The organism is Mesorhizobium sp. WSM4806 (assembly GCF_055811635.1).
The window spans coordinates 224845-272286 of record NZ_JBVVQZ010000008.1; the positions used below are offsets into that span (position 1 = coordinate 224845).

A 47442-nucleotide genomic window follows, 5' to 3' on the forward strand; every position below is an offset into this window, starting at 1 on the left:
GGATCACAATACATCCACATGTCGCCGGCGATGCCGGCCATGCGGGCTATGACGCGCGGCGAGGGGCCAAAACTGCTCTCATTGGCGCCGATGCGGGCGCGAAACGCGCGACCGCGATCCCGCTCCTGTGCCTCCGGGCCGACAAACGGCACCGTCGAAGGAAGCGCGCTGACGATCGGCGTGAGGGGAGGGCGCTGGCGCATGGCAAAGGCTCGCTCGAAAAGGGCCTTCTTGCTAGCGCGGCACAGTTGGCCGCGCAAGCTCCCGCCTTGGCTGCAGCAGCATGCTGGATTCCCCCCGCACTTTTTGCTAGCGAGATATTTCTTTTTGCTAGCGAGATATCATGAACAATCGACTCCCGCCTGCCTGGTCAAAGCACATCAAGCCCGGACCCGCGCCAAAAGTGAAGGGGCCGATAGTGAAGCCTTTGGTGAGCCCGCAGAAAGCAAGCGCCCAATCGCGTGCGCAGGCCGACGACGCATTGCTGAAACAGGCATATGCCTTTCAGCAGGCCAAGCGGCTCGACGACGCTCAGGACCTATGCCTTCGGGTTCTGGAGCGCACGCCAAACCATCCGCTCGCCTTATACATCCTGGGGACCATATACCTGGGTTACGACGATGAGCGGGCCTTGCGATATTTCGCACGGGCGGTCGGCGAGGAACCTAAAAACCCCTACTACCACCTCAGCCTGGGCGAGGCCTATGTGAAGGTCAGCGAGTATGCGCCAGCAATCAAGCATATGCAGTATGCCCTGGAACTGAAGCCCGGCCTTATCGAAGCACTTTGTGCATTGGGGCGTACTTACACGGCGTTCGACAAGCCCGACATGGCTTTGCCGCTTTACGAGAAGGCGCTGAAAATCAACCGCGATCATCCCAAGGTGCGAGCCGGGCTGGCCAGCGCGCTCAGCGGCCTGGGGCGTATGGATGAAGCCGCCGCCTATCTGAGAGAAGCAATCGCACGTCGTATTGGCGTGCCTTCTGCCTACAACGACCTTGTACAGACGCGAAACTTCACCGAGGAGCCCGAGGAGCTAGAGTCCATCCTTCGTGAGCTCGGCAATCCGAAACTTGGTTCGGAAGGCGCGCAGCAACTCCATCACGCCGCCGGCAAGGTGCTGAATGACCTCAAGCGCTATGACGAGGCATTCGACCATTTCAACAAGGCGAAACAGGCCTCCGGCCAAAGGTTCGATATCGACCTGTATCGTCGGTGGGTCGATTCGATGATCGAAACCTTCACGCCGGACTTTTTGGCTGACCGCGCCGGCTATGGAAATCCTTCCGAAGCGCCTGTGTTCGTGGTTGGCATGCCACGCTCGGGGACGACGCTCACCGAGCAGATCTGCGCCAGCCATCCGGACGTTCATGGCGCAGGGGAGCTTAGCAAACTGAGTCGGGTCGCGAATGCGATCGGCCTCAAGACATTATCGGCTGGTGATTTGAGCCAGCCGATCACCTCGATCACGGAAGACCTGTCCAGAACCTTGGCCGAAGAGCATCTGTCCTATTTGCGGGAGCGGGCGCCTGCCGCACTTCGCGTCGTGGACAAGACGCCGCACAATTTTGAACTGATCGGCCTTATCGGGCTTCTTTTCCCCAACGCGCGCATCATTCATTGCCGTCGTGACGCCATCGACAATTGCGTCTCCTGCTTCGTCCTCAACTTCAGCGAGGCACACAGCTACAACACCGACCTGACAACACTAGGCCTGTACTATCGCGAATATGACCGCCTGATGCGGCACTGGAACGAGGTCTTTCCAGGCCTTATCTTCGAAAACCGCTACGAGAAGCTGGTCGACGACCAGGAAGCCCAGTCACGCCGCCTGATAGATTATCTCGGGCTGCCCTGGGATGACGCCTGCCTGCGCTTTTTCGACAGGGATGGCTCGGTCAACACGCCCAGCCGCTGGCAGGTTCGCCAACCGATATACAAATCGTCGGTCAAGCGCTGGAAGAATTATGAAAACGAAATTCAGCCACTGATACAGTCGCTGGGCGATCTTGCTGAGATTTGACCGGGGCTCTCTCCTTCTCCCCTTGTGGGAGAAGGTGGCCGAGCGAAGCTCGGTCGGATGAGGGGTGTTCCAGCTTGGCACCAACCGCACTCCGTCCAACACCCCTCAACCGTCTTGGCGCTGCGCGCCAATCCACCTTCTCCCACAGAGGGAGAAGGAAGAGCCCTGTCCGGCAGGACAGAGGGGGGCGCGAAGGATCGCCGCTGCTTTCATTCTGTGCAGCTGCATTATTCGGCTGAAAACATTCCGCCCTTGACAGCCACGCCGACACGAAAAAACCCGGCGGTTGCCCGCCGGGTTCGAGTTCAGTCAAACGCTGCTGATTAGAACGAGCGCTGGAAGCGGAGCATGCCGCCGAGGCTGTCTTCGTCGTCCGCAGCGGTCCAGTTGCTGAAGCCGGCCTCGCCGAACTCGCCGGCGTGCAGGTAATCGACTTCGGCCGTGATCGTCAGGCCCGGAACGATGTCATAGGCGATGTTGGCAGCGATGCCGAGGTTTTCGCCTTCGTCATACGAGATCTGGGTGTTGAACGAGGTCTTCTCGTTGATGGTGTAGGTGCCACCGCCCCAGACCGCCCAGTTGCCGCTCCACAGCTTGTACATGCCGCGGCCGCCGGCGACGGGTGTTGCGAAGCCGGGATCCTCGTAGTTGTCGTCAGTGCCGTAGCCGGCCATGATGAACAGCGACAGGTTCTCCATCGGGGTGATGTCGAGGCGAACCTTGCCGGCCACTTCTTCGTAGTTGGCGTCGTAGGCAATGACGCCGGTGATGGCGCCCCAGCCCTGCGTCCACTTCAAGCCGCCGACGACATGCGGAACATAGCTGTCGATCGTGAAGTCGCCATAACCTTGTTCGAGCGAGACCACGGCCGAGAAGCCGTTGCCGGCGTCGAAATAGTACTGGACGACGTTGGTGTCGAAACCGCCGTAAGGAACCAGCGTATCCTGGATGACGTTGCCGGCGTAGCCGATGAACGTATCGTAGGCCGATTCGTCTTTACCGACGCGCAGGCCGCCGAGCTGGATCCAGGCGAAGTTCAGCGAAATGCCTTTGTTCTCGGCAGGGTTAGCGACAATGATAGTCTCACCTGGCAGCGGCTCCAGCGGACCGTCGGGGCCGTCCGGATCGGGACCGGGGACGTATGTGCTGCTGACGTGCCGGTTCCGGTTGCCGAAGTTGAAGCGGGTCTCGGTGTAGGTCTTCAAGGTGCCGAGCTCGGTTTCCTGGCCGGTCCAGGTCTTCAGGTTAAAGCGGGCCTGCTTGTAGTACGTGTCCTGGATGTCGCCGTCCTCGACGTCGAAGTTCTCAGCACCGTCGAACGAGCCGACGTCGCCGACGCCGATGTCGTAGCGGACATAGCCGCCGATGCGCAGGCAGGTCTCGGTGCCGGGGATGTAGAAGTAGCCAGCGCCGTAGACGTCGCAGATGCGGACGTATTCAGCGGGTTCCGGCTCGGCGACGACGACGGCGTCGGCGGCGCGCGCACCGGAAACTGCGACCAGAGCCGCAGCGGAGCCAAGAAGAAGGCTCTTGATGTTCATTTTCTGACCTCCAGTCAAAAGTTAAAAAACGGGTCTGGGTATTCTTTAGCTGAAGGACAGCGTTCCCTGCCCCATCCCCACTACCGAAAAAGATGCGCACCGCGCCGCTCCTTCGAACCCGACATTACCCATGAGGCGGCGGCGTTCAACAACCATCGCATCGGCGAAAGGTCTGTGCAGGCGCTATCACCCTGCCTTGTTGCACAAATGACACGATTTGGCCTCACTCGGAAAGCTCCCGTTAACCATTGCGCCGCCGGAGACAGGTTGGAGACCCATTGGGCCAGCCCTTGCAATCCGGCCGATTCCGGCAATTGCCTGCCGCAATTGCGGCGATGTCTGTGAGTCGCCGGCCAAGGCATTGCCGCAGAATCGCCGCATGGCGAAAAGCGGCGAGCGCGAAGCGCGAAGCGGGATGGCGGAGAGGATGGGATTCGAACCCACGAGAAGCTTTTGACCTCTACTCCCTTAGCAGGGGAGCGCCTTCGACCACTCGGCCACCTCTCCGTTGCGCTGGTGGATAAAGAAAAGCGCCGGCACAATCAACAAGCCTGACCCATTATCGTTGAAAAAACCGGCTCCCGGCGAAGCGTTGCTCGGTCCTGTCCAGAAAAGCGGCGATGGCGCCGGGCAGGCCGCCGGTCTCGAGGAAAGGCGCATGGCCCTGGCCTTCGACCGTGATCGTCTCGACACAAGGATGACGGTTTCGCATCTGTTCGAAGGTCTCGGCGGACAGCAGCTTCGAATTGGCGCCGCGGATCGCGAGCAAGGGTATTGCCGCCAGTGCCTCGAACTGCGGCCACATGTCTGGAAGCTTCTGGGTCAGGTCGAGTCCCGCCAGCGTCTCGACCAGATTCGGATCGAAATCCGGCAATAATCCTCCACCCGTATCTCGGTAGAGCGCCGCTGCCATCCGCTCCCAATCCGCCTCGGTCAGGGCAGGAAAGTCGCTGCCATGCGCGCCGCGCTGGGCGCCGACGGCCTCGGCGTGGGTTTTCGGCTTCGGCGCGCGTTCGAGATAGGAGCGGATATGGGCGAGACCGCCGGCCTCGAGCACCGGGCCGATATCGTTGAGCACGATAGCCCGCAGGACTGCCGGCCGCATCACGCCAAGCACATGGATGATCAGCCCGCCGCGTGACGTGCCGATGAAACCAGCCTCGTCGATGCCCAGCGCCGCCAACCCGGCGAGGATGTCACCGGCTTCGACGCCGATATTGTAGTGGCCGATATCGGGGTCGTAGGCGGATTGCCCGCGCCCGCGATAGTCGAAAGCGACGATTTTTCGCGGCGTTTGCGCCCGCCGCGACAGATGCAGCGCCAACTCATGAAAATCGCGGCAATTGCGGGTCAGGCCGGGCAGGCAGACGACCGGCCAGTGGCCGGAATTCGCTTCGCCATAGATGCGGGCGTGGAGTTCAAGCCCGTCCGGCGAGGCGTAGAAGAAGTCGGAAAAATCGATCGACATTTTGGGACTCGATTCCTCGCCGTTGCCGGATCGTCGACTGCTACAGGCGAGGGCGGGCACGGTCAAATCGAAGCGTCATTTTCGAGATGTCGGCGGGACAGCGCCCCCCTCTGTCCTGCCGGACATCTCCCCCTCAAGGGGGGAGATTGGCTGTCCCTTTGCTTTCGCCAATCGCCAACGCTGATAAGGAAGGCGCCGCCAGTGTAACTGCCAATCTCCCCCCTTGAGGGGGAGATGCCCGGCAGGGCAGAGGGGGGTGCTTCGCCAAGCCAGCCTTCGCCCGAACGGATCAACTCCGCCCGTTCACCAGGTCCCCGACAATGTCGTACTTGCCGGAAATACGCATCTTGTAGACTTCGTAATTCTCCATCACGCGCTGGACGTAACTTCTTGTTTCGGTATAGGGAATCCGCTCGATCCAGTCGACGACGGCGTCGATGTCCTTGCCGCGCGGGTCGCCGTATCTGGCCACCCACTGGGCGGCGCGGCCGGGGCCGGCATTGTAGCCGGCGAAGGTCAGCACATAGGAGCCGTCGAAGCGGCCGAGCTGCTCGCCGAGGAAGGCGGCGCCCAAGGTCGCGTTGTAGCCGGCGTCGGTGGTCAGCCGCGCCTGCGAGAAGGTCATTCCGGCCTTGTCAGCCAATTGCCTGGCGGTCGCCGGCATCAGCTGCAGCAGGCCACGTGCGCCGGCGCTGGAGACGGCGCCGATGTTGAATTCGCTTTCCTGGCGGGCGATCGCATAGGCCAGCGCCTTGCCGGAGCCGGAAATGTTGGCGGTCTCGGGAATGACGCCGAGCGGATGCGAAAGCGCCCCGACATCGATACCGCGCGCGCCGGCTATCTTGCCGACTTTCAGCGCCAGGAAGTGATTGCCCTGCTTTTCCGCCATCGCGGCCAGCAGCGCCAGCTCTCCGGGACTGCTCAACTGTCCGGCGAGGTCGCGGTAAAGCGTGTCGGCGTAGCGCTGATAGCCCGCCTGCTGCAGTCGCCTGATGGCGCTGACCGCCTCGCGGCTGGAAAAATTCCGGTGATCGCTGGCGCTCGGCTGCGGATGGGCGATGTTGAGGACCTGCCGGCCGACGCGCTCACCGGCGAGCTGGCCGTAGAACGTCGTGCCGTAACCTGCGGCACGGCTAAAATAATCCCTGGCGCTGCCGGGGCCGCCGGCTTCGGCCGTACGGCCGAGCCAATAGTAGGCGCGCGACAGCGATATCGGCCCCTGGGCGAGACCGGCGATCCGCTCAAAATGCTTGGCAGCGGTGGCGGGATCGTTGAGGCCGCGCAGCGCGTACCAGCCGGCATGAAACTCCGCATCGGCCGCGTTGGCAGCAGTTTCGCCGGCGTGTGCGGCGACTATCCTGTAGGCGGTCTTCATGTCGCCCTGGTCGACCAGTTCGCGCGAAAGCACCCGGCGCTCGGCCCACCAGGCATCCGGGTCGATCAGAGCGTTGCGGTCGCTCGGCGCCTTCATCACCATTGCGGCGGCGTCGGAAAACTTCTGCTGCTTGCGCAGATATTGGGCTTGGGCGAAGAGATAGCCGGCCGAACGCTGCGCGGCGGGCACCGCCATCAGCAGCCTGGCCGCGTTCTTGTCGCCCCCATTCTTGTCGCCCTTGTCCGCCGCGGCCCAGGCGTCGGCCAGTTGCCGGGCGCCCGCAAGGCCGGCGACGCGCAGCGCCGAACTGACCCGGTCGGCATAAAACATGCGCTCCATGCGGAAACGGTGGTCTGATGCGGGGATCAGCGTGCCGAATTCCTGGATGATCGCCGCCTCGTCCCTGGCTTGCAGTTTTTCGGTGCGCCAGAAAGGCGACAGCACCGAGCGCGCCGCCTCGACGTTGCCCTGCGAGACATAGGAGCGGGCGAGAATCACCACGCCCTCGGCTGTTTGCGGCTGGCTGCCGCCGAAAGCCTGCACCACGATCTCAGGCGCGGGGTTCTCGCGGTAGAGCGCGCGCTCGCTGTTCTTGCGCAAGGCGATCATGCCCGGCCAGTTCGGCAGCATTTTCGCAGCATCGGCGATGTCGCCGCTTGGCACCTTGTCGCCGCCATAGAACGCGATCGCCCAGGCAAGGATGTGCTGGTCGAGCGAATTGACCGGCAGGGCGTCGCGCACCTGGCGCGCACCGGCAATGTCGTTTGCCGCCAGCGCATCGAGGCCGCTCTTCAACCTGGCGACGCTGGCGGGAGGGGATTCCGGACCCGGCAGGCCGGTATCCAGCAGGTTTGGCTTCGGAATGGTCGACGTGACCTGTGCATCGACCTTGCCGGCGGCCACAAGGGTCGGCGTCAACAGGAGAATTGCGCCAAGCAGCGCGAAAAAATGAGGCTGCCGGGTCGGCATCGTCTTCATCATTTCCTGTCTTGCACAATCACCAACAGGCACAGATCAACTGAAGCCTAGTTGGCTGTGGTGAAGAGCCTGTAAACGGGGCTATCGAAGTCGTTCAAATTGCGCTTGCTGGCATTCTTGTCATGCTTGCCGCGCAACAATGTCGAGACTATGGTGCGCCGCTTCGCTTTCGGCTAGAAGGCGCGCACGACAAAACACCTGCAGCACCGCGCGTCATCTCGGATGCGCAAAGGACGCTGTGGCACTTTAAATTTGGCGCATGATCTTTCCGTGAATCGGCTCCGATTTTCGGGCTCGTGCGCCAGTCCCAAGGAGTTGGACGACATGCTGAGAGGCTCGCTTACCGCGCTCGTGACACCGTTCGAAAAGAGCGGCCGTTTCGACGAGAAAGCGTTTCGCGCCTTCATCGCCTGGCAGATCGCTGAAGGCACGACCGGCGTGGTTCCGGTCGGCACCACCGGCGAGTCGCCGACGCTGTCGCATGACGAGCACCGCCACGTCGTCAAAGTGTGCGTCGAGGTGGCAAAGGGCCGCGTTCCGGTCGTCGCCGGCGCCGGCTCCAACAACACCGAGGAGGCGGTTGGCCTGGTGCAATATGCCGAGAAGGCGGGCGCCGACGCGGCACTCGTCGTCACGCCCTACTACAACCGGCCGACGCAGCGCGGCCTCTATGCGCATTTCGCTGCCGTCGCCAAAGCGACCAGCCTGCCGATCATCATCTACAACATTCCGCCGCGCTCGGTGATCGACATGATGCCCGAGACGATGGGCCAGCTGGTGCATGACTTCAAGAACATCGTCGGCGTCAAGGACGCCACCGGCAAGGTCGAGCGGGTTTCCGAGCAGCGTGCCACCTGTGGCAAAGATTTCATCCAGCTTTCCGGCGAGGACGCCTCGGCACTCGGTTTCAACGCCCATGGCGGCGTCGGCTGCATCTCGGTGACGGCGAATGTCGCGCCGCGGCTGTGCGCCGAATTCCAGGAGGCGACGCTTTCCGGCGACAACGCCAAGGCGCTGGACTTGCAGGACCGCCTGCTGCCCCTGCACAAGGCGATTTTCCTGGAACCCGGCGTGTCCGGCGCAAAATATGCGCTGTCGAAGCTCGGCAAGGTCGAGAATGTGTTGCGTTCGCCGCTGGTCACCGTCGAGCAGTCGACCGCCGAGAAGATCGATGCGGCCATGAAGCACGCCGGCTTGATTAACTAGCGAGCCCGTTTGGAAACTCTACTCCTGCGGCCAACTGAAGGCGTCACCTGCGCTTCCGGTGCTCACGTACTATATGTACGCTCCGCTCCGGTTCGCGCATGGCCCCGAAAGCGTTCGCTTTCGGAAAGGACCATGCGCAAACTCAGACTTCTAGAGCGTCCTTTGCGCGTTTAAAAAAGCGCGGCGCTCTAGTGGCACCATCATCTGACTCGCAGGAGCGAGTTTCGAAACGGACTATAGACGTCATGAACCAGGTCAGAAAAGCCGATCCCAACAACAAGACCGTTGCGGAAAACCGCAAGGCGCGGTTTTCCTACGAGGTGCTCGACACGATCGAGGCCGGCCTGGTGCTGACCGGCACCGAGGTGAAGTCGCTGCGCCAGGGCCAGGCCAACATCCAGGACAGCTACGCCTCGGTCGAGGGCGGCGAGATCTGGCTGATCAACTCCTATCTGCCGGAATATCTGCAGGCCAACCGCTTCAACCATGAGCCGCGCCGGCGCCGCAAACTCCTGCTCAACAAGCGCGAGATGGCCAAGCTGTCGCAGAGTGTCGATCGCGAAGGCATGACGCTGGTGCCGCTAAAAATCTATTTCAATGAAAAGGGCCGGGCGAAGCTTGTGCTCGCCGTCGGCCGTGGCAAGAAACTGCACGACAAGCGCGAGACCGAAAAGCAGCGCGACTGGTCGCGCGAAAAGGGCCGGCTGCTGAAGGAGCGTGGGTGAGGAGTGGTCCGCAAAGCGGACGAAAAGCCGACGATTTGGCTTTTCGAGCGACGAACGCCCGCAGCTATTGCGGAGGGCAGGGCGGTTCAACAGGGATAGGCCTGTTTTGAAGAACCGGATTGTCCCTTGGGGTGCGGCCAGCCTGATCCTGGCGTGCCTTATCACGGCCGCCGGCTATTTTTACTCCCAACCGTTTTCTCCGGACCGCGGCAAATATCCGGTCAGGGGCATCGACGTTTCCCATCACCAGCGACAGATCGACTGGCGGCGTGTTGCCGCCGACGATGTCGCCTTCGCCATCATCAAGGCAACTGAAGGCGGCGACCACGTCGACGATGCCTTCGCGGCCAATCTGCGTGAGGCGCGAGCGGCTGGTCTGGCGGTCGGCGCCTATCATTTCTTCACCTTCTGCCGGCCTGGCGCCGATCAGGCGAAGAATTTCATCTCCGTCGTGCCGCGCGATCAAGCGCTGCTGCCGCCGGTGGTTGATATCGAATTCGTCGGCAATTGCCCGCGGCGGCCATCGCCCGAAGAATTGAGCGTTGAACTCTCGGCTTTCCTCGGCCCTGTCGAGGCAGCTTTCGGCAAGACGGCGATCCTTTACGTGACCGACGACGCGGCACGGGCCTATGCCGGCCAGATCGTCGGCCGCGCGCGCTGGGTTCGTTCGCTGGCGCTGCAGCCAGGTCATGACGACTGGATCTATTGGCAGTACCACGACAGCGGTCGCGTCGACGGCATCACCGGCGACGTCGATCTGAATGTGCTTCAGGGCGGGCCGGAGAAATTGGCCGAGCTGTTTGCGTCACCGCCCGAATTTAGCTCTCCAGAAACGCCGCTATCTCCCTGAAGACGTTGACGAACATTGCTTCCGTCAGCACGCCGGTGTTGGTGTTGTAGCGCGAGCAATGATAGCTGGAAAACAGCGTCACGCCATTGGTTTGCTGCTGCCCGCCATGCTTGAACGGATAAGCGGCGACACGCTGGCCGAGCGCCCGCACGGTCGACTGGTGCGCGATCGAGCCCAGCGCCAGCACGGCGCGCAGGTTCTTGAACCGCGCGATCGTCGGCACCAGGAACGTCCGGCAGGTGGCAATCTCGGCGCCGGCCGGCTTGTTGTCCGGCGGCACGCAGCGAACTGCATTGGTAATCGCCGTGCCGACAAGCTCCAGCCCGTCATCGGGCCGCGCCTTGAACTGGCCACGGGCAAAGCCGTGGGCGATCAGCGTGTTGTAGAGCAGGTCGCCGGCAAAATCGCCGGTGAAGGGGCGTCCGGTGCGGTTTGCGCCGCGCAGGCCCGGCGCCAGTCCGACGATCAGCAGCCGCACCGCATCCTCGCCCTCGGGTGGCAGAAAGGTCGGCACTGGTGCATTGAACCAGGACGGCTCGCGCTGCCGCCATTGCGCGATAAAATCATGCAGCCGCGGGCAGAGCGGGCAATCGCGGTCGGGCTCGGAGGACGCGACCAGGGGAGCGGTCAAGACCGCCGCCGTCAATACTCGTCCTCGTCGACTTCGGCCGGTTCGGGCCGGCGCACCGGCCGCTCGGACGGATCGCGGCCGACATCGCTCTTCAAGGTAATCAGGTCGATGAAATGATCGGCCTGGCGGCGCAGATCGTCGGAAATCATCGGCGGCTGCGAAGCCATGGTCGAGACGATCGAGACCTTGCGCCCGCGCCGCTGCAGCGCCTCAACCAGCGTGCGGAAATCGCCGTCGCCGGAAAAGATGACATAGTGGTCGACGACATCGGCGAGTTCCAGTGCATCGACGGTCAGCTCGATGTCCATATTGCCCTTGATCTTGCGGCGGCCGGTCGAGTCGGTGAACTCCTTGGCCGGCTTGGTCACCACCTTGAAGCCATTATAGTCGAGCCAATCGATCAGCGGCCGGATCGAGGAATATTCCTGATCCTCGACCAGCGCGGTGTAGTAGTAGGCACGCAGCAGGTAGCCGCGCTTCTGGAAGTTCGACAAAAGCCTGCGGTAGTCGATGTCGAAGCCGAGCGCACGCGAGGTGGCGTAAAGATTGGCACCGTCGATGAAAAGAGCGATTTTTTCACGAGGGTCGAACATGGAAATATTCCTTTTCGAAAATAAGCGGTCGTCTAAATGCGCGTGACTATCGGTCGGCTTGAAATAACCGGCTGACCTTCGTCATTCGAGATAACGCCGGTTTTACGGCAATCCAAGGGTATGATACTGCATAGCAAGCAATTGTGATCGGTGCCGCATGTCGCAGGCGGCGCGCGCCCAGACTGGCCTTGGCCAGACCCCAGGCCCAGGCCCCCAAGCCCGGCATTGTCCGGCACTGCCAAAAAGCTTGTATTTTGGCGGCGTTCGGGTTATGGACCGCGCCTGTTTTCCATCAAATCCAGGCATGAAAGGGGCAGCTCATGGCCCGCGTAACCGTTGAAGATTGCATCGACAAGGTCAACAACCGCTTCGAGCTCGTGCTTCTGGCTGGCCACCGCGCCCGTCAGATCAGCCAGGGCGCGCAGATCACCGTTCCTCGTGACAACGACAAGAATCCGGTCATCGCGCTGCGCGAGATCGCCGAGGAGACATTGTCGCCCGACGACCTCAAGGAAGACCTGATCCACTCGCTGCAGAAGCATGTCGAGGTCGACGAGCCGGAAGCCGACGGCGAGGCGATCGCCGACCAGACCGGCACCGCCGCTGCGGCAACTGACGCCGACGACACCGAGGACAACATCACCTTCGACCGCATGACTGAGGAAGACCTCCTGGCCGGCATCGAAGGTCTGGTGCCGCCGGAAAAAAGCGACGATTATTAATCTTCCCACCGGCCGCCGACACTTTCGCGCCGGCGGTTTCGTGGTTATCTATGACATGCGCCGTACGCCAGTGCGGCGCATGATTCATTTCTGCACTGCGAGATCCCGCCCATGATGCGTCAGTATGAGCTTGTCGAGCGCGTCCAGCGCTACAAGCCTGACGTCAACGAGGCGCTGCTCAACAAGGCCTATGTCTACGCCATGCAGAAGCATGGTCACCAGAAGCGCGCCTCCGGCGATCCCTATTTCTCGCATCCGCTCGAAGTCGCCGCCATCCTCACCGAAATGCACATGGATGAGGCGACCATCGCGGTTGCCTTGCTGCACGACACGATCGAGGACACCACGGCGACCAGGGCCGAGATCGACGAGCTGTTCGGTCCGGAAATGGGCAAGCTGGTCGAAGGCCTGACCAAGCTGAAGAAACTCGACCTCGTCTCCAAGAAGGCCGAGCAGGCGGAAAACCTGCGCAAGCTCTTGCTGGCGATATCGGAAGACGTTCGCGTGCTGCTGGTCAAGCTTGCCGACCGCTTGCACAACATGCGCACTCTCGACCATGTGCCCGAAGCCAAGCGCCTGCGCATCGCCGAGGAAACGATGGATATCTATGCGCCGCTGGCCGGGCGCATGGGCATGCAAGGCATGCGCGAGGAGCTCGAGGAGATCGCCTTCCGCTTCATCAATCCGGAAGCCTACCGCGCCGTCACCGCGCGGCTCGCCGAAATCTTCGAGCGCAACAAGGATGTGCTGTCCGAGATCGAGAAGGCGCTGTCCACGCTGTTCGACAAATATGCGATCAAGGCCGAGGTCAAGAGCCGTCAGAAGAAGCCGTGGTCGGTGTTCCGCAAGATGGAGGCCAAGGCGCTGTCCTTCGAGCAGCTGTCCGACATTTTCGGCTTTCGCGTCGTCGTCGATACTGTCGAGGACTGCTACCGGGCGCTCGGCGCCATCCACACGACATGGTCGATGGTGCCCGGCCGCTTCAAGGACTACATCTCGACGCCGAAGCAGAACGACTACCGTTCGATCCACACCACCATCGTCGGACCGTCGCGCCAGCGCGTCGAGCTGCAGATCCGCACCTATCAGATGAACAAGATCGCCGAATATGGCGTTGCCGCGCATTCGATCTACAAGGACAGCGGCGGCAAGGTGAACGGCACTGCCCATGCGATCTCGAAGGAGACCAACGCCTATGCCTGGCTGCGGCGCACCATCGAGCAGCTTGCCGAAGGCGACAATCCCGAGGACTTCCTCGAAAACACCAAGCTCGAGTTGTTCCAGGACCAGGTTTTCTGCTTCACGCCCAAGGGCATGCTGATCGCGCTGCCGCGCGGCGCGACGCCGATCGATTTCGCCTACGCCGTGCACACCGATGTCGGTGACACCTGCGTCGGCGCCAAGGTCAACGGCCGCATCATGCCGCTGATGACCGAACTGAAGAATGGCGACGAGGTCGAGATCATCCGCTCCAAGGCGCAGGTGCCGCCGGCGGCATGGGAATCGGTCGTCGTCACCGGCAAGGCGCGCTCGGCGATCCGCCGCGCCACCAAGAACGCCATCCGCAAGCAGTATTCGGGTCTCGGCATCCGCATACTGGAACGTGCTTTCGAACGGTCAGGCAAAATTTTTACCAAGGAAAGCTTGAAATCGGTGCTGCATCGGCTGGCACGCAAGGACATCGAGGATGTGCTGGCCTCTGTCGGCCGCGGCGAACTTGCCTCTACCGATGTCATCAAGGCGGTGTTTCCCGACTACAAGGACGAGCGCATAACGCTGGCGGCGCCCAAGCAGCGCGAGGAGGGCTGGTCGAAGATCCGCAACGCCGCCGGCATGCTGTTCCAGATTCCGGGCCGCGCCGCACGCAAGGACAAGGACCAGCCAAGGGACGGCGCCGTACCGATCCGCGGCGTGCGCGGCGACCTGCCGGTGCGCTTCGCGCCGGAAGGTGCCGTGCCCGGCGACCGCATCGTCGGCATCGTGCAGCCGGGGACCGGCATCACCATCTATCCGATCCAGTCGCCGGCGCTGCAGGCCTTCGACGACCAGCCAGAACGCTGGATCGACGTGCGCTGGGACATTGACGAGCGCACCAAGGAGCGGTTTCCGGCGCGCGTCTCGGTCACCGCCATCAACGCGCCGGGCTCGCTGGCCGACATTGCGCAGGTCGTTGCATCCAACGACGCCAACATCCATACATTGTCGATGGTGCGCACCGCGCCTGATTTCACCGAAATGCTGATCGATCTCGAAGTCTGGGACCTGAAGCACCTGAACCGGCTGCTGTCGCAGCTCAAGGACAATTCGAGCGTCAGCGACGCACGGCGGGTGAATGGGTGAATGGCGAGAGTAGTGAATAGTGAATAGTGAATAGTGAATAGTGAATAGTGAAAGAAGGGCGCTCTCACTGCCGACTACTGACTATTCACCATTCACCATGGACGGAGCGAACAATGAACACCGACGAAGTGCTGGGCGTTTTCCGTGAAGCCGGTGCCGTTCTCGAAGGGCATTTCATCCTGACATCGGGCTTGCGTAGCCCGGTCTTCCTGCAGAAGGCGCGGGTCTTCATGCATGCCGACAAGACCGAGCGCCTGTGCAAGGCGCTGGCCCAAAAAATCCGCGCTGCTGTGTCCGGCAGGATCGATTACGTCGTCGGCCCGGCGATCGGCGGGCTGATCCCGGCTTACGAAACCTCGCGCCATCTTGGCGCACCGGCGATCTGGGTCGAGCGGGAAGCGGGCGAGTTCAGGCTCCGCCGCTTCGAGATCGCCAGCGGGTCGCGCGTCGTCATCGTCGAGGACATCGTCACCACCGGCCTGTCGATCCGCGAGACCATCGACTGCCTGCGCGCGCTTGGCGCCGAGGTGGTTGCCGCTGCCTGCATCATCGACCGCTCGGCCGGCAAGACCGATGTCGGCGTGCCGCTGATCGCGCTCGCCGAATATGAGGTTCCGGCCTACCCGGCCGACAGGCTGCCGCCCGAGCTTGCCGCCATACCGCCTGTCAAGCCGGGCAGCCGCAACATTTAAGGCATGTCGCCTAAAAGCATGCCTTGGGCTTGAACCGGGCTTGAACCAAGGGTGCGTAGCGGTTTTGGGACACGACCTGCTAAAACAAACATTAACTGAGGCGCTACCGTGATTACCGGCATCGATCATTTCGTGCTGACCGTTCGCTCCGTCGAAGACACCTGCGCCTTCTATCAGCGCGTGCTCGGCTTCAAGCGCCTCGACGAGCCGGACCGGCCGACGGCGCTGCTGTTTGGAACGCAAAAGATCAATGTGCATGAGGCAGGCCACACTTTCGAGCCGAAGGCCAAGGCGCCGACGCTGGGCTCCGCGGATTTTTGCCTGGTCGCCGCGCGCCCGCTCTCGGAGATATGTGCCAGCCTGGCTGCCAATGGCGTGGCGATAGAAGTCGGGCCGGTCGAGCGGATCGGAGCCCGTGGCCCGATGATGTCCGTCTATTTCCGCGATCCCGACGGCAATCTCGTCGAGATCAGCTGGTACAACAGGTAACCGGAATTTTCGGCGCGAACGAGCGCATCGGCAAGTCGGCTTGCGGGCAACCGTGTTCACGCCCGCCGCAGCCATCATCGAGGTGCGACGCGCTTTAGTTTTGCCAAAGCCACAGCTCAGGCCAGTTCCGCTTCCACAGGGCAGTCAAGGCAAGCGGTATAGTTGCAGAGCCGGCAAATACGGTATGCATGGTCCTCGGTGCTGACGAGCCCACGCAACAGCTTGGCGGCAAGGTTACCGAATTCCTGCAGCTCCTCCTGACTTAGAACAGCGAGCGCTGACGCGAGCCCTTTCTGGCGAGCGGAAAGAATAGCACTGCAGGTCGTCTCGCCCAAAGGAGTGAGCCTTAGCGCTACCGCGCGATGGTCGTCAGGCGCCGAGAACCGAGCCGCCAATCCCTCCGCGACCAGTCGATCGACCAGTCTGACGGTGCCCGAATGGGACAGTGACAATGCGCGGCGCAGCCTCTCGATCGACAGGCTTGGTACGTGGCCAATGAGGGTGATCGCGGAAGCCGCTGGGCCGGGCTCCGGTGCTTTGGCCTGAGCGTCCCGCTGCAAAATGTCCGCAAAGGCGAGCGCTAGAGCGCCAATCACATTTTCAATCCTGGAATCGGTCATCGCCAAAAAATATATGCTCGGAGCATATACATCAAGGTCGAATTATTATATGCTTTGAGCATACAAATCGAAAGGAGAAGGCCATGTTCACCTCTGCAACCGCCAACGCTCCGTTCGTGGCGCGCATCAATCAAGCTGGCTACCACCTTGCTGCCGTCGGTCGCGCGGTAACCCTTCTGGGGGTGGCGCTCCCTCTGCTGTTGATCGGCATTTTGAAATTTACTGCAATCGAGATCGAGGCGCTTAGGCCATTCATCGAGAATACGCCTTGGCTGGCATGGCTCTATCCCGCGTTCGGATCTGCGGGAGCCTCCTACTTCCTGGGCGTGGTCGAACTGGTCACAGCGCTTCTGCTGATAGCATCTGTCCGCAGCGTTTGGGCCGGCCTCGTGGGGGGTGCCATCGGCTCAGTCATCTTCGCGCTGACATCCTCGACAATGCTCACCCTGCCGATCTGGGAAACGGGCTCCGGAGGGTTTCCCTTCCTCAACGGGTTAGGTGCCTTTCTGATCAAGGATGTCGCCTTGCTCGGAGTGAGCCTGGTCATATTGGGGAGCAGCCTTCAGCAACTCGTATCCGACCTCGGCCGAAAAATTGATCGTGGTGATGAACAACGCATCGAGAGGTGAGAGATGTCTCTACTCGCTATCTGGCGCAGGACGGACGAACCAGGGCACGATGTCGTGCAGCTAAAGCAGACAGACCTCGGCTGGCACTGGAATGGAGCCGCTGTATACCTGTCGGATGCGGGCCCGGCACGTTTGGACTACACTGTGCAACTGGCCGAAGATTGGACGACCAAATCCGGCAGCGTTCGCGGGTTCATCGGTTCCCAGTCAGTTGATCTCACAATAATCCGCAACGAGACCGGCATCCGCAACGAGACCGGCTGGACTGTCAATGGGCAGCGGCAGCCGGCGGTTCAGTCGATGGTGGATCTGGACTACAGCTTTACGCCGGCGATGAACCTACAACAAATTCGCAGAATGAACCTGAAGGTCGGCGACAAGGCGGATTTTCCGGTGGCCTGGCTGGTGGCTGGCGTGTCGAGTTTGGTTGTTCTGCCGCAAACCTACCATCGTGTGAGTGAGACCGAGTACATCTACGAGGCTCCCACAGTGCCATACCGTGCTACGCTGCTCATTCCCGCGGCTGGCTTTGCTCAAGATTACCCCGACGGCTGGGTTTTCGAGACCGGCAACGCCGGCCGCGCACTATAGGATTGCGGCTGAAGCTTGGCGCTCGCAAGCTGACATCCATGCAACTTGCTGCTTCGGGGCAAGGCGAACCCGTCGCATTTGGTTACCTCCTGTGGCAGACCATCGCGGCAGCGATTCGTTGTCTTGGGACTTGGGTGTCGCTATATCGAAGCCTTGATTGCCTTCCGGCGTGCTTGAAGACCCGCTACCGGGTGGCCGGGGCCGGCGTATTGGATCAGGACAGGGACAGAGTGCTTTTTCGACGCCGCAAGCCTGATGGTCTTCTCGAGCGGGTGCGCACCTACGTATGGCCACGCCGCTCTTTCTCGCGCTCCATGCGCCTGACGAACAGAGCTGGAACGGCCGGACGGGAAGTTCCCGCTCAATGATCATTGGCATCGGCAGCGACCTGATCGATATCAGACGCATCGAAAAATCGTTGGAGCGCCATGGCCAGCGCTTCATCCAGCGTATCTACACCGAGGTCGAACAGGCCCGCTCCGAAAACCGCGGCGCCCGCGCCGCCTCTTATGCCAAGCGTTTTGCTGCCAAGGAGGCCTGCGCCAAGGCGCTGGGCACCGGTATGGCGCAAGGGGTGTTCTGGCGCGACATGGGCGTCGTCAATCTGGCCAGCGGCAAGCCGACCATGGCGTTGACCGGCGGGGCGGCGGCGCAGTTGGACAAGATCCTGCCTGAAGGGCACAGAGCGGCGATCCACCTCACCATCACCGATGATTTTCCGCTTGCTCAAGCCTTTGTGATAATCGAGGCGATGCCCGTCGAATAAGCGCCATATTGATCGCATCTGACCACCGGCATGACGTTGCCCAGCGCGCGCCGAGACTCTATACCAACCAACGCATAATCGAGGACGACATGAGCGTGGCTGAAAAATCCCAGAAGAAATCCGGCGGGCTTGGCGAAACCGTCAGCGTCATCGTCCAGGCGCTGTTGCTCGCTCTGGTCATCCGCACGCTTCTTTTCCAGCCATTTTCTATACCGTCCGGGTCGATGCGGCCGACCTTGCTCGAAGGCGACTATCTCTTCGTCACCAAATGGTCCTATGGCTTCTCGCGCTATTCGCTGCCGTTCGGGCCGGACCTGTTTTCGGGCCGCATCTGGGGCGCCGAGCCGAAGCGCGGCGACGTGGCGGTGTTCAAGTTCCCGCCGGACCCCTCCGTCGACTACATCAAGCGCGTCGTCGGCCTGCCGGGCGACAAGATCCAGGTCAAGGATGGCCAGCTCTTCATCAACGGCGTCGGCGTGCAGCGCCAGAAGGTCGGGCAGATCGACAATCGCGACATCACCGAGGAGAGCGGGCCGGTCGACGTCTATCGCGAGACATTGCCGAATGGCGTCAGCTATGACACGCTCGACCTGATACCCAACTCGATCGGTGACAACACCCAGGAGTTCGACGTGCCGCCCGGGCACTATTTCATGATGGGCGACAACAGAGACAATTCCTCGGACAGCCGCTTCACCGTCGGTTTCGTGCCCGACGAGAACCTGGTCGGTCGCGCCAACCTCATCTTCTTCTCGATCGGTGGCAGCGCCAGCCCGCTCGAAATCTGGAAATGGCCGTCGCAGATGCGCGCGTCGCGCCTGCTCCATTTCGTCAAATAGGTCATGGTGGCGACAAAACGGCTGACCGTCGACGCGCTCGCCGAAGCGCTCATGGAGCGCACCGGCCACGCCTTTGCCGATCGACTGCGCTTGCAGCGCGCGCTGACCCATGCCAGCGCCCGCAGCAGCCATGCCGGCATCGACTATGAGCGTTTCGAATTCCTGGGCGACCGCGTCCTCGGCCTGGTCGTCGCCGACATGCTGCTGGCGGCGTATCCTGATGCTGCCGAAGGTGAGCTGTCGCTCCGGCTCAACGCGCTGGTCAATGCCGAGGTGCTGGCGGACATCGCCGAGGAGATCGGCCTGCCGGAGCTGATCCGTGCCGGCTCGGACGTACGCGGCCTGGACGGGCGCAAACGCGTCAATCTGCGGGCTGATGCGCTGGAATCGCTGATCGCCGTGCTCTATCTCGACGGCGGGCTGGAGGCGGCCCGCGCCTTCATCCACAAATACTGGCGGCCGCGCTCGCAGGCCATCGGTGCCGCCCGCCGCGATGCCAAGACCGAACTGCAGGAATGGGCGCATCAGGCGGCAGGCGCCGTGCCGGTCTACATAATTGACAGCCGCGAGGGACCGGACCACGATCCGCTGTTCACCGTCAGCGTCAAGGTCGGCGCCTATCCGCCGGCGAGCGGCAGCGGGCGCTCCAAGCGCGAGGCCGAGCAAGCCGCCGCGACCGCACTGCTGTTGCGCGAAGGCGTCTGGCTAAACAAGGGGAGCGCGGCATGACCGCCACCGAAGACGTCCCGCCGCCGGCAACAGAAGCCGCCACCACGCATTCTGGCTTCGTCGCGTTGATCGGCGCGCCCAATGCGGGGAAATCGACGCTGGTCAACCAACTGGTCGGCGCCAAGGTGTCGATCGTCACCCACAAGGTGCAGACGACGCGCGCCATCGTGCGCGGCATCGCCATCCACAATAACGCACAGATCGTCTTCGTCGACACGCCGGGCATCTTCAAGCCGAAGCGGCGGTTGGACACGGCGATGGTGACGACCGCCTGGGGCGGCGCCAAGGACGCCGACATCGTGCTGCTGCTGATCGACGCCGAGCGCGGCATCAGGGGCGACGCCGACGCGATCCTCGAACGGCTGAAGGATGTCCGCCAGCCGATGGTGCTGATCCTCAACAAGGTCGACCGGGTCAAGCCCGAGGCGCTGCTGGCCCTGTCCGCGGCAGCGAATGAAAGAGTGCCGTTCAAGCGCACCTTCATGGTCTCGGCGCTAACCGGGTCGGGCTGCAAGGACGTGCTCGACTATCTCTCGGAAACCCTGCCTGCCGGCCCCTGGTATTACCCGGAAGACCAGATCTCCGACTTGCCGATGCGTCAGCTGGCGGCCGAGATCACCCGAGAAAAGCTCTATCTCAGGCTGCATCAGGAACTGCCCTATTCCTCCCATATCGAGACCGAGAAATGGGAAGAGAAGAAGGACGGCTCGGTGCGCATCGACCAGACCATCTATGTCGAGCGTGACAGCCAGAAGAAGATCGTGCTCGGCCACAAGGGCGAGACGATCCGTGCCATCGGCCAGGCGGCACGCATGGAGATATCCGGTATCCTTGAACAGAAGGTGCATCTTTTCCTGTTCGTCAAGGTGCGCGAGAACTGGGGCGACGACCCCGAGCGCTATCGCGAGATGGGGCTGGATTTTCCGCATTAGAGCATGTTCCCGAAAAGTGGGAGCCGGTTTTCGGAAAAGATCATGCTCGAACCAGAAGTCACTATCGACACAGCCCTCGTGAGCCGGTTGGTCGCCACGCAATTTCCCCGATGGAAGGATCTTGCTGTCCGGCCGGTTGCATCAGGCGGATGGGACAACAGGACCTTTCATCTCGGAGACCATATGCTGGTGAGGCTGCCGAGTGCGGCGGCCTATGCCTTGCAGGTCGAAAAGGAACATCGCTGGCTGCCAAGGCTTGCGCCTCTGCTGCCGCTGCCTGTCCCTGTCCCGCTGGCGATGGGAGCCCCGGTCGATGACTATCCCTGGCATTGGTCCGTCTACCGCTGGATCGAAGGCGAGACGGCGACGCTGGAGCGTATTGCCAGCCTGCCGCAATTCGCGGCCGGCCTGGCCCAGTTCCTGGTCGCCCTGCAACGGATCGATCCCGCCGGTGGACCGGCGCCAGGGCAGCACAATTTTTTTCGCGGCGGACCACTGAGCGTCTATGACGGTGAGACCCGGCAAGCAATTGCAACCCTCGACGGCAAGATCGACACGGTCGCCGCGAGCGCAGTGTGGGAAGCAGCGCTTGCCGCGACATGGCACGGCGCGCCCGTCTGGTTCCACGGCGACGTCAGTTGGGGAAACCTGTTGGTCAGGCAAGGTGCTTTGAGCGCCGTGATCGACTTCGGAACTTCAGGCGTGGGCGATCCCTCGTGCGACTTGGCGATTGCGTGGACGCTCTTCGAAGGGAAAAGCCGAGAGGTGTTTCGCGGCGGTCTTCAGGCCGATGAGGCAACCTGGGCGCGAGGCCGTGGCTGGACGCTATGGAAAGCGCTGATTACGGTCGCCGGCTATATAGACATCAATCCAATTGAGGTTGAAAAGTCGCGACGCGTGATCGATGAAGTGCTTGCCGATCACCTCCGCGCGGATCGCCGCGGAGGGCACCCGCACAGCGCCTGAAAAACTTGATTTCGCCACCGAAGCGATGACAAGCTACGTTCATGGAATGGCGCGACGAGGGAATTATTCTCGGCACCCGCAAGCATGGCGAAACCAGCGCCATTCTTGAGGTCATGACGCGTGCGCACGGCCGCCACCTCGGCCTTGTGCGCGGCGGCCGCTCGCGCAAGCAACAGCCGGTTCTGCAGCCCGGCAACCGCGTCGACCTGTTGTGGCGGGCGCGACTCGACGAGCATCTGGGCACCTTCCAGGCCGAGGCGATCGAGATGAACGCCGCCCGGCTCATGGACAGCGCCGTCGCCATCTATGGGCTGCAGACCATGGCGGCGCATCTGCGCCTGCTGCCCGAGCGCGACGCGCATGACGGTCTCTACGAGACGCTGGCCGTGATGATCGCCCATCTCGACGATGCGGACGCCGCCGGCGAGCTGGTGGCGCGCTTCGAATTGCTGATTCTCGACGAACTCGGCTTCGGCCTCGATCTCAGCCAGTGTGCCGCGACCGGCGCCAGGCAGGACCTTGCCTATGTCTCGCCGAAGTCCGGGCGCGCCGTGTCGCGCGCCGCAGGCGCGCCATGGCGCGACAAGATGCTGGTGCTCCCCGAATTCCTGCAGCGCGGCTCCGGGCTGCGCGCCGATCCGGCGGCGATCGAGGACGCCTTCCGGCTGACCGGCTTCTTTTTTTCCCGCCATGTCTACGAGCCGCGCGGGATCGAGGCGCCCGGTGCCCGCACCGGCTTCCTCGCCGCCCTACGCAAGCACCATGCGGCGGGCAAAGAGATTGGCGCCGAGACCGCCGCCGGAGAAATCATTACATGAGCGACGTGGAACTCTTTCCAGGCCAAGTCTCGCCGCCCGGCCTCGGCACCATTCCACACGCCGACATCGGCTGAATATACCGGCCTGGAATTGCTCCAGCGCATCATCGACAACAAATACAAGGCGCCGCCGCTGGCTTTCGGCACCGAAACATGCTCGATCTTTCCGCTCGCCAGTCTTTCCGCTCGCCAGTCTGGCGGCGCTGACTCGGCTGGCCGTCTGGCCGCCGTATTTGTCGGTCACTACTGGCTTGGTTTGGGGGAACCGCCATGTTCGAAAGCCTGATCGGCCTCGTCGCGATCATCGCGCTGTTCGTCATTATCTCGCGCCAGCAGAGCCGCATCGGCCTGATCGAGCGCGAACTTGGTGCGCTGCGCAGCCTCGTGCTTTCGGGCGTCCATGTGGCCCCGCCGCAGGCCAAGCCGGTAGAACAGGCAGCAAACGACAGCATGCCGGCAGACGCGGCAATTGCGGCCGTCACCGACATTGCCCCGCCACCGGTGGGCGAAGCTGCTGCTGAGGAAAAGCCGCCCACGGAGGTTGAAGCCACGGAGGCTGCATCCGGACCGTGGGCTGCGGGTGAAGCGGCGCCGGCTGGGCCTGCACCTGCGCAACCGGTAGCCGCGACGGCGAAATCGGCCCAAAAACCCGATATTGAAACGGCGCTCGGCACCCGCTGGGCGGTCTGGGTCGGCGGCATCGCGCTGGCGCTGGGCGGGCTGTTTCTGATCCGCTACACCATCGAGGCCGGCATTTTCGGTCCCGGCGTGCGGCTGAGCATGGCAGCAATGCTCGGGCTGGTGCTGGTCGCCGTCGGCGAGTTCATCCGCCGTACCGGCTTCAAGGTGCCGGTGCAGGGAGTCGCCGGCGCCTATATTCCGGCGATCCTGACGGCGGCCGGTGCTTTCATCCTGTTCGGCACGGTTTATGCCGCGCATGGCGTCTACGGCTTCATCGGGCCGGCGCTCGCCTTCACGCTGCTCGGCGCCATCGGTGTGGCGACGATCGCAGCAGCCCTCGTCCATGGCAAGGCGCTGGCCGGTGTCGGCCTGCTCGGCGCGGTGGTGACGCCCATGCTGGTCGCCTCGCAGGCGCCGAATCCTTGGGCGCTGTTCGGCTATTTGGCGATTGTGCTCGCCGCTACCGGCGTGATCGCCCGCCTGCGCGACTGGAAATTGCTGATGGCGGCAGCGTTCGTCGGCACCGGCCTCTGGACCATTCTTTACATGACCGATGCGCCGGGCACCAACCTGCCTGTCGTCCTCTTTATCAATGCGGTGACCCTGGCGGTGCTCGCCCTCGTCTGGCTCGGCCGTCGCGGTGGCGAAGCAGAACCCGCCAGGGGCTTCGACTGGCCATCGGTCGCGCCTGGCTTCTTCGTCGGCCTTTCGGCGATGGCGCTGTTCGTCGACCCCGCATACGCTGCCGGCGATGCTCTGCCGGGTGCAGCCCTTATCGCAGCCCTGGTCGCGGTAGCGCTCTACCGACCGCTGGCGCTGGCGCTTCTGCACGCCGCAGGGCTGGCGACGGTTCTGGTCTATCTCGGCATCATTCCGCCAACCTCTGTCGTTTCAGACTTTTCGGGTGGCGCTCTCGGCGTCGATGGCCTGCCGGCGGCAGTTGCCGATACGCTGATACTCAGGATCGGCATCGTTCTCGGACTTGTGTTCATCGCAGCCGGCTTCTGGGCAGCGCGCAAATTTGCTGCATCGGCTCACATCCGCGCCGCCTCATGGGCGGCATGGGGCGTTGTCGCGCCGCTGGTCATTCTGTTGGCGCTCTGGTTCACCTTCGGCAATCTCGACCGCGATCTTGTCTACGCGGCGGTTGCAGCCCTTTTGGTGGTGGTCTTCGCCACCGGCGGCGAGTGGATTGCGCGCGGTGAACAGCCGCCGCTGCAGGGCGGTGCGGCCGTCTCGTTCGCGCTTGGCGGGGCAGCAGTCGCTGCCTTGCTGATGCTCTACATGGCCTTTGGGTCCGGCTGGACGACCATGCTTCTGGGTGCCGCGGCCATCGTGCCGGCGCTGGCCACCCGCTGGCGCGCCTACCCGGTGCTCGGCTGGATTTCGGTCGCTGCGGTCATCGCGGTGCTCGGCCGCATCGCCTTCGATCCGACAATCGTCGGCGCTGAATTCCTGTCGAGGACGCCGGTGTTCAACTGGCTGCTGCCGGGCTATGGCGTGCCGGCGCTTGCCTTCGGCTTCGCCGCCTGGCAACTCGCCCGCACCACAAATGGCCGGCCACGCCTCGCCATGGAAGCGGGCGCAGCGCTGTTTGCAGTGCTCACGGTTGCCATACTGGTGCGCCATGCCATGCATGGCGGCGTCATCGACATGGGTGCTGCGACGCTCGCCGAGCAGGCGATCTACACCCTGATCGCCATCGGCGCCGGCGCCATCCTGGTCGCCGTCGACATGCGCTCGCCAAGCTTGGTGCTGCGCTATGGTTCGCTTGCCGCGGGCGTCGTCTCGGTCGCCTTCATCGTCATCCAGCATTTTGTGGCGCTGAACCCGCTGTTTACCGACGAATCAACCGGCCGGATCCCGGTGTTCAACCTGCTGTTCCTCGCCTATCTCTTGCCGGCCCTCGCTGCCGGGGGGCTCGCGCTTTACGCACGTGACAAGCGGCCGAAATGGTATGCCGCGATGCTGGCGCTGGTGGCGGCGCTGCTCGCCTTCGTCTATGCGACGCTGTCGGTGCGGCGGCTGTTCAAGGGCGAGTTCATCGGCCTGTGGAGCGGCCTCGGTCAGCTTGAAACCTACACCTATTCCGCGCTGTGGCTGATCATCGGTGTGGCGCTGCTCACCGCCGGCGTCTGGCTGAAGTCGCAGGTGCTGCGCGTTGCGTCGGCCGCCCTGATCTCGGTCGCGGTGTTGAAGGTGTTCCTCTTCGACATGTCGGAACTGGAAGGCGTGCTGAGGGCGCTGTCCTTCATCGGCCTCGGCGCGGTGCTGATCGGCATCGGCCTGTTTTATCAGCGACTGCTGACAAGAGCGGCGAGAGGAACCTAAGGGATCGTCTGTTTGAATGTCCAATAAAATGGAATAGTTGAAGGTTCAGCAGGAGATATTCAAAAGTGCCTCTCTATATTCGCGACAAAGAAGTGGATGCGCTGACCGCAAAATTGCAGTGTGAGATCAACGCTGCCAGTAAAACGGAAGCAGTGCGGATTGCACTTTTGCATGAACTTGAGCGTAACCACGCCCGCAAGCCTTTGCGTGACAGGATTGCGGTGTGGCAGGAGAAGTGTGCCGCGTTGGGGCCATCCGACCCCAACTTCGACATGAAGGCATTCACCGACGAGGCATGGGAAGACTGACGTTGGCGAGCCCGATCCGGGCGGTTCAACTGTGAGTGCCAATACGGCGCGGGATATTCCGCAGCGCTGGGCGATGCGAAGGAACTCGACGGCTCGATTGTAGATCGCTGCGCTTTCCGGCACATGCCACGACTCTGCCTTCCCTCTCAATCCCACCGGGAATAAACCAGTCCGCGCCAGCGTTATCATGTTGCTTGGGTGGCCGGGCGGCGGACCGCTTCGCGCTGGCCGCTTGCGCCGCGCCGTGAAGGCGCGTTCAATCGGATGAACAAGGGCGACCTCAGAACCAGCGGTCATGGACGAAAAGAAGGCAGCAATCCTGGGCGAGATACCACGCCTGCGCCGTTATGCGCGCTCGCTGCTGCGCGATCGCGATTCCGCCGACGATCTCGTTCAGGACTGTCTCGAACGGGCGCTTGTGCGGCTCGACAATTGGCAGACTGGAGAAAGCCCCAGGAGGTGGCTGTTTACGATCATGCATCATTTGTTCATCGACCAGATGCGCAAGGTGAACCGGCGCGGCGAAGCAGCGATGCTGCCGCTGGAAGCGCGCGAGGCGCAGGCAGCACCCGCTGAGCAGGTGGAGAGCATCGCCTCGCGCGAGATCATCGACGCGTTGCAGGCGATCAGCCCCGATCGGCGCGCAGCACTGGTCATGGTCGCCATCGAAGGCTTTTCCTATGCCGAGGCCGCCAATATCCTCGGCGTCCCGGCCGGCACGCTGATGTCGCGCATCGCGCGCGGGCGTGACGAGTTGCGGGGGTTGCTGGATGATGCCGCGCGTCGCCGGGCGATAAGGATCGTCGAGAAATGACCCGGCGCGACTTTTCCGAACGCGACATCCATATGGCCCTCGATGACGAGCTGCCGGTTGACGAGCGCGTGGCTTATGATGCCTGGCTCGAGGCCAATCCTGAAATGAAGGCGAGAAGCGTCCGCTATGTCGCCGACCGCGCAGCGCTGCGCGCCGCCTTCGCCGGCGTGCTCGACGAGCCGGTGCCGGCGCGGCTGCAAAATATCGTGTTCGGCGAGGCGCCGGTCAAGGCGGCGGCATCGCGCTCGCGCTGGTGGCGGGCGGCTGCCGCAGCGGCGATGCTGGCCATCGGCGGTGTTGGCGGTTATGTCGCCGGCATCGACCATCTCGGTGTGGAAGATCCGGCCGAGGACCAACTCGTCGAGCAGGCGATCGCAGCCCATGTCCTCTATGCCGCCGAGCAACGGCATGCGGTGGAAGTGCCGGCCAGCGACAAGGATCATCTGCAGACCTGGCTGTCCAATAGGGTCGGCCTGAAGCTGGTCGCACCGGATCTGGCGGCGCAAGGATTCCAGCTCGTCGGCGGTCGGCTGCTGCCCGCTGGCGAGAGCAAGGCCGCGATGTTGCTTTATGAGGATGCTAAGGGCGAGCGCATCTCGCTGTTCGTCACAGCGGAATCGGCCGAGAAGACCAAGGGCACTTATGGATCGGAAGAAGACGGCCCCGAGGCGATCTACTGGTTGGACAAGGGCTATGGCTGCGCCGTCGTCGGCTCGCTGCCGCGCGCGCAGCTGACCGCAGTGGCGAAGAGCGCCTACAGCCAGCTTGTCGCCGGGCTTGCCAGCTGAACTGCGCTGTTTTTCAAAGCTTGCGTCTACAGAATCGAGGTGCGATAGCGCTTGACGGATGCTGGCGCTTCGGCTGTGTTGTCGACACTTCTGACCAAGCCTTTCCAAGAATCCAATCGAGGTTTTCCAAGCCCGCATGCCTGCCGAGATTCGCACGGCCCGCGCGTCCGACGTCGATGACCTCGCGGCGATCGAAAAAGCTGTTTTCTCTGGCGACCGCATTTCCCGCCGCTCCTTTCGTCAGTTGATCGAACGCGAGACCGCCGAGATGCTGGTTGCCGAAAACGACGGCCGCATCGCCGGCTATGCGGTCGTGCTGTTTCGCAAGGGCAGCGGAGTCGCGCGGCTCTATTCCATTGCCACCGGTCCGCTTTTCGGCGGGCTCGGCATTGGCCGCATGCTGTTGAAACGGGCCGAGGAAGCCGCCTTCGAGCACAACCGCATGATGCTGCGTCTCGAGGTGCGCGAGGACAACAGCCGAGCCATCCGCATTTACGAGCAGAGCGGCTACCGCAAGATCGGCCGCGAACCGGGCTATTACGAGGACGGCGCCACGGCGCTGCGCTACGAAAAGACCCTGCGCGGCGACATTCCGGTCGCCACCAGGGTGCCTTTCTACCAGCAGACCTGCGAATTCACGTGCGGCCCGTGCTGCCTGATGATGGCGATGGCCAATTTCGATGCCGGCTTCGTGCCCGACCCGGTGATGGAAATCCGTTTGTGGCGCGAGTCGACCACCGTTTTCATGATGTCGGGGCCGGGCGGCTGCGAGCCGTTCGGCCTCGCCGTTGCCGGCCACGAAAGCGGGCTGTCTGCCGAGATATATGTCTCCTTTCATGGTGCGCTGTTCCTGCAGTCGGTGCGCAGCCAAGACAAGCGCCGGGTGATGGAACTGGCGCAGGTCGACTTTCGCCGGCGCGCGGAACGTTACGGCATCCCGGTGAATTACCGTCCATTCGCCATCGACGATATCCGCACCGCAATCGCAGAAGGAAAACTGGTGTTGGTCCTGATCAGCGGCTTCCTTATGTTCGGCAAGAAGGTTCCGCACTGGGTGCTGGCCATCGGCGACGATGGCGACCATATCCTGATCCATGATCCCTGGGTCGAAGACGAGAGACAGGAGACCATCCTTGATGCCGCCAACATTCCGGTGCCTTACGGCATCTTCATGAACATGGCGCAATTCGGCCGCGATGGATTGCGTGCCGCCATAATCCTCGGAAAGCGCTGAAGACAATGACCTGGGTCATCCTTACCGGCCGGCAGAACGATCTCGATCAGGTGGCGACACCGCACAAGATCATCACCAATCGCGACTATCTTGCGCATCCGGCGCTGTTTCGCGGCCAACGGCCAAAAGTCATCAACCTGTCGAACAATTACGGCTACCAAAGCCGCGGCTACTATGCCTCGCTGCTCGCCGGTTCGCGCGGTCACAAGGTCATTCCGACGGTCGAGACGATGATCGACCTGTCCGAGCGCAAGCTCTACGAGCATGCGCTGCCGGAACTGGAACTCGCGCTCAACAAATGCCGCAAGGATCTGGGCGGAGCCTTTCCGCAAAAAGTCTGCATCTTTTTCGGCATCGGCTCGTCGAGGATTTGGGATCGCTTCGCCAAGCTTTTGTTCGACTGGTTCCGGGCGCCGGCGCTGGAAGTCCATATCACGGACAACGCCGAATGGGCGTCGATCCGTAAGATCGGCTTCCATCCGCTGGCCAGGATGACCGAGGACGAAGAAAAGCGCTTTCTTCAGTGCCTCGAGACCTACACCAGCCGCGAGTGGCGTGACACCAAGGGCCGCACGCCGGCGCGCTACACCTTCGCCACGCTGGTCGATCCGCATGAGGAGTTGCCGCCATCGGAGATCTCGTCGCTGCGCTATTGGGCCAAGATCGCCGAAAAGATGGGCGTCGAAATCGAGCCGATCACCAAAAAGGATCTGGCCAAGCTCGCCAACTACGACGCCCTGTTCATCCGCGAGACGACTTCGATCTCCAATCACACCTACCGCTTCGCGCGCCGCGCCCAGCAGGAAGGCATGCCGGTCATCGATGATCCGCTGTCGATGATCCGCTGCACCAACAAGGTCTATCTCAACGAGCTGATGACCTACAACAAGGTGCCGGTGCCGCCCACGGTGATGATCGCCGGCATCTCGGACCTTGAAGTGGCGGCGCAGACGCTGGGCTTTCCGCTGGTGCTGAAAATCCCGGACTCGTCGTTTTCACGCGGCGTCAAGAAATGCGCCACCTTTGAGGAGCTGAAGACGCTTGCCACCGAATGGCTGGAGGATTCCGATCTCCTGATCGCACAGAAATTCATTCCGACCCAATATGACTGGCGCGTCGGCGTGCTCGGCGGCCAGCCTCTGTTTGCCGTGCACTACCTGATGGCCAAGAAGCACTGGCAGATCGTCAACCACAAGGCCAACGGCAAGCCCGACCAGGGCGGCATCAAGACCTTCACCTTGAAGGAGGCGCCGGCCCATGTCGTCGAGACGGCGGTGAGGGCGGCGCGCTGCATCGGCGATGGCCTCTACGGCGTCGACCTCAAGGAGACCAAGGACGGTGTCTTCGTCATAGAGGTCAACGACAATCCCAACCTAGACCATGGCTGGGAAGATTCCGGCGAAAAAGACGAGGTCTGGGTGCGGCTGACGCAGTGGTTCCTGGAGCGGCTCGACCGACAGGGACGGTAGCAGGGTTCTATCCGATCGACGCCCCAGCCTTCTATCCGTCGCGGCAGGCTCACACCTTCGGCTCCCCGCCCGAACACGGCGCTGTATCCCCTCAGCGTTTTTCAGTCGGCCGGCTGCACTGTTTGGCGCCGCGATTTCTCGATTGCCGCATACCGTTTGAGAAACGCGTTTTGCGCCCAGGTCACCGAACGGGGGGTGAAATCGAAGCGGTCGGCATTGAAGCCGCGCGGCCGGCCGAAGAATTCGGTCGCCTCGGCGGTCGAAAAACCGGCAAGCAGCGTCGCCTCGAAATAGGCGGCGATCTGGTCGGCGCGCTTGATCTCCTTGCGCAGGCCCGCAACCGGTTCGACCGGCAGCAAAAAGCGCAGATGGATGGCACGCTGCAGCCTCAGCTCGCACTCCTTGTAGCTGCCGCCCATCACCGATTTGAACGGTGAGATCATGTCGCCGATGACATATTCCGGCGCGTCGTGCAGCAAAGCCGCCAGCCGCGCATCGGCTGGGGCGTCCGGCACCAGCTCGCCGAAAAGCGCCTCGACCAGCAGCGAATGCTGGGCGACGGAAAAGGCGTGATCGCCGATGGTCTGGCCATTCCAGCGGGCGACGCGGGCAAGCCCATGGGCGATGTCCGAAATCTCGATGTCGAGCGGCGAGGGGTCGAGCAGATCGAGCCGCCGGCCCGACAGCATGCGCTGCCAGGCGCGCGGCGGCGCGCCGGGACGGTCGGCCGCCATCAGGCCTCCTCCGCGCCGACGGGTTCCTGCGGGAAGATGAATTTCGCCCAGGCCGGGATGGTGAGCGACACCGGGACGTCATCCGCCATGATCGGCTGGCCGGAGTCGAGCGCTGCCTTGACGCGGTCGATGCGGGCTATGGCGAGGCCCGCCGTGCCGGCGGCCGTGCCAAGCGTGCCGACCGGTCGCCCTGCAACTGTCAACTCTGTGCCAGGAGCGGGCAGGGGCCGTTCGGCCGAAACGATCAGCACCCGCCGTCTGGCGGTGCCGCGATGCTGCATCCGCGAAACCACTTCCTGGCCGACATAGCAACCCTTCCTGAAGCCGACGCCGCAGGTCTCGTCGAGCAGCACATCATGCGGGAAGGCGTCGCCGAGCTGATAGTCGCTGCCACTTTCGGCAATCCCATGGGCGATGCGCAGAGCTTGCCATGCGGCCGGGTCGCCGCCAGCGGCAGCGGCGCCATAAAAGCGATTGACGACTGCGTCGCGGAACCGTGCATCGGCAACCGGCGTTGAATCAAACTGCGAAGCAGTTGAATCATCCCCCCAAACAACAGCGACAAGTCCCTGATCTGCCTTGGCGATCTCGACCTTGGCGCGCAATTTGTAGAGCATCAGCCGGCGTATGAAATCGTCTGATATATCGGATCGGCATTCGAGGCGGAACAAATTCTCGCCAGCGCGGGAGATCAGGAAGTCGAACAGAATCTTGCCTTGCGGCGTCAGCAAAGCGCCCGGCTTTGCCTCGCCGGGAGCCAGCGCGTCGAGGTCGGTGGTCAGAATGTTCTGCAAAAAACTCTCGGCATCCGGGCCTGACACGGAAACGAGCGCGCGGTCTTTCAACTGGGCAAAGGGCATGGGCGGAAAAGAACCTGATCTTGCAAAACGGTCGGCCATTACGTAAGCCGCTGGCACTCCCCCCGCAAGAGACCGGATCAGCATGGCCACGACCTACGACCTCATCCTGACAGGCGGCACGGTGGTCAACCACGACGGCGAAGGCCGGCGCGACATCGGCATCAACGGCGGGCGCATCGCCGCTATCGGCGATCTCGGCCAGGCTTCCGCTGGCGAAACGGTCGACTGTCGCGGCCTGCACATCCTGCCGGGCGTCGTCGACAGCCAGGTGCATTTCCGCGAGCCGGGGCTGGAGCACAAGGAAGATCTGGAGACAGGTTCGCGGGCAGCGGCGCTGGGCGGCGTCACCGCCGTCTTCGAGATGCCCAACACCAACCCGCTGACCACCAGTGAAGCAGCGCTTGCCGACAAGGTTCGGCGTGCCACCGGCCGCATGCATTGCGACTTTGCCTTCTGGGTCGGTGGCACCCGCGAGAACGCAAAGGACGCCGGCGACCTTGAGCGGCTACCCGGTGCTGCCGGCATAAAAGTGTTCATGGGCTCGTCGACCGGTGACCTTTTGGTCGAGGACGATGAAAGCGTTGCCTCGATCCTGAGGAATACGCGCCGCCGTGCGGCCTTCCATTCCGAGGACGAATTCCGGCTGCGCGAGCGGCTTGGCCAGCGCATCGAGGGCGACCCGGCCTCGCATCCTGTGTGGCGCGACGAGATCGCCGCCTTACGCTGCACCGAGCGCCTGGTGCGCATTGCGCGCCAGGTTCGCGCCCGCATCCACGTGCTGCACATCTCGACCGCCGAGGAGATTGTTTTCCTCGAACAGCACAAGGACGTCGCGACCTGCGAGGCGACGCCGCATCATCTGACGCTGAGCGCGGATGATTATGCGCAGCTTGGCACACTGATCCAGATGAACCCGCCGGTACGCGCATCGCGCCACCGCGACGGCATCTGGCGCGGCATTGCGCAAGGCATTGTCGATGTGCTGGGTTCCGACCACGCCCCGCACACGCTGGCCGAGAAGGCGAAACCCTACCCGGCCTCGCCGTCGGGCATGACCGGCGTGCAGACGCTGGTGCCGATCATGCTCGATCACGTCAATGCCGGCCGGCTGACGTTGCAGCGTTTCGTCGACCTGTCCAGCCACGGCCCGCAGCGTATCTTCGGCATGGCCAGGAAAGGCCGCATCGCCGCCGGCTACGACGCCGATTTCACGATCGTCGATCTGAAGCGCCGCGAAACCATCACCAATGCGCAGGCAGGCTCGAAGGCCGGCTGGACGCCCTACGACGGCCGGCAAGTCACCGGCTGGCCGGTCGGCACGATCGTGCGCGGCCGGCGCGTAATGTGGGAAGGCGAGATCGTCACACCCGGACAGGGCAGTGCGGTGGAGTTTTCCGAGGCGCTGGCGGTATAGAGCGGCGGACTTTCAAATCGCATCGTCCCGCCGCTTATCTTCTGTTTGAGCATCGGATTCTCCCAAAACCGGTATCGACTCCGATGCTCTGGGCGGGCTTGAGGGTAGGAGAGGCTATGCCGCTCAGTCTCCGGCGACGAAAAACGTCCACTGTCCATCCGGGGTGATGCCGACGCGGTAGAAGATGTAGGCACCGAACTGCTTCATGCTGTCATAGTCGCCGGCGGTGACGATCTTGAACAGCTCGACCCGCTGCCTGGCGTCGAGCTTGTCCAGCGGCAGCGCGAAGAAATATGGCCAGACATAGAGCTCCTGCGGCGTGCCGACATCGACATGGACATAGCCGGCACTGAGCACCTCTTCCAGGATGGCGAGGATTTCCTGGCCTTCCGCGTCGCCCGAAAGCCCTTTCAGGAAGGTGATCGGATCGCCTTCGATCTCGGCCAGCGACAATTGGGTCATCGCATCGCCCTGGCCGATCAGCGGCCGGAGTTTTTCGATGTCGCCGCTCTTGCAGGCCCCGATAATCAAATCGTGCATGCGCCTGACCGGCTCCGGCAGCTTGCCGAGATCGTAGACGACCTCGGGCAAGGGTTCATCCGGGTCGACTTGCGGATTGGCTATGCCACCATCGTCTGTTGGCCCGCCCGGTTCGACCTGTTCCCGTTCGTCGGGTGGCGTCGGTTGGCTCGCCGCAGGCGGCGTCGCGCCGAGCGGGCCGGGCGTCGGCACCGCGGTTCCGGGCGGCGACATGTCGTCGTCGGCGGGCGGCGTGACTGGCGAGGGCAGGTCCTCGCGCTTGATTTCACTCAAAGCATAGGCGGGGCTGATTGCGAGGCAAAGCGCCAGCGGAAACGCGGCGCAAAAAGCGGCAAGCCGGATGCTGAGGGCCAAGCCACGCGGCTGGCCTGACGTCGAAAAATTCACCGCCTGCCTCTCCATGATTCCGTCCAGCTGCCCAGGCCCGCCCAGGTGCCCGGGGCATGACGCCCAAGCGGCACGCCGTCATCGAAGAGCCTGATGCCAATCAGTGCCGCAGCCGTCCCGGCTCGAAGGCCCCAGCTATGACCTTTTCACGCATGCGGTCGAGCAAGGCAAGGGCTGAGGTCTCGCCATTGGCGCGCAGCATCTCGCCGAACGCGGTTTCGAGGGCCGCCTCGGCGATGATTTCCGTCTCGATTCCGGCCGAAAGCCCTTCCGCCCAGGCCTCGCTGTGGCTTTCCACTGCAGTCAGGCGCTTTTCTTCCCTGACCAGCGCGTCGATGTCGTTGACGCCATGTTCCATTGCGATGTCCACCCTTTTCAAGCGGCGATCCGGCGGATGCGGATCAGGCTTGGGCTGTCCCTTTTACTCGCAGGTTAAGTAAGTACTTGTAAATACGACATTTCTGGGGTCGTTTCGACAAGGGTTCGTCACGTTTTGCAAACCTGCGTTCGATCCGATTCAAAACTTAGCCGATTAGGCCGGCGAGCGGGATGAAAACCTTCAGTTTGAGTTAATTCCACATCCGCGCCGTAACGTTTTGTTAACACCGTTGCAGAAGTGCAACACAACAATTGCACCAAGACGCCACCAGACACAAGCGGGCCGGGACACAAGCGGGCCGGGACACAAGCAGGGGGAGCCAGGCTCAGTTGCCGTAGCGCGAGGCGATGTCGCGCGACAGCGTCTCGCCTTCCTTCATGTAGCGGCTGATGGCTTCGGTCGCCGAGGCGGTACACTGTGTATAGGTGCCGCCAAAGGAGCGGTAGCCGCGGTTGAAGCTGGCGATGAAGCGGGCGCGCCGCTCCGGGTTCGGGTTTTCCGAAGCAATCAGCTTCTCCATCTCGACCCGCCATTGGTCGCCCTTCTCCCCGCACAGATTACGCAGGAAATGCAGCGACCCAAGCACCTCGGCCAGCCGCATCAGCCCCGGCTCGAACGGCGACTCGGCGGCCATGGCCGGCCGCGCCCCGATTGCCGTACTGGCGGCGAGGCAAGCTGCAAGGAAAACCGATGCGCGGATCATAAATCTATGTGGCCAAACAATTTGTCGCCTGCAAGGCGATTTTGGAGGTTACGCGCCTGTATTCCTGAGCAATTCGTCGGCAACAGCAAACACCGAAGCGGCAATCGGCAGCGCCGTCATTTCGCTGAGTGTATAGAAGGCGGCGGTCTCGGCGTCGTCGCTGGCCACGGGCTCGCCGCCGGCATAGGTGGCGCCGAATACCGTCAGCAGATAGTCGACCGGGTGCCCGTCGCTGCCGCCGTCGATGTGGATTTCCCGAAGGCGGCGGTAGTTGTGCGCATGCAACCCGGTTTCCTCCAGCAATTCGCGCTGCGCGGCTTGTTCCAGCGTTTCGCCGGCCTCGACCTTGCCGCCTGGAAACGCGTAGAATCCTTGCGAAGGCTGCCGCGCCCGCTTGACCAGCAGCACCGTGTCGCCGCGGACAATGGCGACCGATACAGCCGGGCGTATTTTGCGCATCTCGTCCATGGATCTCCGATCGCCATTTGCCGCAGCCGGTTGTGGACCGGTCGGCGAGAGCAAGCATTAGCGGTTGCGCAACGCCGGTTCCATCCCCACCTTCACAACCGACCAATCCAACGAGTTTCAGCTTATGTGCGGACGCTTCGCCTTGACCGCCACGCCGGACCGGGCCGCCGCTTTTCTCGGTCTGCCAGAACTGGAGGATTTCCCGCCCCGCTACAACATCGCACCGACGCAGCCGGTGCTGATGGCGATTGCAGGCTTGCCGCGAGCGCCAGGCTCGAACCTGCCAGACTCGAACCTGCAAGACCGGCAGCGGATGCTGGTGCGCTGGGGGCTGATCCCGGCGTGGGTGAAGGACACGCGTGAGTTTCCTTTGCTGTTCAACGCGCGCTCGGAGGGAGCCGCGCAAAAGGCCTCGTTTCGCGCCGCCATGCGCCACCGCCGCGCTTTGGTGCCGGCTTCAGGCTTCTACGAATGGCGTCAATCAGGCGGCAAGCGGGGACAGCCCTATTGGGTGCGGCCGAAGCATGGCGGGCTTGTCGCCTTCGCCGGACTGATCGAGACCTATGCCGAGCCGGGCGGCTCGGAGATGGACACCGGCGCCATCCTGACCGTCAACGCCAATGCCGACATTGCCCATATCCACGACCGCATGCCGGTGGTGATAGACACGCAGGATTTCGCCCGCTGGCTGGATTGCCGCACGCTCGAGCCGCGCGACGTGGCCGACCTGCTCAAACCGGCACAACTCGATTTCTTCGAGGCCGTCCCGGTTTCCGACCTCGTCAACAAGGTCGCCAACACCGGGCCGGAGATTCAGGAAAGGTGGCCGGAGTTCGAGAAGGCCAGGCGCCGGAAGCCGGGCGCCGACGACAGTCAGATGAGCTTGTTTCAGCAGTAGCTGCTATTTTCTGGGGCGCTTCAGCGCCTTCATTGCCGGCGCTGCCATTTCCTGGCGAACCCGCCGGCCGCACGTCACATCAGGCAGCGCGCGGCGAGGTGATCTTCTGCACCGGCTTCTTCTTCTTCGCTGTGTGGAGAAGGGCGGCGACGATCGCGGCCGGGCCGATCGCCCGGTATTGACTGGCGAGCGCCGGTTGCTTGGCGCTGCTGGAGTCCTGCTTGGCTCGAGGCATTTTTCTCTTCCCTGGTAACGTCTTCGTGTCCGCGTTTGCTGGTCGAATCCGACCAAATCGTGACATCTGCTGATCTAGCCGGTGAATGTTTCATGACTGTGCCGAGATGTTTAATAAAATGTTTCACCGCGTCATTACCTGTGATCCAGCGGCTCTTTTGCCGAAAGTTGCGACTTGACGGCAACACTGGCTGAGGCGATAAAGCCGCTCATGAGAACGTCTTTCGCCATTTGTGGCATCTGCATTATTGGCTAGCTTCGCGCTGGTCCGGACGTTTTCGCCTATCTTCCTTCTAGAGTGGACAAACGCCCCGGCCAGCAGGCTGGTGGCTGATTTGCGTCTCGGCGCAAGTTGCCCCAACCAAAAAGTAACGCACCGGGAAGGCACGAATGTCTGACGCATCGAAGGGCCTGCGCCTCTACAACACGCTGACGCGGACCAAGGAGGATTTCTTCCCGATCGATCCGCGCAATGTGCGCATGTATGTCTGCGGCCCGACGGTCTACGACTTTGCCCATATCGGCAACGCGCGACCGGTGATCGTCTTCGACGTGCTGTTTCGTCTGCTGCGCCATCTCTACGGGCAAGCGCACGTCACCTATGTGCGCAACATCACGGATGTCGACGACAAGATCAACGACCGCGCGCTGCGCGATTTCGGCACCGAGATTGCATCGGGAAAGCTGTCGCTGAACGAGGCGATCCGGCGGGTCACCGAAAAGACCGCTGACCAGTTCCACAAGGATGTGGCGACGCTCGGCTGCCTGCAACCTACGGTCGAGCCGCGGGCCACTGAATTCGTCGAGCCGCGCGCAGATGGCAAAGTCGACATGATCTCCTTGATTCAACGCTTGATCGAACGCGGCCATGCCTATGTTGCGGCAGGCGAAGTTCTGTTCGACACGGCCTCGATGCCGGACTACGGCCAATTGTCGAAACGCAATCTCGACGAACAGCAGGCCGGCGCTCGCGTCGCCGTCGATCCGCATAAGAAGAGCCCTGGCGATTTCGTGCTGTGGAAGTTGTCCTCGCCGGAAGAGCCGGGCTGGGACAGCCCGTGGGGCAGGGGCCGGCCGGGCTGGCACATCGAGTGCTCGGCGATGTCGGCCGCCTATCTCGGCGAGGTCTTCGACATTCATGGCGGCGGGCTCGACCTGATCTTCCCGCACCACGAGAATGAAATTGCACAGTCGCGCTGCGCCCATGGCACCGAGGTGTTGGCCAAGGTGTGGATGCACAACGGCTTTCTGCAGGTCGAGGGGCAGAAAATGTCCAAGAGCCTGGGCAACTTCCACTCGATCAACGAGTTGCTGGAGACGGAGACCTTTGGTGGCCGCAAGTGGCCGGGCGAGGTGCTCAGGCTGGCGATGCTGATGACGCATTATCGCGAGCCGATCGACTTTTCCGTGCGCAAGCTGGAAGAGGCGGAAAATACGCTGCGCAAATGGAAGCGGGCGGCGGACCTGGCACCGGCGGCGGCCAAGCAATTGCCGGTCGAAGTGGTGGAAGCCTTGTCGGACGATCTCGCAACCTATTCCGCGTTCCAGGTGCTGACGCAACTGGCCGGCGAGGCTGTGGATTCCAATGCTGCCGGTGGCGGCAACGCCGCCGCGGGCAACCATGCTACCGCTTCGCTGAAGGCGGCACTGTCGTTCCTCGGCTTCGACGTTGCGCCGGCCAAGGTTGATGAAGATGCCATCGCCAGGGCCATCGCCAGGCGCCTGGAACTGATCGCCGCCAAGAACTGGGCCCAGGCCGACCGCATTCGCGACGAGCTTCTGGCGCAAGGCGTGCAACTGAAGGACGGCAAGGACCCCGCCACCGGCACCCGCAGCACCAACTGGGAGGTAAAGCGGTGAAGGTGGCGCGAGGCACCCCCCTCTGTCCTGCCGGACATCTCCCCCTCAAGCGGGGAGATTGGCAGCTTCGCCGGAAGCGCCCAATCACCAACGACGGCGATTGGCGAAAGCCGAAGTGCCGTCCAATCTCCCCCCTTGAGGGGGAGATGTCCGGCAGGACAGAGGGGGGCGAACCGCGATGACGCATTTCCCAGTACCCGCCAACAACCGCAGCAATGCGCGCAAGATGCGCAGCGCTATGACCGAACCCGAGCTGAAGCTTTGGAATGAGATTAGAGCGCACAGGCTGATGGGACTAGCCTTCAGGCGGCAGATGCCTATCGCCCACTATATCGTCGATTTCGCCTGCCCCGCCAAAAAGCTGATTGTCGAACTGGACGGCTCCCAGCATGCCCGGTCTGAACCTTCGGCATCCGATCTGGCAAGAAGCGCGAAGCTAGAGGCGCTGGGCTGGACCATCCTGCGTTTCTGGAACGACGACGTCATTCGCGACATCGACAACGTCTGCCAGCACATTGTCATCGAAGCCGGCCTGGCCGCTGCCGAAATGCCGGCCGGCGAAGCAGCGAGGGAGGTAGTTCCATGATCGACCATCTTGGCATCACCGTTTCCGATTTCGACGTGTCGAAAGCTTTCTACGACAGGGCGATGGCGCCGCTCGGTGCCTCGCTGCTCTACATGGTGCCGCAGGAATACACCGGTGCCGCTATGGTCGGCGGCTATGGCCGCGACCGGCCGGTGTTCTGGCTGCATCAAGGCAAGGACAAGCCGAAGGACCGCCAGCATGTCGCCTTCACCGCGCGCAGCCGCGCTGAAGTCGATGCCTTCCACGCCGCCGCCATCGCCGCCGGCGGCAAGGATAATGGTGGGCCGGGCCTTCGTCCGCACTATCACGCGAACTACTATGGCGCCTTTGTCTTCGACCCCGACGGCAACAATGTCGAAGCCGTCTGCCATGCCCCGGAGTGAAGTGATGAGCCTGGATAACAGACCGGTCTACACAGGCGGCTGCCAGTGCGGCGCCGTGCGTTTCCGTGTCGAAGGCGCGCTGGGCGACGCCTCCGTCTGTCATTGTCGCATGTGCCAGAAAGCAAGCGGCAATTTCTACCTGCCGCTGGTGTCGGTGCGTGGCGCAAAACTCGACTGGACGCGCGGCGCGCCCAAGCGCTTTCGTTCCTCCAACGCCGCCTGGCGCGGTTTTTGCGCCGATTGCGGCACGCCGCTGACTTTCGAGGCGCCCGACGGCATCGCACTCGCCATCGCGGCCTTCGACCATGCGGAGGAGATCGCGCCGACCATCCAGTGGGGCACCGAAGCAAAACTCTCCTATGTCGATCACATCCACGAATTGCCTGGCGAGGAGACGATGGCCGATGTTTCGTCGTCCTCCTATCTCGCCGATCTCGTTTCTTACCAGCACCCCGACCACGACACCGAACAATGGCCGCCGGAGGAAAGATCATGACCGAAACCGTTCGAACCGGCGGCTGCCAGTGCGGCGCCGTGCGTTTCCGCATTCGTGGGGCGCTTGGACGCCCTTCCATCTGCCATTGCCGCATGTGCCAGAAACAGTTCGGTTCCTTCTTCGGCGCGCTGGTGACGGTGCCGAAGGACGGTGTCGAATGGGTGCGCGAGGAGCCGAGCTATTTCCAGTCGTCGGTCAACATCGATCGCGGCTTTTGCAGCCGCTGCGGCACGCCGTTGACCTACAGGCAGCCTGGCGGGCTTGAGATCGCCATCGGCGCCTTTGACGATCGCTCCGACCTCGCACCGCAGATCCAGATCAACTATGCCGCCCGGCTGCCTTGGGTGGAGAAGATCTTCGACGCGCCGGTCCATGACGATCCTGACTACTACACCCGGCAGGAATCGATCATCTCCTTCCAGCATCCGGATCACGAGACGGCCAATTGGCCGCAGCAGGGCCTGAAATTATGAGCAATGACCTGCGCAGCCTCTATCCGGAGATCGAGGCCTTCGACTCAGGCATGCTCGATGTCGGCGATGGCCATCAGGTCTATTGGGAGCGTTCCGGCACCAGGGGCGCCAAGCCGGCCGTGTTCCTGCATGGCGGACCGGGCGGCACCATTTCGCCAAAGCACCGACGGCTGTTCGATCCGAAGCTTTACGATGTCATCCTGTTCGACCAGCGCGGCTGCGGGAAGTCGACGCCCAACGCCTCGCTCGAGGCCAACACTACCTGGCATCTGGTCGCCGACATCGAGCGCCTGCGCGACATGTGCAGCTTCGACAAATGGCTGGTGTTCGGCGGCTCGTGGGGCTCGACCCTGGCGCTGGCTTATGCCGAGACGCACCCCGAGCGGGTCAGCGAACTGGTCGTGCGCGGCATCTACACACTGACGCGCGCGGAGCTCGAATGGTATTATCAGTTCGGCGTCTCGGAAATGTTTCCCGACAAATGGGAGCGCTTCCTGGCGCCGATCCCTGAGGCCGAGCGCGGCGACATGATGGCCGCCTATCGCAAGCGGCTGGTCGGCAGCGACCGCAAGGCACAGGTCGAGGCCGCCCGGGCCTGGAGCCTGTGGGAAGGCGAGACGATCACGCTGTTGCCCGATCCGGAAACCAGCAGCCGGTTTGGCGAAGACGATTACGCCGTCGCCTTCGCCCGCATCGAGAACCATTATTTCGTCTATGCTGGCTGGCTTGAGGAAGGGCAGCTGCTGCGTGATGCCTTCAAGTTGAAGGACATCCCCGGCACCATCGTCCATGGCCGCTACGACATGCCGTGCCCGGCGCGCTATGCCTGGGCGCTGCACAAGGCGTGGCCCAAGGCGGACTTCCATCTGGTCGAGGGCGCCGGCCATGCCTATTCGGAGCCGGGCATCCTCGACCGGCTGATCCGGGCGACGGATAAGTTTGCGGGGAAATGATCATGGGCCGCGAGCGCCTCTATCTCTTCGACACCACACTGCGCGATGGCCAGCAGACGCCGGGCATCGACTTTTCGGTCGAGGACAAGATCGCCATCGCCGGGCTGCTTGACGCGTTCGGCGTCGACTATATCGAAGGCGGCTATCCCGGTGCCAACCCGACCGACACCGCCTTCTTTGCCAAGCACCGCACGGCAACCGCCAAATTCGTCGCCTTCGGCATGACCAAGCGGGCAGGGGTGTCGGCTTCGAACGATCCAGGCCTTGCCGCATTGGTCCAGTCGAAGTCGGACGCCATCTGCTTTGTCGCCAAGAGCTGGGACTACCATGTCCGCGTTGCGCTGGGCTGCACCAACGAGGAAAACCTCGAGGCGATCAAGGCGTCAGTCGAAGCGGCGATTGGCTCGGCCAAGGAAGCATTGGTCGACTGCGAGCATTTCTTCGACGGCTTCAAGGCCAATCCCGATTATGCGCTGGCTTGCGCCAGGACCGCTTACGACGCCGGCGCGCGCTGGGTGGTGCTGTGCGACACCAATGGCGGCACGCAGCCGTCGGAAGTGCGCGCCATCGTCGAGAAGATCATCGAGGCAGGCATACCGGGGGACCATCTCGGCATCCATGCCCATGACGACACCGGCCAGGCGGTGGCAAATTCGCTGGCCGCCGTCGAGGCCGGCGCGCGCCAGGTCCAGGGCACGCTGAACGGCATCGGCGAGCGCTGCGGCAACGCCAATCTGATCTCGATCGTGCCGACGCTGGCGCTGAAGCCGGCCTTTTCCAGCCGCTTCGAGACAGGCATCTCGGCCGAAGCGTTGGCCGGCATATCGCGCCTGTCCCGCGCCTTCGACGAATTGCTGAACCGCGCGCCGGAAGCGCAGGCGCCCTATGTCGGCGCTTCCGCCTTCGCCACCAAGGCCGGCATCCATGCCTCGGCGCTGGCCAAGGAGCCGGCCACTTACGAGCATGTGCCGCCGGAAGCGGTCGGCAACCGCCGCCGGGTCATGGTCTCGGACCAAGGCGGCAAGGCCAATTTCCTCGCCGAGTTGAAACGGCGCGGCATCGAAATGCCGAAAGACGACCACCGGCTGGACGCGCTGATATCAGTGGTCAAGGGGCGCGAGGCCGAGGGCTATGCCTATGAAGGCGCCGATGCCAGCTTCGAGCTGCTGGCGCGCAAGATGCTGCATGGCCTGCCGGAATTCTTCAGCGTCACCTCGTTCCGCTGCATGGTCGAGCGCCGCTTCGACGCCAATGGCCAGCTGAAGACGGTCTCAGAGGCGATCGTCAAGGTGCTGGTCGATGGCGAGGAGAAGATGTCGGTGGCGGAAGGGCACGGCCCGGTCAACGCGCTCGACATCGCGCTGCGCAAGGATCTTGGAAAATTTCAGAACGAGATCGCCGACCTCGAGCTCGCCGACTTCAAGGTGCGTATCCTCAATGGCGGTACCGAGGCGATCACTCGCGTGCTGATCGAATCGCACGATGCAACCGGCGCCCGCTGGTGGACGGTCGGCGTCTCAGAAAACATCATCGACGCTTCATTCCAGGCGCTGATGGATTCGATCGTCTACAAGCTGATGAAGAACCGCGAGATGGCCGGGCTGGTCGCGGCGGAGTAGGATTGAACCATCAGCGAAAGTCCATTGATCCATCAGAACTTTGCGATGGTCTTGGCCCGGCGGCTGGCGCATAGCGTTGGGCCATGGCCACGGACGCAATTCAGCTCGAAGCAGACTCAAAGGCCCGGCGTGGATTCCTGCTGGCGCTGGGCGCCTATCTCCTGTGGGGGTTGCTGCCCTTCTATATGAAGGCGGTTGCACATCTGCCACTGGCCGAAGTCATCGCGCACCGCATCGTCTGGTCGGTGCCGATCGCGGCGGCAGTTTTGATCTGGGCCGGCCGCACGGCGGATTTCAAAGCGGCGTTGCGTTCGCCGCGCATTATTTCCCTGGCGGCGCTGACGGCGGCGCTGATTTCGGTCAACTGGGGCATCTATGTCTGGGCCATCGCGGTCGACCGTACCATCGAGACCGCGCTTGGCTACTACATCAACCCGCTTGTCAGCGTCGTCGTCGGCGCGCTGCTGCTCAGCGAACGGCTCGACCGGCTGCAAATCGCGGCGGTGGTGCTGGCGGCCATCGCGGTCGCGGTGCTGACGATCGACGCCGGCAAGCTGCCTTGGGTGTCGCTGGTGCTGGCGTTTTCCTTCGCCGCCTACGCCTTCTTCCGCAAGACGCTGCCGATCGGTCCCAGCCAGGGTTTCTTGCTTGAAGTGCTTTTGCTGTCGGTGCCGGCGCTCGGCTACATCATCTTCCTCATCGTCACCGGGCAGGACCATTTCGTCTCCAGTTCCCTGAACGATACCGCACTGCTGATCGGCTGCGGCCCGGTCACCGCCATACCGCTGCTGCTGTTTGGCTTCGGGGCCAAGCTGCTGCGTCTCTCCACCATCGGCATCATGCAGTATATCGCGCCGACCATTGTGTTCCTGATCGCCGTGCTGATTTTCGGCGAACCCTTCGGCAGCACCCAGGCCATCGCCTTCGGCCTGATCTGGGCGGCGCTGGCGATCTATTCCTGGTCGATGTTCCGCGGTCGCGAGATCCGGCCGGCAATGCGTTAGAGCGAGGATTTTCGATGTACGTGCTGCACATAGCAAACAAGAATTATTCCTCGTGGTCGCTGCGGCCATGGGTGCTGATGCGGACATTGGACGTCGCCTTCGAGGAGCGGCTGACACCGTTTCCGACCGGATCGAGTTGGAGCCTCTACCGGCCGTTCTCGCCCAGCGGCCTCGTACCGTGCCTGATTGACGACGGCTGGGCAGTCTGGGATTCGCTCGGCATCACCGAATATCTGGCCGAGCGCCACGCTGGCGTCTGGCCTGCCGAGCCGAAGGCGCGAGCCTGGGCGCGGTCGGCAGCGGCCGAAATGCATTCGAGCTTCACCGCCTTGCGCGGCTCCTGTCCGATGAACTGCGGTGTCCGCGTCGCGCCGGTGCCGATGTCGGATGCGCTGAAGCACGACCTTTTTCGCCTCGGCGATCTCTGGGACGACGGGCTTCGCCGCTTCGGCGGACCGTTCCTGGCTGGCGATCGCTTCACTGCCGTTGACGCCTTCTTTGCCCCGGTGGCGTTTAGGGTTCAGTCCTACGGACTGTCCTTCGAGGGCGCGGCTGCCACCTATCCGGCGCGATTGCTGGCTCTGCCGGCGATGCGCGAATGGTACGCGGCAGCCCTTGCAGAGGAGTGGCGCGAGCCGAACCACGAAGCGGAGGTGCGCGCTGCCGGCACTGTCATCGAGGATTTTCGCGCGACCTTGTAACGGTTGCCGCTACATCCCGCGCCCCAGCCGCCTGACGAACAGATAGACGACCACCGGGACGGCGAGCGATATCGCCGACGCCACCCAAAAGCCCACCGGCGTGTCGACCAGCGGCAGCCCGCCGACATTCATGCCGAACAGGCCTGAGACGATCGTCATCGGCAACAGCACCGCGGTCATCACCGACAGCATGTAAAGCAACTGGTTCGACTGCGTCGTCAGCTTGGCCATCAGCTCGTCCTGCAAGAGCCGGGCGCGGGCCTGCAATTGCTCGCCGTCATGATGCAACGTATGGGCGCGGTGCGAAAGCCGTGCCGCCATGTCGTTGATTGCGTCCGGCAGGTCATTGCGATGCGAATGGTCGAGATGGCGGAACAGGCTGGTCAGCGTCGCCATCTGCCGATGGATCACCACCAGTTGCCGGCGCGCATCGACCAGCGCCTGCCGCTCATTGTGCCATGCATCGCAGACGATGCGGTCCTCGATGCCATCGAGCGTGTCGCCAAGGCCAGCGAGTTCCGTCGTCATGCCGTCGAGCGACTGGCCCATGACAGCCTCGATCAGTTCGGCCGGAGAGCGGAACTTTCGCGATCCGTTGTCGATCGCCTTGCGGATTTTGTCGACCGATTGCAGCGGTTGCTTGCGGCCGCCGATCAGCATCGTGTCGTTGAAGGCGAAGCGGAAATGGCCAAGCCCGCGCGCCTCCGCCGAATAGTCGTGGCGCAGGTCCGGCAAATCGCCGTACAGCCAGTCGCCCTCGAGGTCGATATGGCAGCCATGGCCGGCCGACAGGAAGGCATCGCGCACCGGCGGCGGCAAAGCCGGCTCGGTGGCGATCTCGTGGCGCGCGCGCATGTCGGAAACCTGGTAGCTGCGCCATGTCCAGTGTGTGGTGGTCGCGTCTTTGGTTCTCGTGCCTTCGGCGGCGAAGTGATAGACGAAGAACAGCCCGTGCTCGTCCGGCAGGTAAGGCGACAGATCGCTGCCGTCTGGATTGAGAGGGATGTTCATGATCGCGTCGCCAGTCTCTCGAATACGCCGCGTGGCGGCGACCTAGACTGTGATTATTAGCACGGGCGAACCGTTTTCGTGTGACTGTTTTGACGGTCATCCGAGGCGGCGTACCAACGCCGTTGTTTGGAGCCAGTTTGGAATAATACGTCGTTGACTCGCGTTTGCGTAAAGAGCACGACGCAATCCATGCGGAGGACGTCCGATGCATGCCGGCTTCCCACGAAGCCTACTCATAGCGGTATTGGGAGCCGTCATTGCCGGCTGCGCTGGCTTTTCGGCGCAGAAAACGGGGGCAATAATCGGCTATGGCCCCAACCCAACCTTACCGAAACCAAGACCGACGCTGATCCCGACCGTCAACATCGCCGAGGCGAAAGGCTGGCAGAAAGGTGGTATGCCGACCCCGGCGAACGGGCTGACGGTGAACCCCTACGCCACCGGCTTCGACCATCCGCGCTGGCTGCACGTGCTTCCGAACGGGGACGTGCTGGTTGCCGAAACCAATGCCCCTGCCAAGCATGACGAAGGCTTCAGCCTTAGAAAGGTCTTTATGGACCTCGCTATGAAGCGCGCCGGGGCCGCGACCAAAAGCGCCAACCGCATCACGCTCCTGCGCGACACCAATGGCGACGGCATTGCGGATGTGCGCAGGACGTTCGCAGAAGGCCTCAATTCTCCCTTTGGTATGACGCTGTCCAAAGGCATTCTCTATGTAGCGAATACCGACGCGCTTGTCGCTTTCCCCTACTCCAATGGCCAGACCCGAGCCACAACGCCGCCGGAAAAGATCGTCGACTTACCGGCCGGAGATCTCAACCATCATTGGACCAAGGATGTGATCGCAAGTCCGGATGGACGCAAGCTCTATGTCACCGTCGGCTCCAACAGTAACGTTGGAGAAAACGGCATGGCCGCGGAGAAGAACCGCGCCGCCGTCCTTGAAGTGGACCGGTCGACCCGCCGTACCCGGGTCTTCGCGTCAGGGCTGCGCAACCCGAACGGGCTCTCCTGGAACCCTGAAACCGGCAAGCTTTGGGTCGCCGTGAACGAGCGTGACGAGATCGGCGACGATCTTGTGCCGGACTATATGACCTCGGTTCGTGACGGCGCTTTTTACGGCTGGCCCTACAGCTATTTCGGACAGAACGTCGACGAACGCGTCAAGCCGCAGCGCCCCGGTCTCGTGGCTAGGGCGGTCAAGCCCGACTACGCGCTGGGTTCCCATACCGCCTCGCTGGGACTGACCTTCTCCAAAGGGGCGTCGCTCGGCCCAGCCTACGGCAACGGCGCGTTCGTTGGTCAGCACGGCTCGTGGAACAGAAGTGTGCTCAGCGGTTACAAGGTGATCTTCGTGCCGTTCCGCGGTGGTAAACCGAGCGGTCCCCCGAAAGATGTGCTCGCTGGCTTCGTCGGGCGTGACGGCAGGGCGATGGGCCGTCCGGTCGGCGTTGCTATCGATCAGAGCGGCGCACTGCTAGTCGCCGACGATGTCGGCAATGTCATCTGGCGGGTCAGTAGGGCAGTAGGGCAGTAGGGCAGTAGGGCAGTAGGGCAGTAGGGCAGTAGGGCAGTAGGGCAGTAGGGCAGTA

General features: G+C 62.8%; 49 protein-coding genes and 1 tRNA gene (1 of these 50 only partly in view). 34 read left to right on the plus strand and 16 right to left on the minus strand.

Annotation, left to right across the window (positions count from 1 at the left end; all coding sequences use genetic code 11):
* A protein-coding gene (locus AC0L2M_RS14970; protein WP_473535254.1) for a pyridoxal phosphate-dependent aminotransferase crosses the window boundary here: on the minus strand, positions 1 to 203 show its start. The gene continues 910 nt to the left of window position 1, outside the view; 203 of the gene's 1113 nt are visible here — the first part of the coding sequence; its start codon is at positions 201 to 203; its stop codon lies beyond the left edge, outside the window.
* Positions 204 to 343: 140 nt separating this feature from the next.
* Between AC0L2M_RS14970 and AC0L2M_RS14975 the strand changes: the two genes are divergently transcribed.
* Positions 344 to 2023, plus strand: coding sequence for a tetratricopeptide repeat-containing sulfotransferase family protein (locus AC0L2M_RS14975; protein WP_473535255.1), 1680 nt, complete (start codon positions 344 to 346; stop codon positions 2021 to 2023).
* A gap of 323 nt (positions 2024 to 2346) precedes the next feature.
* Here AC0L2M_RS14975 and AC0L2M_RS14980 read toward each other — a convergent pair whose 3' ends face one another.
* From AC0L2M_RS14980 to AC0L2M_RS14995, 4 genes are all read right to left on the minus strand, one after another.
* A complete protein-coding gene (locus AC0L2M_RS14980) occupies positions 2347 to 3564 on the minus strand; it encodes a porin (RefSeq protein ID WP_473535256.1) in 1218 nt (405 codons plus the stop codon).
* Positions 3565 to 3980: 416 nt separating this feature from the next.
* Positions 3981 to 4071: transfer RNA gene (locus AC0L2M_RS14985), tRNA-Ser, on the minus strand.
* A gap of 52 nt (positions 4072 to 4123) precedes the next feature.
* A complete protein-coding gene (locus AC0L2M_RS14990; RefSeq protein WP_128171007.1) occupies positions 4124 to 5032 on the minus strand; it encodes an alpha/beta fold hydrolase in 909 nt (302 codons plus the stop codon).
* A 289-nt stretch (positions 5033 to 5321) separates the two neighbouring features.
* The gene (locus tag AC0L2M_RS14995; RefSeq protein WP_473535257.1) at positions 5322 to 7376 is read right to left on the minus strand and encodes a lytic transglycosylase domain-containing protein; all 2055 of its coding nucleotides are present in this window, start codon (positions 7374 to 7376) and stop codon (positions 5322 to 5324) included.
* 333 nt (positions 7377 to 7709) lie between these two features.
* On the opposite strand from AC0L2M_RS14995, the gene dapA reads away from it, so the two are divergent.
* From dapA to AC0L2M_RS15010, 3 genes are all read left to right on the plus strand, one after another.
* Positions 7710 to 8591, plus strand: coding sequence for a 4-hydroxy-tetrahydrodipicolinate synthase (gene dapA, locus AC0L2M_RS15000; protein WP_023800777.1), 882 nt, complete (start codon positions 7710 to 7712; stop codon positions 8589 to 8591).
* Between the two features lie 245 nt (positions 8592 to 8836).
* Positions 8837 to 9316: an SsrA-binding protein SmpB gene (gene smpB / locus AC0L2M_RS15005; RefSeq protein ID WP_023800776.1), complete on the plus strand. Its 480-nt coding sequence runs from the start codon at positions 8837 to 8839 to the stop codon at positions 9314 to 9316.
* 106 nt (positions 9317 to 9422) lie between these two features.
* Entirely contained in the window at positions 9423 to 10166 is a 744-nt protein-coding gene (locus AC0L2M_RS15010) for a glycoside hydrolase family 25 protein (RefSeq protein ID WP_473535258.1), read from the plus strand.
* Here AC0L2M_RS15010 and AC0L2M_RS15015 read toward each other — a convergent pair.
* Together AC0L2M_RS15015 and AC0L2M_RS15020 are read right to left on the minus strand one after the other, a co-directional pair.
* The gene (locus AC0L2M_RS15015; protein ID WP_419696581.1) at positions 10135 to 10812 is read right to left on the minus strand and encodes a uracil-DNA glycosylase; all 678 of its coding nucleotides are present in this window, start codon (positions 10810 to 10812) and stop codon (positions 10135 to 10137) included. The genes AC0L2M_RS15010 and AC0L2M_RS15015 overlap by 32 nt on opposite strands.
* Positions 10809 to 11390 carry a LabA-like NYN domain-containing protein gene (locus AC0L2M_RS15020; protein ID WP_023800773.1) on the minus strand — a complete coding sequence of 194 codons (582 nt, stop codon included), beginning with the start codon at positions 11388 to 11390 and terminating at the stop codon, positions 10809 to 10811. Before AC0L2M_RS15020 ends, AC0L2M_RS15015 begins: the two co-directional genes overlap by 4 nt.
* 320 nt (positions 11391 to 11710) lie before the next feature.
* On the opposite strand from AC0L2M_RS15020, the gene rpoZ reads away from it, so the two are divergent.
* The 4 genes from rpoZ (at position 11711) to AC0L2M_RS15040 (ending at position 15633) form a co-directional block, all read left to right on the plus strand.
* Positions 11711 to 12112: a DNA-directed RNA polymerase subunit omega gene (gene rpoZ, locus AC0L2M_RS15025; RefSeq protein WP_023800772.1), complete on the plus strand. Its 402-nt coding sequence runs from the start codon at positions 11711 to 11713 to the stop codon at positions 12110 to 12112.
* Between the two features lie 111 nt (positions 12113 to 12223).
* Positions 12224 to 14452: a RelA/SpoT family protein gene (locus tag AC0L2M_RS15030; RefSeq protein ID WP_023800771.1), complete on the plus strand. Its 2229-nt coding sequence runs from the start codon at positions 12224 to 12226 to the stop codon at positions 14450 to 14452.
* Positions 14453 to 14565: 113 nt separating this feature from the next.
* Positions 14566 to 15144, plus strand: a complete 579-nt coding sequence (gene pyrE, locus AC0L2M_RS15035; RefSeq protein WP_023800770.1) for an orotate phosphoribosyltransferase — start codon at positions 14566 to 14568, stop codon at positions 15142 to 15144.
* A gap of 108 nt (positions 15145 to 15252) precedes the next feature.
* Positions 15253 to 15633 carry a VOC family protein gene (locus tag AC0L2M_RS15040; RefSeq protein WP_128248311.1) on the plus strand — a complete coding sequence of 127 codons (381 nt, stop codon included), beginning with the start codon at positions 15253 to 15255 and terminating at the stop codon, positions 15631 to 15633.
* Positions 15634 to 15749: 116 nt separating this feature from the next.
* On the opposite strand, the gene AC0L2M_RS15045 is transcribed toward AC0L2M_RS15040, so the two are convergent.
* Positions 15750 to 16253, minus strand: coding sequence for a MarR family winged helix-turn-helix transcriptional regulator (locus tag AC0L2M_RS15045; protein ID WP_473535276.1), 504 nt, complete (start codon positions 16251 to 16253; stop codon positions 15750 to 15752).
* Positions 16254 to 16336: 83 nt separating this feature from the next.
* On the opposite strand from AC0L2M_RS15045, the gene AC0L2M_RS15050 reads away from it, so the two are divergent.
* The 14 genes from AC0L2M_RS15050 to AC0L2M_RS15115 all read left to right on the plus strand — a co-directional run bounded on the left by AC0L2M_RS15050 (position 16337) and on the right by AC0L2M_RS15115 (position 30147).
* Positions 16337 to 16882, plus strand: a complete 546-nt coding sequence (locus AC0L2M_RS15050; RefSeq protein WP_051407873.1) for a DUF417 family protein — start codon at positions 16337 to 16339, stop codon at positions 16880 to 16882.
* A gap of 3 nt (positions 16883 to 16885) precedes the next feature.
* A complete protein-coding gene (locus AC0L2M_RS15055) occupies positions 16886 to 17473 on the plus strand; it encodes a putative glycolipid-binding domain-containing protein (protein WP_473535259.1) in 588 nt (195 codons plus the stop codon).
* A 364-nt stretch (positions 17474 to 17837) separates the two neighbouring features.
* The gene (acpS, locus tag AC0L2M_RS15060; protein WP_023800765.1) at positions 17838 to 18239 is read left to right on the plus strand and encodes a holo-ACP synthase; all 402 of its coding nucleotides are present in this window, start codon (positions 17838 to 17840) and stop codon (positions 18237 to 18239) included.
* Between the two features lie 89 nt (positions 18240 to 18328).
* Positions 18329 to 19078, plus strand: coding sequence for a signal peptidase I (gene lepB / locus AC0L2M_RS15065; RefSeq protein ID WP_287064369.1), 750 nt, complete (start codon positions 18329 to 18331; stop codon positions 19076 to 19078).
* 3 nt (positions 19079 to 19081) lie between these two features.
* On the plus strand, positions 19082 to 19807 hold the full coding sequence (gene rnc, locus AC0L2M_RS15070) for a ribonuclease III (protein WP_128170822.1): 726 nt from the start codon (positions 19082 to 19084) through the stop codon (positions 19805 to 19807).
* Entirely contained in the window at positions 19804 to 20739 is a 936-nt protein-coding gene (era, locus tag AC0L2M_RS15075; protein ID WP_023800762.1) for a GTPase Era, read from the plus strand. Before rnc ends, era begins: the two co-directional genes overlap by 4 nt.
* A gap of 42 nt (positions 20740 to 20781) precedes the next feature.
* The gene (locus AC0L2M_RS15080) at positions 20782 to 21705 is read left to right on the plus strand and encodes an aminoglycoside phosphotransferase family protein (RefSeq protein ID WP_473535260.1); all 924 of its coding nucleotides are present in this window, start codon (positions 20782 to 20784) and stop codon (positions 21703 to 21705) included.
* A gap of 41 nt (positions 21706 to 21746) precedes the next feature.
* Complete coding sequence (recO, locus tag AC0L2M_RS15085; protein ID WP_023800760.1) at positions 21747 to 22523, plus strand: DNA repair protein RecO; 777 nt, start codon at positions 21747 to 21749, stop codon at positions 22521 to 22523.
* Positions 22524 to 22792: 269 nt separating this feature from the next.
* A complete protein-coding gene (locus tag AC0L2M_RS15090; protein ID WP_473535261.1) occupies positions 22793 to 25534 on the plus strand; it encodes a DUF2339 domain-containing protein in 2742 nt (913 codons plus the stop codon).
* A gap of 65 nt (positions 25535 to 25599) precedes the next feature.
* On the plus strand, positions 25600 to 25842 hold the full coding sequence (locus AC0L2M_RS15095) for a type II toxin-antitoxin system VapB family antitoxin (RefSeq protein WP_128170818.1): 243 nt from the start codon (positions 25600 to 25602) through the stop codon (positions 25840 to 25842).
* Between the two features lie 295 nt (positions 25843 to 26137).
* Entirely contained in the window at positions 26138 to 26656 is a 519-nt protein-coding gene (locus AC0L2M_RS15100; protein WP_027152718.1) for a sigma-70 family RNA polymerase sigma factor, read from the plus strand.
* Positions 26653 to 27444: an anti-sigma factor family protein gene (locus AC0L2M_RS15105; protein ID WP_473535262.1), complete on the plus strand. Its 792-nt coding sequence runs from the start codon at positions 26653 to 26655 to the stop codon at positions 27442 to 27444. The genes AC0L2M_RS15100 and AC0L2M_RS15105 overlap by 4 nt, the downstream gene beginning before the upstream one ends.
* Positions 27445 to 27580: 136 nt before the next feature.
* The gene (locus AC0L2M_RS15110) at positions 27581 to 28678 is read left to right on the plus strand and encodes a peptidase C39 family protein (protein WP_287229965.1); all 1098 of its coding nucleotides are present in this window, start codon (positions 27581 to 27583) and stop codon (positions 28676 to 28678) included.
* A 5-nt stretch (positions 28679 to 28683) separates the two neighbouring features.
* The gene (locus tag AC0L2M_RS15115) at positions 28684 to 30147 is read left to right on the plus strand and encodes a RimK family protein (RefSeq protein WP_473535263.1); all 1464 of its coding nucleotides are present in this window, start codon (positions 28684 to 28686) and stop codon (positions 30145 to 30147) included.
* A gap of 101 nt (positions 30148 to 30248) precedes the next feature.
* Here the strand turns inward: AC0L2M_RS15115 and AC0L2M_RS15120 are convergent, their stop codons facing one another.
* Both AC0L2M_RS15120 and ygfZ read right to left on the minus strand, forming a co-directional pair.
* Entirely contained in the window at positions 30249 to 30881 is a 633-nt protein-coding gene (locus AC0L2M_RS15120) for an HD domain-containing protein (protein WP_128170814.1), read from the minus strand.
* Complete coding sequence (ygfZ, locus tag AC0L2M_RS15125) at positions 30881 to 31741, minus strand: CAF17-like 4Fe-4S cluster assembly/insertion protein YgfZ (protein WP_473535264.1); 861 nt, start codon at positions 31739 to 31741, stop codon at positions 30881 to 30883. Before ygfZ ends, AC0L2M_RS15120 begins: the two co-directional genes overlap by 1 nt.
* An 82-nt stretch (positions 31742 to 31823) precedes the next feature.
* Here ygfZ and AC0L2M_RS15130 point away from each other — a divergent pair, with 82 nt between their 5' ends.
* Positions 31824 to 33155, plus strand: a complete 1332-nt coding sequence (locus AC0L2M_RS15130) for a dihydroorotase (protein ID WP_473531490.1) — start codon at positions 31824 to 31826, stop codon at positions 33153 to 33155.
* Positions 33156 to 33278: 123 nt separating this feature from the next.
* Here AC0L2M_RS15130 and AC0L2M_RS15135 read toward each other — a convergent pair whose 3' ends face one another.
* From AC0L2M_RS15135 to AC0L2M_RS15150, 4 genes are all read right to left on the minus strand, one after another.
* Positions 33279 to 34082: a hypothetical protein gene (locus AC0L2M_RS15135; protein WP_287229971.1), complete on the minus strand. Its 804-nt coding sequence runs from the start codon at positions 34080 to 34082 to the stop codon at positions 33279 to 33281.
* 100 nt (positions 34083 to 34182) lie between these two features.
* Positions 34183 to 34440, minus strand: coding sequence for a hypothetical protein (locus AC0L2M_RS15140; protein WP_023800747.1), 258 nt, complete (start codon positions 34438 to 34440; stop codon positions 34183 to 34185).
* A gap of 346 nt (positions 34441 to 34786) precedes the next feature.
* Positions 34787 to 35164 carry a TIGR02301 family protein gene (locus tag AC0L2M_RS15145; protein WP_027152710.1) on the minus strand — a complete coding sequence of 126 codons (378 nt, stop codon included), beginning with the start codon at positions 35162 to 35164 and terminating at the stop codon, positions 34787 to 34789.
* A gap of 48 nt (positions 35165 to 35212) precedes the next feature.
* Entirely contained in the window at positions 35213 to 35632 is a 420-nt protein-coding gene (locus AC0L2M_RS15150) for an NUDIX hydrolase (RefSeq protein ID WP_473535265.1), read from the minus strand.
* 124 nt (positions 35633 to 35756) lie between these two features.
* Here AC0L2M_RS15150 and AC0L2M_RS15155 point away from each other — a divergent pair, with 124 nt between their 5' ends.
* The gene (locus AC0L2M_RS15155) at positions 35757 to 36530 is read left to right on the plus strand and encodes an SOS response-associated peptidase (protein WP_473535266.1); all 774 of its coding nucleotides are present in this window, start codon (positions 35757 to 35759) and stop codon (positions 36528 to 36530) included.
* Between the two features lie 79 nt (positions 36531 to 36609).
* Here the strand turns inward: AC0L2M_RS15155 and AC0L2M_RS15160 are convergent, their stop codons facing one another.
* Entirely contained in the window at positions 36610 to 36765 is a 156-nt protein-coding gene (locus tag AC0L2M_RS15160) for a hypothetical protein (protein ID WP_023800743.1), read from the minus strand.
* A 389-nt stretch (positions 36766 to 37154) separates the two neighbouring features.
* On the opposite strand from AC0L2M_RS15160, the gene cysS reads away from it, so the two are divergent.
* From cysS to AC0L2M_RS15205, 9 genes are all read left to right on the plus strand, one after another.
* Positions 37155 to 38624 carry a cysteine--tRNA ligase gene (cysS, locus tag AC0L2M_RS15165; RefSeq protein WP_473535267.1) on the plus strand — a complete coding sequence of 490 codons (1470 nt, stop codon included), beginning with the start codon at positions 37155 to 37157 and terminating at the stop codon, positions 38622 to 38624.
* A 178-nt stretch (positions 38625 to 38802) separates the two neighbouring features.
* Entirely contained in the window at positions 38803 to 39210 is a 408-nt protein-coding gene (locus AC0L2M_RS15170) for an endonuclease domain-containing protein (protein ID WP_419696593.1), read from the plus strand.
* Positions 39207 to 39593, plus strand: coding sequence for a VOC family protein (locus AC0L2M_RS15175; protein ID WP_473535268.1), 387 nt, complete (start codon positions 39207 to 39209; stop codon positions 39591 to 39593). Before AC0L2M_RS15170 ends, AC0L2M_RS15175 begins: the two co-directional genes overlap by 4 nt.
* A 4-nt stretch (positions 39594 to 39597) precedes the next feature.
* Entirely contained in the window at positions 39598 to 40089 is a 492-nt protein-coding gene (locus tag AC0L2M_RS15180) for a GFA family protein (RefSeq protein ID WP_473535269.1), read from the plus strand.
* Entirely contained in the window at positions 40086 to 40562 is a 477-nt protein-coding gene (locus AC0L2M_RS15185) for a GFA family protein (protein ID WP_023800738.1), read from the plus strand. The genes AC0L2M_RS15180 and AC0L2M_RS15185 overlap by 4 nt, the downstream gene beginning before the upstream one ends.
* A complete protein-coding gene (pip, locus tag AC0L2M_RS15190; RefSeq protein ID WP_473535270.1) occupies positions 40559 to 41515 on the plus strand; it encodes a prolyl aminopeptidase in 957 nt (318 codons plus the stop codon). Before AC0L2M_RS15185 ends, pip begins: the two co-directional genes overlap by 4 nt.
* 2 nt (positions 41516 to 41517) lie before the next feature.
* Positions 41518 to 43134, plus strand: a complete 1617-nt coding sequence (cimA, locus tag AC0L2M_RS15195) for a citramalate synthase (RefSeq protein WP_473535271.1) — start codon at positions 41518 to 41520, stop codon at positions 43132 to 43134.
* Between the two features lie 83 nt (positions 43135 to 43217).
* A complete protein-coding gene (gene rarD / locus AC0L2M_RS15200) occupies positions 43218 to 44138 on the plus strand; it encodes an EamA family transporter RarD (RefSeq protein WP_473535272.1) in 921 nt (306 codons plus the stop codon).
* A gap of 14 nt (positions 44139 to 44152) precedes the next feature.
* Entirely contained in the window at positions 44153 to 44839 is a 687-nt protein-coding gene (locus AC0L2M_RS15205; protein ID WP_023800734.1) for a glutathione S-transferase family protein, read from the plus strand.
* A gap of 9 nt (positions 44840 to 44848) precedes the next feature.
* Here AC0L2M_RS15205 and AC0L2M_RS15210 read toward each other — a convergent pair whose 3' ends face one another.
* Positions 44849 to 45850, minus strand: a complete 1002-nt coding sequence (locus AC0L2M_RS15210; RefSeq protein WP_473535273.1) for a transporter — start codon at positions 45848 to 45850, stop codon at positions 44849 to 44851.
* A gap of 205 nt (positions 45851 to 46055) precedes the next feature.
* Between AC0L2M_RS15210 and AC0L2M_RS15215 the strand changes: the two genes are divergently transcribed.
* Positions 46056 to 47387 (plus strand): PQQ-dependent sugar dehydrogenase, encoded by a 1332-nt coding sequence (locus AC0L2M_RS15215; protein ID WP_473535274.1) that lies wholly within the window; start codon positions 46056 to 46058, stop codon positions 47385 to 47387.
* Positions 47388 to 47442 lie beyond the last annotated feature (55 nt).

Bases quoted from the DNA above. Each gene is read 5' to 3' on its own strand.
- AC0L2M_RS15055 (WP_473535259.1), top strand. From the start codon at position 16,886: ATGTCTCTACTCGCTATCTGGCGCAGGACGGACGAACCAGGGCACGAT.
- AC0L2M_RS15140 (WP_023800747.1), bottom strand. From the start codon at position 34,440: ATGGAACATGGCGTCAACGACATCGACGCGCTGGTCAGGGAAGAAAAG.
- recO (WP_023800760.1), top strand. From the start codon at position 21,747: ATGGAATGGCGCGACGAGGGAATTATTCTCGGCACCCGCAAGCATGGC.
- AC0L2M_RS15120 (WP_128170814.1), bottom strand. From the start codon at position 30,881: ATGGCGGCCGACCGTCCCGGCGCGCCGCCGCGCGCCTGGCAGCGCATG.
- pyrE (WP_023800770.1), top strand. From the start codon at position 14,566: ATGAACACCGACGAAGTGCTGGGCGTTTTCCGTGAAGCCGGTGCCGTT.
- rnc (WP_128170822.1), top strand. From the start codon at position 19,082: ATGGTGGCGACAAAACGGCTGACCGTCGACGCGCTCGCCGAAGCGCTC.
- AC0L2M_RS15150 (WP_473535265.1), bottom strand. From the start codon at position 35,632: ATGGACGAGATGCGCAAAATACGCCCGGCTGTATCGGTCGCCATTGTC.
- cysS (WP_473535267.1), top strand. From the start codon at position 37,155: ATGTCTGACGCATCGAAGGGCCTGCGCCTCTACAACACGCTGACGCGG.
- AC0L2M_RS15155 (WP_473535266.1), top strand. From the start codon at position 35,757: ATGTGCGGACGCTTCGCCTTGACCGCCACGCCGGACCGGGCCGCCGCT.
- AC0L2M_RS15175 (WP_473535268.1), top strand. From the start codon at position 39,207: ATGATCGACCATCTTGGCATCACCGTTTCCGATTTCGACGTGTCGAAA.
- pip (WP_473535270.1), top strand. From the start codon at position 40,559: ATGAGCAATGACCTGCGCAGCCTCTATCCGGAGATCGAGGCCTTCGAC.
- AC0L2M_RS15160 (WP_023800743.1), bottom strand. From the start codon at position 36,765: ATGCCTCGAGCCAAGCAGGACTCCAGCAGCGCCAAGCAACCGGCGCTC.
- AC0L2M_RS15170 (WP_419696593.1), top strand. From the start codon at position 38,803: ATGACGCATTTCCCAGTACCCGCCAACAACCGCAGCAATGCGCGCAAG.
- AC0L2M_RS15130 (WP_473531490.1), top strand. From the start codon at position 31,824: ATGGCCACGACCTACGACCTCATCCTGACAGGCGGCACGGTGGTCAAC.
- dapA (WP_023800777.1), top strand. From the start codon at position 7,710: ATGCTGAGAGGCTCGCTTACCGCGCTCGTGACACCGTTCGAAAAGAGC.
- AC0L2M_RS15090 (WP_473535261.1), top strand. From the start codon at position 22,793: ATGTTCGAAAGCCTGATCGGCCTCGTCGCGATCATCGCGCTGTTCGTC.
- AC0L2M_RS15080 (WP_473535260.1), top strand. From the start codon at position 20,782: ATGCTCGAACCAGAAGTCACTATCGACACAGCCCTCGTGAGCCGGTTG.
- AC0L2M_RS14995 (WP_473535257.1), bottom strand. From the start codon at position 7,376: ATGCCGACCCGGCAGCCTCATTTTTTCGCGCTGCTTGGCGCAATTCTC.
- ygfZ (WP_473535264.1), bottom strand. From the start codon at position 31,741: ATGCCCTTTGCCCAGTTGAAAGACCGCGCGCTCGTTTCCGTGTCAGGC.
- AC0L2M_RS14975 (WP_473535255.1), top strand. From the start codon at position 344: ATGAACAATCGACTCCCGCCTGCCTGGTCAAAGCACATCAAGCCCGGA.
- AC0L2M_RS15180 (WP_473535269.1), top strand. From the start codon at position 39,598: ATGAGCCTGGATAACAGACCGGTCTACACAGGCGGCTGCCAGTGCGGC.
- AC0L2M_RS15210 (WP_473535273.1), bottom strand. From the start codon at position 45,850: ATGAACATCCCTCTCAATCCAGACGGCAGCGATCTGTCGCCTTACCTG.
- AC0L2M_RS15030 (WP_023800771.1), top strand. From the start codon at position 12,224: ATGATGCGTCAGTATGAGCTTGTCGAGCGCGTCCAGCGCTACAAGCCT.
- AC0L2M_RS15105 (WP_473535262.1), top strand. From the start codon at position 26,653: ATGACCCGGCGCGACTTTTCCGAACGCGACATCCATATGGCCCTCGAT.
- AC0L2M_RS15115 (WP_473535263.1), top strand. From the start codon at position 28,684: ATGACCTGGGTCATCCTTACCGGCCGGCAGAACGATCTCGATCAGGTG.
- acpS (WP_023800765.1), top strand. From the start codon at position 17,838: ATGATCATTGGCATCGGCAGCGACCTGATCGATATCAGACGCATCGAA.
- AC0L2M_RS14980 (WP_473535256.1), bottom strand. From the start codon at position 3,564: ATGAACATCAAGAGCCTTCTTCTTGGCTCCGCTGCGGCTCTGGTCGCA.
- era (WP_023800762.1), top strand. From the start codon at position 19,804: ATGACCGCCACCGAAGACGTCCCGCCGCCGGCAACAGAAGCCGCCACC.
- AC0L2M_RS15050 (WP_051407873.1), top strand. From the start codon at position 16,337: ATGTTCACCTCTGCAACCGCCAACGCTCCGTTCGTGGCGCGCATCAAT.
- AC0L2M_RS14990 (WP_128171007.1), bottom strand. From the start codon at position 5,032: ATGTCGATCGATTTTTCCGACTTCTTCTACGCCTCGCCGGACGGGCTT.
- lepB (WP_287064369.1), top strand. From the start codon at position 18,329: ATGAGCGTGGCTGAAAAATCCCAGAAGAAATCCGGCGGGCTTGGCGAA.
- AC0L2M_RS15145 (WP_027152710.1), bottom strand. From the start codon at position 35,164: ATGATCCGCGCATCGGTTTTCCTTGCAGCTTGCCTCGCCGCCAGTACG.
- AC0L2M_RS15020 (WP_023800773.1), bottom strand. From the start codon at position 11,390: ATGTTCGACCCTCGTGAAAAAATCGCTCTTTTCATCGACGGTGCCAAT.
- AC0L2M_RS15215 (WP_473535274.1), top strand. From the start codon at position 46,056: ATGCATGCCGGCTTCCCACGAAGCCTACTCATAGCGGTATTGGGAGCC.
- AC0L2M_RS15205 (WP_023800734.1), top strand. From the start codon at position 44,153: ATGTACGTGCTGCACATAGCAAACAAGAATTATTCCTCGTGGTCGCTG.
- cimA (WP_473535271.1), top strand. From the start codon at position 41,518: ATGGGCCGCGAGCGCCTCTATCTCTTCGACACCACACTGCGCGATGGC.
- rarD (WP_473535272.1), top strand. From the start codon at position 43,218: ATGGCCACGGACGCAATTCAGCTCGAAGCAGACTCAAAGGCCCGGCGT.
- AC0L2M_RS15100 (WP_027152718.1), top strand. From the start codon at position 26,138: ATGGACGAAAAGAAGGCAGCAATCCTGGGCGAGATACCACGCCTGCGC.
- AC0L2M_RS15185 (WP_023800738.1), top strand. From the start codon at position 40,086: ATGACCGAAACCGTTCGAACCGGCGGCTGCCAGTGCGGCGCCGTGCGT.
- AC0L2M_RS15110 (WP_287229965.1), top strand. From the start codon at position 27,581: ATGCCTGCCGAGATTCGCACGGCCCGCGCGTCCGACGTCGATGACCTC.
- rpoZ (WP_023800772.1), top strand. From the start codon at position 11,711: ATGGCCCGCGTAACCGTTGAAGATTGCATCGACAAGGTCAACAACCGC.
- smpB (WP_023800776.1), top strand. From the start codon at position 8,837: ATGAACCAGGTCAGAAAAGCCGATCCCAACAACAAGACCGTTGCGGAA.
- AC0L2M_RS15045 (WP_473535276.1), bottom strand. From the start codon at position 16,253: ATGACCGATTCCAGGATTGAAAATGTGATTGGCGCTCTAGCGCTCGCC.